The sequence below is a fragment of the Paraburkholderia sp. BR13439 genome (assembly GCF_040948805.1).
Lineage (GTDB): Bacteria > Pseudomonadota > Gammaproteobacteria > Burkholderiales > Burkholderiaceae > Paraburkholderia > Paraburkholderia youngii.
On sequence record NZ_JBFPKN010000028.1, the window covers coordinates 1 to 57484 of the forward strand.

50 protein-coding genes and 8 pseudogenes (1 of these 58 cut by a window edge) are annotated in these 57484 nt (G+C 60.0%); 24 read left to right on the forward strand and 34 right to left on the reverse strand.

Translation table 11 applies throughout. The annotated features are described in order from the left end of the window. Nucleotides 1-153, forward strand: a pseudogene (locus AB3X96_RS35935) (succinate--CoA ligase subunit alpha); the annotation flags it as partial. Between the two features lie 198 nt (nt 154-351). Next, on the forward strand, nt 352-1440 hold the full coding sequence (locus AB3X96_RS35940; RefSeq protein WP_368593450.1) for an MBL fold metallo-hydrolase: 1089 nt from the start codon (nt 352-354) through the stop codon (nt 1438-1440). A gap of 16 nt (nt 1441-1456) precedes the next feature. Here the strand turns inward: AB3X96_RS35940 and AB3X96_RS35945 are convergent. Further along, a pseudogene (locus AB3X96_RS35945) lies at nt 1457-1726 on the reverse strand (IS110 family transposase); the annotation flags it as partial. Nucleotides 1727-1995: 269 nt separating this feature from the next. Here AB3X96_RS35945 and AB3X96_RS35950 point away from each other — a divergent pair. Then, the gene (locus AB3X96_RS35950) at nt 1996-3006 is read left to right on the forward strand and encodes a tyrosine-type recombinase/integrase (protein ID WP_368593451.1); all 1011 of its coding nucleotides are present in this window, start codon (nt 1996-1998) and stop codon (nt 3004-3006) included. A gap of 458 nt (nt 3007-3464) precedes the next feature. On the opposite strand, the gene AB3X96_RS35955 is transcribed toward AB3X96_RS35950, so the two are convergent. The 4 genes from AB3X96_RS35955 to AB3X96_RS35970 form a co-directional block, all read right to left on the reverse strand. Beyond that, nucleotides 3465-4625 carry an MFS transporter gene (locus tag AB3X96_RS35955; RefSeq protein ID WP_368593452.1) on the reverse strand — a complete coding sequence of 387 codons (1161 nt, stop codon included), beginning with the start codon at nt 4623-4625 and terminating at the stop codon, nt 3465-3467. Nucleotides 4626-4879: 254 nt separating this feature from the next. Beyond that, nucleotides 4880-6328, reverse strand: a complete 1449-nt coding sequence (locus tag AB3X96_RS35960; protein ID WP_368593453.1) for an amidase — start codon at nt 6326-6328, stop codon at nt 4880-4882. Nucleotides 6329-6346: 18 nt separating this feature from the next. Then, nucleotides 6347-7459 carry a GTP-binding protein gene (locus AB3X96_RS35965; protein WP_368593454.1) on the reverse strand — a complete coding sequence of 371 codons (1113 nt, stop codon included), beginning with the start codon at nt 7457-7459 and terminating at the stop codon, nt 6347-6349. An 86-nt stretch (nt 7460-7545) separates the two neighbouring features. Further along, entirely contained in the window at nt 7546-8247 is a 702-nt protein-coding gene (locus tag AB3X96_RS35970) for a cyclase family protein (protein ID WP_176106871.1), read from the reverse strand. Between the two features lie 300 nt (nt 8248-8547). Here AB3X96_RS35970 and AB3X96_RS35975 point away from each other — a divergent pair, with 300 nt between their 5' ends. Further along, entirely contained in the window at nt 8548-9381 is an 834-nt protein-coding gene (locus AB3X96_RS35975) for an IclR family transcriptional regulator (RefSeq protein ID WP_176106870.1), read from the forward strand. Between the two features lie 216 nt (nt 9382-9597). Here the strand turns inward: AB3X96_RS35975 and AB3X96_RS35980 are convergent, their stop codons facing one another. The 3 genes from AB3X96_RS35980 to AB3X96_RS35990 all read right to left on the reverse strand — a co-directional run bounded on the left by AB3X96_RS35980 (nt 9598) and on the right by AB3X96_RS35990 (nt 12700). Continuing rightward, nucleotides 9598-11004 carry an MFS transporter gene (locus AB3X96_RS35980; RefSeq protein WP_368593455.1) on the reverse strand — a complete coding sequence of 469 codons (1407 nt, stop codon included), beginning with the start codon at nt 11002-11004 and terminating at the stop codon, nt 9598-9600. Between the two features lie 144 nt (nt 11005-11148). Beyond that, the gene (locus tag AB3X96_RS35985; RefSeq protein WP_368593456.1) at nt 11149-11895 is read right to left on the reverse strand and encodes an SDR family NAD(P)-dependent oxidoreductase; all 747 of its coding nucleotides are present in this window, start codon (nt 11893-11895) and stop codon (nt 11149-11151) included. 37 nt (nt 11896-11932) lie between these two features. Next, complete coding sequence (locus tag AB3X96_RS35990; protein WP_368593457.1) at nt 11933-12700, reverse strand: SDR family NAD(P)-dependent oxidoreductase; 768 nt, start codon at nt 12698-12700, stop codon at nt 11933-11935. A 496-nt stretch (nt 12701-13196) separates the two neighbouring features. On the opposite strand from AB3X96_RS35990, the pseudogene AB3X96_RS35995 reads away from it, so the two are divergent. From AB3X96_RS35995 to AB3X96_RS36005, 3 genes and pseudogenes are all read left to right on the forward strand, one after another. Then, a pseudogene (locus AB3X96_RS35995) lies at nt 13197-13523 on the forward strand (LysR substrate-binding domain-containing protein); the annotation flags it as partial. Nucleotides 13524-14221: 698 nt separating this feature from the next. Then, the gene (locus AB3X96_RS36000) at nt 14222-14548 is read left to right on the forward strand and encodes a hypothetical protein (RefSeq protein ID WP_368593512.1); all 327 of its coding nucleotides are present in this window, start codon (nt 14222-14224) and stop codon (nt 14546-14548) included. 157 nt (nt 14549-14705) lie between these two features. Further along, complete coding sequence (locus AB3X96_RS36005; RefSeq protein WP_368593458.1) at nt 14706-14993, forward strand: GYD domain-containing protein; 288 nt, start codon at nt 14706-14708, stop codon at nt 14991-14993. A 270-nt stretch (nt 14994-15263) separates the two neighbouring features. Here AB3X96_RS36005 and AB3X96_RS36010 read toward each other — a convergent pair whose 3' ends face one another. The 6 genes from AB3X96_RS36010 to glcD form a co-directional block, all read right to left on the reverse strand. Then, nucleotides 15264-15773, reverse strand: a complete 510-nt coding sequence (locus tag AB3X96_RS36010) for a DUF1269 domain-containing protein (protein WP_368593513.1) — start codon at nt 15771-15773, stop codon at nt 15264-15266. A 138-nt stretch (nt 15774-15911) separates the two neighbouring features. Beyond that, nucleotides 15912-16793: an NmrA family NAD(P)-binding protein gene (locus tag AB3X96_RS36015; RefSeq protein ID WP_368593459.1), complete on the reverse strand. Its 882-nt coding sequence runs from the start codon at nt 16791-16793 to the stop codon at nt 15912-15914. A 151-nt stretch (nt 16794-16944) separates the two neighbouring features. Further along, entirely contained in the window at nt 16945-17517 is a 573-nt protein-coding gene (locus AB3X96_RS36020; protein ID WP_368593460.1) for a TetR/AcrR family transcriptional regulator, read from the reverse strand. A gap of 832 nt (nt 17518-18349) precedes the next feature. Then, a complete protein-coding gene (glcF, locus tag AB3X96_RS36025) occupies nt 18350-19615 on the reverse strand; it encodes a glycolate oxidase subunit GlcF (RefSeq protein WP_368593461.1) in 1266 nt (421 codons plus the stop codon). A gap of 35 nt (nt 19616-19650) precedes the next feature. Further along, nucleotides 19651-20718 (reverse strand): glycolate oxidase subunit GlcE, encoded by a 1068-nt coding sequence (gene glcE, locus AB3X96_RS36030; RefSeq protein ID WP_368593462.1) that lies wholly within the window; start codon nt 20716-20718, stop codon nt 19651-19653. Next, nucleotides 20718-22217, reverse strand: coding sequence for a glycolate oxidase subunit GlcD (gene glcD / locus AB3X96_RS36035; RefSeq protein WP_176106861.1), 1500 nt, complete (start codon nt 22215-22217; stop codon nt 20718-20720). Before glcD ends, glcE begins: the two co-directional genes overlap by 1 nt. 247 nt (nt 22218-22464) lie before the next feature. Here glcD and glcC point away from each other — a divergent pair, with 247 nt between their 5' ends. Next, a complete protein-coding gene (gene glcC, locus AB3X96_RS36040) occupies nt 22465-23229 on the forward strand; it encodes a transcriptional regulator GlcC (RefSeq protein ID WP_368593463.1) in 765 nt (254 codons plus the stop codon). Nucleotides 23230-23271: 42 nt separating this feature from the next. Here the strand turns inward: glcC and AB3X96_RS36045 are convergent. After that, nucleotides 23272-23442, reverse strand: a pseudogene (locus AB3X96_RS36045) (IS3 family transposase); the annotation flags it as partial. A gap of 16 nt (nt 23443-23458) precedes the next feature. Continuing rightward, nucleotides 23459-23647: pseudogene (locus tag AB3X96_RS36050) on the reverse strand (Tn3 family transposase); the annotation flags it as partial. 107 nt (nt 23648-23754) lie between these two features. On the opposite strand from AB3X96_RS36050, the gene AB3X96_RS36055 reads away from it, so the two are divergent. Both AB3X96_RS36055 and ggt read left to right on the forward strand, forming a co-directional pair. After that, entirely contained in the window at nt 23755-24315 is a 561-nt protein-coding gene (locus AB3X96_RS36055) for a hypothetical protein (RefSeq protein ID WP_368593464.1), read from the forward strand. A gap of 854 nt (nt 24316-25169) precedes the next feature. Continuing rightward, nucleotides 25170-26903 (forward strand): gamma-glutamyltransferase, encoded by a 1734-nt coding sequence (ggt, locus tag AB3X96_RS36060; RefSeq protein WP_368593465.1) that lies wholly within the window; start codon nt 25170-25172, stop codon nt 26901-26903. 101 nt (nt 26904-27004) lie between these two features. Here the strand turns inward: ggt and AB3X96_RS36065 are convergent, their stop codons facing one another. Then, entirely contained in the window at nt 27005-27307 is a 303-nt protein-coding gene (locus tag AB3X96_RS36065; RefSeq protein WP_368593466.1) for a hypothetical protein, read from the reverse strand. A gap of 176 nt (nt 27308-27483) precedes the next feature. On the opposite strand from AB3X96_RS36065, the gene AB3X96_RS36070 reads away from it, so the two are divergent. Both AB3X96_RS36070 and AB3X96_RS36075 read left to right on the forward strand, forming a co-directional pair. Further along, the gene (locus AB3X96_RS36070) at nt 27484-28395 is read left to right on the forward strand and encodes a dienelactone hydrolase family protein (RefSeq protein WP_368593467.1); all 912 of its coding nucleotides are present in this window, start codon (nt 27484-27486) and stop codon (nt 28393-28395) included. Nucleotides 28396-28561: 166 nt separating this feature from the next. Continuing rightward, the gene (locus AB3X96_RS36075) at nt 28562-28711 is read left to right on the forward strand and encodes a hypothetical protein (RefSeq protein WP_368593468.1); all 150 of its coding nucleotides are present in this window, start codon (nt 28562-28564) and stop codon (nt 28709-28711) included. A 298-nt stretch (nt 28712-29009) separates the two neighbouring features. Here AB3X96_RS36075 and AB3X96_RS36080 read toward each other — a convergent pair whose 3' ends face one another. The 5 genes from AB3X96_RS36080 to AB3X96_RS36100 are packed head-to-tail and all read right to left on the reverse strand — an operon-like array spanning nt 29010 to nt 34167. Next, the gene (locus AB3X96_RS36080; protein ID WP_368593469.1) at nt 29010-30434 is read right to left on the reverse strand and encodes an amidohydrolase family protein; all 1425 of its coding nucleotides are present in this window, start codon (nt 30432-30434) and stop codon (nt 29010-29012) included. A 10-nt stretch (nt 30435-30444) separates the two neighbouring features. Further along, nucleotides 30445-31260, reverse strand: a complete 816-nt coding sequence (locus AB3X96_RS36085) for an ABC transporter permease (RefSeq protein WP_368593514.1) — start codon at nt 31258-31260, stop codon at nt 30445-30447. Between the two features lie 29 nt (nt 31261-31289). Then, nucleotides 31290-32114, reverse strand: a complete 825-nt coding sequence (locus tag AB3X96_RS36090; RefSeq protein WP_368593470.1) for an ABC transporter ATP-binding protein — start codon at nt 32112-32114, stop codon at nt 31290-31292. A gap of 4 nt (nt 32115-32118) precedes the next feature. After that, entirely contained in the window at nt 32119-33156 is a 1038-nt protein-coding gene (locus AB3X96_RS36095) for a Rieske 2Fe-2S domain-containing protein (protein WP_368593471.1), read from the reverse strand. A 30-nt stretch (nt 33157-33186) separates the two neighbouring features. After that, on the reverse strand, nt 33187-34167 hold the full coding sequence (locus AB3X96_RS36100; protein WP_176106855.1) for an ABC transporter substrate-binding protein: 981 nt from the start codon (nt 34165-34167) through the stop codon (nt 33187-33189). An 873-nt stretch (nt 34168-35040) separates the two neighbouring features. Between AB3X96_RS36100 and AB3X96_RS36105 the strand changes: the two genes are divergently transcribed. Continuing rightward, entirely contained in the window at nt 35041-35655 is a 615-nt protein-coding gene (locus tag AB3X96_RS36105; RefSeq protein ID WP_368593472.1) for a tyrosine-type recombinase/integrase, read from the forward strand. Nucleotides 35656-36286: 631 nt separating this feature from the next. On the opposite strand, the gene AB3X96_RS36110 is transcribed toward AB3X96_RS36105, so the two are convergent. The 4 genes and pseudogenes from AB3X96_RS36110 to AB3X96_RS36125 all read right to left on the reverse strand — a co-directional run. Beyond that, a complete protein-coding gene (locus tag AB3X96_RS36110) occupies nt 36287-36661 on the reverse strand; it encodes a VOC family protein (protein WP_368593473.1) in 375 nt (124 codons plus the stop codon). Between the two features lie 27 nt (nt 36662-36688). After that, nucleotides 36689-37411 (reverse strand): helix-turn-helix transcriptional regulator, encoded by a 723-nt coding sequence (locus AB3X96_RS36115; protein ID WP_368593474.1) that lies wholly within the window; start codon nt 37409-37411, stop codon nt 36689-36691. 103 nt (nt 37412-37514) lie between these two features. Continuing rightward, nucleotides 37515-37787 carry a hypothetical protein gene (locus AB3X96_RS36120; protein WP_368593475.1) on the reverse strand — a complete coding sequence of 91 codons (273 nt, stop codon included), beginning with the start codon at nt 37785-37787 and terminating at the stop codon, nt 37515-37517. 531 nt (nt 37788-38318) lie between these two features. Continuing rightward, nucleotides 38319-38537: pseudogene (locus tag AB3X96_RS36125) on the reverse strand (FAD-linked oxidase C-terminal domain-containing protein); the annotation flags it as partial. On the opposite strand from AB3X96_RS36125, the pseudogene AB3X96_RS36130 reads away from it, so the two are divergent. Then, nucleotides 38525-38779, forward strand: a pseudogene (locus AB3X96_RS36130) (hypothetical protein); the annotation flags it as partial. The pseudogenes AB3X96_RS36125 and AB3X96_RS36130 sit on opposite strands and share 13 nt — an antisense overlap. Nucleotides 38780-38869: 90 nt before the next feature. Continuing rightward, the gene (gene fusA / locus AB3X96_RS36135) at nt 38870-40921 is read left to right on the forward strand and encodes an elongation factor G (protein WP_368593476.1); all 2052 of its coding nucleotides are present in this window, start codon (nt 38870-38872) and stop codon (nt 40919-40921) included. A gap of 209 nt (nt 40922-41130) precedes the next feature. Here the strand turns inward: fusA and AB3X96_RS36140 are convergent, their stop codons facing one another. After that, nucleotides 41131-41295, reverse strand: a complete 165-nt coding sequence (locus tag AB3X96_RS36140; RefSeq protein ID WP_368593477.1) for a hypothetical protein — start codon at nt 41293-41295, stop codon at nt 41131-41133. A 128-nt stretch (nt 41296-41423) separates the two neighbouring features. Between AB3X96_RS36140 and AB3X96_RS36145 the strand changes: the two genes are divergently transcribed. Further along, a complete protein-coding gene (locus AB3X96_RS36145) occupies nt 41424-41927 on the forward strand; it encodes a hypothetical protein (protein WP_368593478.1) in 504 nt (167 codons plus the stop codon). Nucleotides 41928-42268: 341 nt separating this feature from the next. On the opposite strand, the gene AB3X96_RS36150 is transcribed toward AB3X96_RS36145, so the two are convergent. The 7 genes and pseudogenes from AB3X96_RS36150 to AB3X96_RS36180 all read right to left on the reverse strand — a co-directional run bounded on the left by AB3X96_RS36150 (nt 42269) and on the right by AB3X96_RS36180 (nt 49430). Then, nucleotides 42269-42964, reverse strand: coding sequence for an acyltransferase family protein (locus tag AB3X96_RS36150; RefSeq protein ID WP_368593479.1), 696 nt, complete (start codon nt 42962-42964; stop codon nt 42269-42271). Further along, nucleotides 42864-43271, reverse strand: a pseudogene (locus AB3X96_RS36155) (helix-turn-helix domain-containing protein); the annotation flags it as partial. The pseudogene AB3X96_RS36155 and the gene AB3X96_RS36150, both read right to left, overlap by 101 nt. Before the next feature lie 976 nt (nt 43272-44247). After that, nucleotides 44248-45267, reverse strand: a complete 1020-nt coding sequence (locus AB3X96_RS36160; protein WP_368593480.1) for a D-cysteine desulfhydrase family protein — start codon at nt 45265-45267, stop codon at nt 44248-44250. A gap of 73 nt (nt 45268-45340) precedes the next feature. After that, nucleotides 45341-46537, reverse strand: coding sequence for an aminotransferase class V-fold PLP-dependent enzyme (locus AB3X96_RS36165; protein ID WP_368593481.1), 1197 nt, complete (start codon nt 46535-46537; stop codon nt 45341-45343). 27 nt (nt 46538-46564) lie between these two features. Continuing rightward, nucleotides 46565-47038 carry a RidA family protein gene (locus AB3X96_RS36170; RefSeq protein ID WP_176121049.1) on the reverse strand — a complete coding sequence of 158 codons (474 nt, stop codon included), beginning with the start codon at nt 47036-47038 and terminating at the stop codon, nt 46565-46567. Nucleotides 47039-47142: 104 nt separating this feature from the next. After that, complete coding sequence (gene gcvA / locus AB3X96_RS36175; protein WP_368593482.1) at nt 47143-48054, reverse strand: transcriptional regulator GcvA; 912 nt, start codon at nt 48052-48054, stop codon at nt 47143-47145. 80 nt (nt 48055-48134) lie between these two features. After that, entirely contained in the window at nt 48135-49430 is a 1296-nt protein-coding gene (locus tag AB3X96_RS36180; protein ID WP_368593483.1) for an L-fuconate dehydratase, read from the reverse strand. A gap of 193 nt (nt 49431-49623) precedes the next feature. On the opposite strand from AB3X96_RS36180, the gene AB3X96_RS36185 reads away from it, so the two are divergent. From AB3X96_RS36185 to AB3X96_RS36220, 8 genes are all read left to right on the forward strand, one after another. After that, entirely contained in the window at nt 49624-50385 is a 762-nt protein-coding gene (locus tag AB3X96_RS36185) for a GntR family transcriptional regulator (RefSeq protein ID WP_176106845.1), read from the forward strand. Nucleotides 50386-50475: 90 nt separating this feature from the next. Then, nucleotides 50476-51993: a sugar ABC transporter ATP-binding protein gene (locus AB3X96_RS36190; RefSeq protein ID WP_368593484.1), complete on the forward strand. Its 1518-nt coding sequence runs from the start codon at nt 50476-50478 to the stop codon at nt 51991-51993. A gap of 13 nt (nt 51994-52006) precedes the next feature. Continuing rightward, nucleotides 52007-53035 (forward strand): ABC transporter permease, encoded by a 1029-nt coding sequence (locus AB3X96_RS36195; protein WP_013092574.1) that lies wholly within the window; start codon nt 52007-52009, stop codon nt 53033-53035. A gap of 119 nt (nt 53036-53154) precedes the next feature. Further along, nucleotides 53155-54096, forward strand: a complete 942-nt coding sequence (locus tag AB3X96_RS36200; RefSeq protein WP_368593485.1) for an ABC transporter substrate-binding protein — start codon at nt 53155-53157, stop codon at nt 54094-54096. Nucleotides 54097-54428: 332 nt separating this feature from the next. Next, nucleotides 54429-56378, forward strand: coding sequence for a putative bifunctional diguanylate cyclase/phosphodiesterase (locus AB3X96_RS36205; RefSeq protein ID WP_368593486.1), 1950 nt, complete (start codon nt 54429-54431; stop codon nt 56376-56378). Nucleotides 56379-56407: 29 nt separating this feature from the next. Further along, on the forward strand, nt 56408-56830 hold the full coding sequence (locus AB3X96_RS36210) for a hypothetical protein (protein WP_368593487.1): 423 nt from the start codon (nt 56408-56410) through the stop codon (nt 56828-56830). A gap of 115 nt (nt 56831-56945) precedes the next feature. Continuing rightward, a complete protein-coding gene (locus tag AB3X96_RS36215) occupies nt 56946-57170 on the forward strand; it encodes a hypothetical protein (RefSeq protein ID WP_368593488.1) in 225 nt (74 codons plus the stop codon). Between the two features lie 233 nt (nt 57171-57403). Then, a protein-coding gene (locus AB3X96_RS36220; RefSeq protein ID WP_368593489.1) for a purple acid phosphatase family protein crosses the window boundary here: on the forward strand, nt 57404-57484 show its beginning. Its footprint extends 1626 nt past the window's final position; the window shows 81 of its 1707 coding nt (coding positions 1-81); the start codon lies at nt 57404-57406; its stop codon lies beyond the right edge, outside the window.

Consider the following 57484-nt stretch of genomic DNA (forward strand, 5'->3'; position numbering starts at 1 on the left):
GCGCCTCCGGGCAAGCGCATGGGCCACGCCGGCGCGCTGATCTCGGGCGGTGCGGACACCGCTGAAGCGAAGCTGGAAATCATGGACGCATGCGGTATCAAGGTCACGAAGAACCCGTCGGAAATGGGCCGACTGCTGAAGTCGCTGCTTTGATCAGGAGCGGCAGCAATAGGGATGTAGAACACGAACCCGCGCGCGGTGCAGCCGAGGCAACCAAAATCGCCGAGCACAAGATCGACCGTCCGATCCGTGGATCCTCAAGACACCAACGCTGTGGTGCTTTGGCTTGTCGGGCGTCTCGTTGTACTTGGCTGCCTACGTTGCTCGCGCTAAACGAATCGGTCCGATTCCATGAGTGACGAGACTCTCATTCCTCCTCGAGACGATAAGCCTGTTCTTCACTACCCTTGTGGCGAAGCGCCCGCAGCCGGGACGGTCAGCGAAATTGCGCCGGGCGTGCTCTGGTTGCGCATGCCGATGCCGCTCGCGCTCAACCACATCAATCTATGGGCATTGCGTGACGGCAACGGATGGGCAGTCGTCGATACCGGCCTGCAAACCAGCGACACGGCAGCGGCTTGGCACAAACTGTTTGCCGACGGCGGTGCTTTGGCGCAAGTAAGACTGACGCGCGTCTTCGCCACGCACATGCACCCGGACCATATCGGCATGGCAGGGTGGCTCACGCGGAAGTTCGACTGCCGGCTTTGGATGACCCGCATGGAATATCTGATGTGCCGGGTCTTGGCCGCCGATACCGGACGAGCCGCACCGGACGACGGCGTGCGCTTCTACCGGCAGGCGGGCTGGGACGACGACGCGGTCGAGCTCTACAGGATGCGCTTCGGCGGATTTGGCAAGTTCGTGCACGCGTTTCCGGATAGCTTCCGTCGGCTTAGCGACGGCGAGACCCTGAACATTGGTGAGCATTCCTGGCGTGTTGTAACTGGCAATGGGCACTCGCCGGAACATGCATGCTTCTACTGCGCCGAATCGAAACTATTGATCTCCGGCGACCAGGTATTGCCGCGGATCTCATCCAATGTCTCGGTCTTCCCGACCGAACCGAACGCCAACCCGATGGAGGACTGGTTAGCATCCCTCGACAAACTGCAGCAAATGATCCCCGACGACGTCCTCGTGCTGGCCGCACACAACGAGCCGTTCAGGGGACTTCACGAGCGCCTTGACTCTTTGAGACGAAGCCACCATGCGACGCTCGACCGGCTAAGGCAGGCTCTGGTTCAGCCGAAGCGCGCAGTGGATGTATTCCCGCAGCTTTTCTCACGTCCGATCAGCTCGGGGGAGCCGGGCTTGCTCGGCATGGCCACCGGCGAGAGCATCGCACACCTGAACTACCTGTTGCGCCGCGGCGAAGCGGAGATGGAACTTCGGTCCGACGGTTGCGCATGGTATCGCCTGAGCCGCTCGATCCATTGACGAAGCGTCCGAAGATGCGGATGCGATGCATGGACTCGATGTCCTGCTGCTGAACGCTGTTGACCGCAACGTAGCGCATGGTCGGGCGGGCCGCAGCTTCGACGATCGCCTCCGCATCGTGGCGGTCATTCTTCTGGGATTTGACGAACGGTTTGACGAATCGCGGAGCGATGATCTGCACGTGGTGCCCCATTGCAGAGAAGCGGCGAGCCCAGTAGTGCGCTCCACCACAAGCCTCCATCACAACTGTTGGAGTCTGCTGCCTGCGGCAGACCATGTCGGGCATCTCTTGGTAACGGTCGGCTGATGCGGCTGACGTGGGTCAGAGACTTGACCACTATCCGTCGCCGCGAAGTGAGTTGACTAGTCGGGTATACGGTGGCCGGGCAGCGGAGGAGTCGAATCTCGCGAGGCCCTCCTCGCAGTTGCAGACAAGTCTGCGTGGTTTGTCGCCTGTTGATTGGAGGGGCGCGGTCATCCTGCCAAATTTTGTCAACGCTAGCTCATAGCGGATACTTCGGTCAATATGCCGCTTCTGGTGGTATATCGGGTGGTATGTCAGTTCTGAAAATTCGGAGAACCCTTGCCAGAAAGGCGATTCCGGGCTTTTTTCAAATCCCGCCCTGTGCAGCCCGACTCGCAGCAGGCAATACGTTTGAAGCGATTGCATTAGCATGGATGCAAGAACGTAAATCCTACGTAGAACCTCGCCAGCATGAGAACACGCTCGTGCGTTTGAAGAACGATGCGTTCCCGTGGCTCGGCAAACGTCCCATTTCCGAGATTGATGCCCCAGAGATTCTGGAGACTCTGAAACGCGTCGATAGCCGCGGCGCGCGCTATACCGCCCATCGCTTGCGCGGAGCAATTAGCCGAGTCTTTCGATATGCGATCAAAGAGAACTTCTGCAAGTCGGACCCAGCCCGCGATCTTGTTGGGGCTATTCCACCCGCGCAAACAACCCACTTCGCGTCGATCATTGAACCGGACAAAGTAGGTGAAATGCTGCGCGCGTTCGACGGCTTTAGCGGCACATTTCCGGTTTTCTGCGCGCTCAGACTTGCTCCGATGCTGTTCGTCCGGCCTGGCGAGCTTCGTAAGGCAGAATGGAGCCACATAAATCTGGACCGCGCCGAATGGCGCTATGCGGTGACGAAAACTGATACGGCTCATCTTGTACCGCTCGCTGCGCAGGCCGTCGCTATCTTGCGGGAACTCAAGGCGTTGACCGGCAATGGTTTATACGTGTTCCCGGGCGCGCGCGATCGCAAGCGTCCAATGAGTGAAGTCACAATCAACGCGGCGCTGCGCCGCTTGGGGTACGACACACGCACGGAAATCACGGGCCACGGCTTTCGCGCCATGGCACGAACGATCCTGCAAGAAGAGCTTGAACATAAACCAGAGGTGATCGAGCATCAGCTCGCGCATGCGGTGCCTGATAACTTCGGCTCTGCCTACAATCGCACGAAATTCATTAGAGAACGTCGGACGATGATGCAGGAGTGGGCCGATTATCTTGAACGGCTGAAGACCGGCGCAATTGCGGCGGGTACGCGCACATAGCGAGTCATCCGTATCATGTGCCGGTGGCGCGATATTCCGAATAGATGTGGATGAATCTGAATGCGTGTCTGCGTGTCCACATTCGCCATCGCGGAGTGCGGCGCGGTGGAGATGCGCGGTCGTTTGTGGAGCTCCTAAAGTGGGCGGAGACCTACCGCTCTCGGCACGGGTTCGTTTGGCGCGCACGAGGTCATCTTCGACTCGTTCAATGGGGCAAAGGCATGCCTGAAACCCGGGACCAGGTTACCGCTTTCGCAAGCAGCGCGGCTGAGAACTTTGTCTTTCCTGAAACAGCCGCGCAGTGGAAGGCGGAACGATTCGCCAAACGACCAAAGCCAGCGAAGCTGGCGACTAATGGACGGCTATGCCTTAACGCCGTCACGCTCATAGGGGCGGCTAATCTGATCTATCTTGGAATCTGCTGCATGTAGTCGACGTTCCGGACGTTCATCGCCGCATCACTGCACCTTCTCGACGCGCCGCAGCAGCACGAGCGATATCAGCACGATGACCACCGTGACCACGGCGAACGTCATCGTCGCGCGCGCGATGCCGAGGCCTTGCACCGCGATGCCGATCCCGATCACCGGCAGGGATATCGCCACATAGAGCACCACGAAGAACGCCGAAGTCACTTCGGCCTTGCGCTGGGCCGGGCTACGATTCGACAGCTCACTCAATGACGCCCGGAAGCTGATTCCTTGCCCCATTCCGCACAGCATCGTCCCGATCACGAACACAGTGGCCGAGCGCTGCCACGCGCACACGCCTAGACACACGAGACCGACGACGAGCGCCGCGCAACCGACACGCTGCCGCCACTTTTGCGTGATGCGCTTCTCGAGCGCCTGCCCGATCGCCGAGCAGATGAAGATCAGAAACACAGCGAGCCCGATCAGCAAGTCGCTGTGGTAGCCGAGTACATTGCGCATCACTTGCGGCGACACGGCGGTGAAGAAGCCGACGACGATGAATCCCGCAAATCCCGACAAGGCTGCAGGCACGAACGTGGCACGCACTCCACGCGGCAGCGCGAGCCGCTGCACGCGCAGCTTCGGATGCTCGGCCACGCGTATCGTCTCCGGCGCGATGCGCAACAACAGCACGGCGAGAAACAACAAGGCGATGTGCGCGACATAGGAAAGACGCATCGGCCAAGGCGCGAATTCGACGAGCGCGCCGCTCAACACTGGTCCGATGCCGAGTCCCAGCATGTTCGATGACGTCGCAGCGAGCATCGCTTTTGCACGCGATTCGGGCGGACTCGATTCAATGACCGCGACGGTCGCCGTGCCTGTGAAGATGCCCGCCGAGATGCCGGAGATGAGGCGCCCGAGTAGGAGCATGGCGAGGCCGTCGGCGAAAAGAAACGTCAAAGCGGAGACGGCGGATGCCGCGAGACCGGTCATGAGCATGCGGTTGCGACCCAGCTGATCGGACCAGTTTCCTATCGTCAGCAACGCGCCGAGCACGCCGACCGCATAGGACGCGAAGATCACTGTGATGGTCGCCGGACTAAAGCCGAAGGCGGTCTGGTAATCATGATAGATCGCCGTCGGCAGCGTCGTGCCTGCCATGTTGATCATGAACACCAGCGCGACTGCGAGATAGGCCTGCATGCGAAGTCGATACTAATTAGAGAAAGTTGTACATCTATCAGCACACTTTGTGCACGAATTTTCGCATGCTGCCAGATCATTCGTCGGCGCTTAAGTGCCGGATCGACGACGGCCAGCAGGCGCTCGTATCGGCAATCAGGTCTGAGTCCAAAGAGGTTGCGAAGCTAGTCATCCGGCTCATGTCATCAGAGTCGTCGATCTTGATCCTCGCAGGCCCAAGAGCTGCACTTCAATCCGATCCGAGCTCTATCTCCTCAAAGTCGCTGACACGATCCTGTTCTTGTATATTCCCGGTCCGTTCCCCCGTTTATTGGCGGTGTTTTGTGAAGCCAGGGGCGAGCGCTCTCGAACGCAGCGGCCGCGCGGAAAATTTCCGTCTCACAGCCGGTTTTGGCGACCATTTGCAGCCCTACGGGAAGGCCACTGGCTGTAAAGCCGACTGGGATTGACGCAGCGGGCTGACCGGTCAGGTTGAACGGATAGGTGTAGTACTGCCACGTGCAAAGGTTCCGTCCCTGCGACTGTCCGGGGACGTCAATGCCAATGTCGAACGCCGGTATGGGAACAGTAGGTGACAGCAGAAGGTCGAAAGGTTCAAATACGGTTCGAACCCTTTCGCGGAATTCGTAGCGCTCGAAAACACGTCCGTAATACTGCAACAGGCTCTGGTCAAGAGCGTTGTCGAGCACACCGGCTACTGCTTTGTCCAGTAGTTCTCGGGACTCAAGAAGCGTGCCATGCAAACGCGTTCCTACCCCGGCATAGAATTCTGCCGTCCATATGTCAGCCGGGTCTTCTCCGATTCCAGTCTCTAGAAGGACTACTTCACAACCCATATCCTCGAACGTGCGGACCGCGGTTTCGGCAATTTTCTCTACCTCGGCGTCGGCCCTTGCGTAGCCAAGAGTTGGACTCCACGCGATGCGCATACCTTCGACGGGTTGTTGGCACGCGCCCAGGAAATCCGGAACTGCACCCTGCTGCGAAAACGGATCGCGGCGGTCTCCGCCGGCAATGACAGACAGCAGCAACGCTGCGTCCCGAACGGTTCTGGCAAGGGGGCCGACATGGCCTAATGTGGGCGTTGCCGACACAGGAAACACCGGTACACGCGCAAACTGAGGCTTGATTCCGAAAACTCCGCAAAATGAAGCGGGGGTGCGAATCGAGCCGCCGCCGTCCGTACCCAAGGCAAACGGAGTAATGCCGGCAGCGACGCTCGATGCGGCGCCACAGCTGGAGCCTCCGGGAGTCCTGGTCAGATCCCATGGGTTTCGGGTAATCCCCGTGAGGGGCGAGTCCCCAACGGCTTTGCACCCGAACTCGCTGGTTGTCGTCTTGCCAACGATACAGGCTCCAGCCGCCTTTATCCGCTCAACTGAAGGAGCGTCATCGCTGGCGACATTCTCTGCCATTACCCTCGAACCAAAGGTTTGACAAACCTCGCCGACAGCGATTAGATCCTTCACCGAGACCGGGAGTCCGTGCAGCGGCCCGAGCGACTCACCTCTCATGACGGCTTGTTCAGCGCGACGAGCGCTTTCGAAGGCAAGTTCCGGCGTGAACGTTGTGAAGCAGTTTAACCGTGGCTCAAGCGCGTCGATGCGCTCATAAACATCCTTCAACAGCTCGACAGGCGAGATCCGCTTCTTCGCGATTGCATCGCGCATGTCGAGCGCGGTGGTGAAATCGAATGAGTACATTCTCAAAAACCTTCTTGCTTAGACCATGACCACGCCGTGCTTCACGACGTCGGGGTTATTTGCGATGCAGGCCCTAAAACCTGCAATGATCCCATCCCGTTCGAGGTGCTTTCCGATTACGACGAGGCGAGTCTCTGATAGGCCTCGAGGCCACGCTTCCGCGTACGTAAGGGGGCTGAAGACATTCTGAACACCCTGCAAGATGATGGGACGGTTCGCGCCAGAGAACTTGATCAACCCCTTGACTCGATAAAGATTCGTACCGTAGGTCTGTGTCAGTTGTATCAAAAATGCGAGAAACTTTTCGTGATCAACTGCATCAGGCTCACGAAAACTTACGGACGACACATCAGCATGGGGATGTGGTTCCTCGTGGCAGTGGTGATGTTTCCCAGAAGCGCACAAGGTACAGGGCTCGCTCTCGGACGTGCCTTCCGATTCACTCCCCATACCGATCCAGTCCGTGACTGATTGTTCCTGTGTGCTCGGATCAAATAAGCCGAGGTCGAGCAATTCGGCGGCAGGCACGTCGCCGAAAAGGACAGTAGTCTTTGCTGCGATCGGATTCAGTGCCTGTACCAGCGAGACTGCGGAGTGGTATTGGTCGCTATCAACCAGGTCACGCTTATTGAATATGATCTTGTCTGCAAGTGCAATTTGCCGCTCAGCCTCTGGCGCGTTCTCCAGCTGACCTTCCACATGCTTTAGATCGACCAGCGTCACGATGGCGTCCAGGCGGTATGTAAGATTCAGCGACATATCCGTGTAGAAAGCTTGCGCAAGCGGCAGAGGATTTGCAACCCCTGTGGTCTCGATAAGCACGCGATCGAACTGAATTTTGGGCTCAGCAAGTCCCGCTTTTCGCATATATAGCTTGTACAGCGACTCCATGAGGTCATCCTTGCTGGAACAACAAATGCATCCGTTACTCAGCTCTAGCATGTCCTCTGACGCGCGGCTGATCAGGTCACCGTCGATGCCGATTTCCCCGAACTCGTTCACGATGACCGCGATTTTTTTGGAGTCGGGGTTCGACAGGATGTGGTTCACCAAGGTGGTTTTTCCTGCGCCGAGAAAACCTGTAAGAAGCGTGATGGGGATGCGTTGATCGTTGTCAGCGGAGGCGTTCATGGTGTGGCCTGCTCGATTGCGTGGAGGTGCGGCCGGGAACCCGTGTCCGATTCCCGCCGGGTTGCTGGGTACACCAGCTGACAAGGTCAGTCGTTGAGGACAGCCCAGGCGCGGACAGGCGAGCCGCTTCCGTTTTGGATCTTAAGCGGCGGCCCGTAGAACATGAACTCACCTTTACCGACCAGTTCCTCGAGATTGACCAGCCATTCGTAATGAGTAATTCCCCGGTCGCGACATACGCGATGGCTTGGAAACAGGTTATGCGACGGTTTGTCCGTGGACGGCCCCTCCACTCCATGCAACCTGGAGCCGCGATCCGCAAGCCAATGGGTTGCTTCAGCGGTAAGACCTGGGTTGCTCCATACGACCTTCAGGTCTGGATAGTGTCGCTTGTGAAGACCGGTATTCATCAGCACAATGTGGCCGTCAATCTTCACCCCTGCCTTCTCCTCACCTTCTTCAAGATCTCTGACGTCGATGTCACCAAGGTCAGGGATGTGCGTCATGTCCAGGCAGACCGCTTTCCCCATGAACATCGACAGAGGCATCTCGTCGACTGGTTGGCCCTTCGGGTTCGTGTGATAAAAAGCGTCGACATGCGTTGCGATGTGATCCAAGGTGCTGATGAAGGTCGTTGCGAAGGTCATCGGGTCCTCCGGCACGCCCAGGCCCAACGAGAGCGACTTCTCATGAGTGAGGTGAGGCGCAATGATGGGCCGCTGAAAGAGCTTGTGTGCGGGCATGTTGTCCGCCAGGGTCAACGTCAGGTCTACGATTCGTTGCGGCATGGTAAGTCTCCTTAATATCTGTTTCTCGAAGTGAACCGGGTGGTAGGCGTAGCGGTGAGCACCTGCTGCACGACAAATCCGTAATACGGACAACGGCTAAAGATAACCACCCGTCTCGCGGCCGTCAGGCATTGGGTAGCGCTCTCTGGCATGTCCTCCAATCTCTGCTTAATCAATGCTGTTCCTTCGATACAACCATAACCTCCCAAATCTCCTGGAACAACGGGGCGCCCGCAAAAATGAGTCCGCCATGCGGACTATTAGGGTGTAGGATAATCACTTTGATGGGCACGTTACGACATGGATATTGAAACCGAGAGCCAATCGTCAGCGACGAGCAAAGGTTCGGGAACACAGAGCATCGAACGCGCAGCTCGGATCTTGCGAGAGATCGCATCATTCAGCGTGCACGGGTTGCGCTTATCGGACCTGGCCACTCAACTGAAGCTGGAGCGCCCGACGATCCACCGGATCTTGAGTTGTCTGGTGAGGGAAGGGCTGGTCATGCAGCACCCGCAAACGCGCCGGTATTTGCTCGGCCACGGCTTGTACGAACTCGGCCTGACTGCTGCAACGCAGTTCAAATTGCAGGCGATCTGTGAGCCGTCGTTGAAGCGGCTCGCCCAGTCGACCGGGGACGTCGCGTTCTTGACCATTCGTAGCGGCTCGGACGCCATTTCGATCGCGAGAGTTGAGGGCGGCGGACCCGTGACTGTACCTGCCATACAGATCGGCGTGCATCGACCGCTGGGGGTGGGCGCAGGCAGTCTCGCGCTGCTAATGCTTCTCCCAGATGACGAGATTTCCCGTATTTGCCATGCAAACGCAAAGCGACTCTTCACCTATGGCGGGCTGTCGGTGCCATCATTGCTCAAGATCGTGAAGCATTGTCAGGACGTCGGGTACGCAACGCACGACAGCAGTCTGATCCCCGGTCTCAGCGGAGTGGGCACCGTGATTCGGGACAGCGGTGGCGCTCCACTCGCCGCGCTTAGCGTAACGGCACTTGCAGGCAGCTTGTCGCAGGCCCGGCAGCAAGAACTCGTTTCACTTCTCCGCACTGAGTCGCGCGTCATCCAGAACCTCGTGCACCAGGCTAACCTCGACACCACGGATTTGCGCGGACGCGTCTAATTTGGACGACGTTTGGTCCAGCTAGGTGGTCTGGCTGGCCTGAAGCGCTCGGCCCGGTGAGACCATCGCCATCAGTTCCGGACAATGTGGGGATGTGGCAGATGGGAGTTGTATCGGCTGGGTGACTCGTCACGGGCGGCGGAGTCTTGTAGCGGGGGGCAAATGCAGGCGCACGGTTGTTAGGTCTCGCGCGCCTGCCGTTGAGGTCGATCTGGTTTATTCGATTACAACGCCATAGCGGCCGCTTTCCTGCGCCTCCACCAGGCTCGGTTCGGGCACTGCCTCGCTCCAGGTATGCTCTTCCGGATCAACGTGACGCGTCGCGAAGATCAGCAAACCGGAGAGGAAGCACGGAACCGCGCCGAAGAACAGGCCTGCGTGAAGCCAGTCGCTTCCCGAGCTAAGCGCCGCCGTGATACCAAGGCCGGCCACAATTGCGCCAATCGGCCCCATCGCATGGACAATTGCGCTGCCAGTGCCACGAATTGCGGTCGGATAGCTTTCGCCGATGAAGAACAGGGCAGCGGCGTACGGGCCGTTCAGGAAGAACAGGCCGAGGCTGTAGAGACCGACCACGACGTAGAGGTCGTGCGGGCCATACAGCATCCCCGCGAACGCGAAGCCGCCAAGCATCCATCCCAGCGCCAGAGTGTTTCGCCGGCCAATCTTGTCGCCAATGAAGCCGTGCGAAAGGTAACCGATGTACCCGACCACGTTCGACAGGACGAGAATCAGCAGCGAGTTCTCGAACGAAACGTTGTGGACTTGCGTCAAAACCGTCGTGCCGAGTACGCCGAAGACCTGGATCGCGGACCAGTTCAAGAGAAAGCCGCCGCCGAGAACCAGCGTTGGACGGAGCGACTCGCCGCGGAAGGCCGCCCAGATACCAGCCGAGGAATGTTGCTCGTAGTCAATTCCGTGACGCGCTGCGATCTTGCGGGCAGCTTCTTCCTCACCACAGTCACGAAGATGCTTCACGTGCTTGTGTACCAGGAACTGCGGGCTCTCCTTCAAACGTCGCGTCATGAAGAAAATGACTATTGCAGGGAAAGTCGCGAAGACGAAGCAGCCTTGCCAGCCTACCCTCGGCAACAGCAAAGCCGTGAGGCCAGCGGCGACGAGCGCTCCGATCGGCCATCCACCCTGTACCAGGCTATAGATGAAGCCCTTGCGCTTGTTCAGTCGCGCGTCGTTGGCCGCAGTGTAAAGTTCGTTCAAATACGTCGCATTGACCGTCTCTTCCGCATACCCGAGACCAGAGAGCGAGCGAATAAGAATCAGGGGCCAGCGCCCGAGAGATCCGCCAACCACAGTGAGCCCGGAGCAGACTGCAGCGCCGGCGACGGTGAACAGGAGGCTCTTCTTGCGTCCCGCCTTATCGAGAATCGGTCCGATTACAAACGCGATCAGCGCGGTTCCGGCGGCAACCAAGGTTGCTATTTCGGCTTGCTCCGCAGCGTCCCACTTGTAGTGGGCTCCAATTTCTGGAAGGAGCGTGCCAAACAGGATGAAATCATAGACTGCGAACACCCACGCGAAGAAAGCGACGACGGTGGCTCGCTTTACATCACTCGGCAGTATCGAATCGACCCGAAAGTCATTTGGGCTTTTGAACTTGGCCATTTTGAACTAATCCTTAGCCTCACGGCATAAATAATCCTGTATTCAGTTTAAAGAAGGACAACTGAATAACATGTTTGGTCATTCATTTGGATTGGTGAGTGGGCTTAGCTTGAGCGCAGATAGCGCCTGAGCTACGGCCAGCGGTCAGATCATGTAGTCGCCGCCATTTGGATTGATGGTGGCGCCGAGGAAGTAGGATCCGGCTTCGGAAGCAAGCAATACGGCAGCAGGCGCGATTTCGTCGACGGAAGCTGCTCGTCCGATCGGCAATTCCGCGAGCTTGGCGCGTCGGAACGTTTCGGGAAGACTGCGGAACAGTTCCGTGTCGACCGGTCCAGGACAGATCGCGTTCGCAGTGATTCCCTGGTCAGCCACCTCATACGCGAGCGAGCGGGTAAAGCCAATTACGCCAGCCTTCGCTGCGGCATAGTGGGCAAGTTCCTTTGCACCTTTATGTGCAAGCTGAGAGCTGATGTTGATGATTCGGCCGTGCTCGCGCTGGCGCATACCAGGAAGGACAGCTCGCGTACATAGGAAGACACTGCGCAGGTTAATCAGCATCATTCTGTCCCACATATCCGTGGGCATATCGGCGACGAGCGATGCGGACTCGATACCCGCGTTGTTGACCAGAATGTCAATGCGGCCGAGCGCGGCGATTGCGGTATCGACCGCAGCGTTCACCTGCGACTCTTCGCCAACATCGGCAGAGACAGCAACGCCTCTCACCCCGAGGTCGCGAATACGTGCTGCGGTGTTCTCTGCGTCTACCTTTAGGCGATCAAGTACGGCGACGTCTGCGCCTTCCTTCGCGAAGGCCAGGGCGATGGCTTGCCCGATCCCGCGCGCAGCGCCTGTGACCAAAGCCGTCTTACCAGTTAGGGTGCCCATGATTTCCTCCAAACGTGATTATGAGCGATTGAATTGATTAATGGCTTTGGATGGCCAAGCCGCCATCGACCATAATCGTCTGTCCGGTGAGATACCGGGCTTTGTCCGAAACCATGAACGTAATGACATCCGCCATGTTTTCCGGCTCACCGACACGGCCGAGCGGAACTGATGCCGACACAGCATTGAGGCCCGATTCTCCTTTCGAGTGCTGCTCAGACAGCGCCTGCGCGGTACGAATAAACCCGGGCGCGAGGCCGTTGACGCGGATCCCGTGACGTCCTGGTTCGACGGCAAGGCCACGCACCAGACCGACTACACCCGCTTTTGCCGCCGAGTAGTGTGCATGTTCATCCCATCCGTAGGCGATGCCCATGATGGACGACACAGCAACGATGCTCCCTGATTTCTTCTGCTTCATGCCCGGCAGCGCTGCGCGAATGATGCGGAAGACGCCTTTCAGGTCAATATCCATCGTGAGATCCCACTTCTCGTCCGTCAATTCATCGAGAGGGACTTTATGCGCGATACCTGCGTTTGCGATCACCGAATCGATTGCGCCATATTTCTTCTCCACGGTCGCGCCGATTTCGTCACAGGCAGCAGTGTCGCGAACGTTAAGCGGATGGAATTCAGCCCGTCCCCCGGCTAACCGAATCTCCGCCGTCACCGCTTCTCGTTCTGCCTGTAGAACGTCGGTGACGATCACCCTGTAGTTCAACGCACCGAATGCCTTCGCGGTGGCTCGTCCGATCCCGATTCCGGCGCCGGTGATCAGAACCACGTTTTGATCCTGGTTACTCATTTGGAATCCTCATTACAAGGGAGTTTGATTGGGCAATTTCTAACCGCAACCTTGAGATTGGGGCGGGGAATGTAACGGTGTGTCGGCTTGGTCGGTCACGTTCTTACGTGAGTTCCACTATAGAGCCGCCACATTTGTTTTCAACGGCGTCGAAAACAAAGAATTCCGTATTGTGGACTCGGGTATAAACCCCGATAAATCTGCTCTCCTGGTGGCGCGCGACTTTCAGAAGCGGAGCGCTACCACAAATCGTCTTGTAAGCCGTTGTTTTGTATGACTTTGACCGTTCGCAATGCACGCGGCATCAGCCACTCGGTCGTGCGCGAGCGAAACTCTCCGAGCAAAGAGGCAAGGTTTCCATGATATGGAGCAGTTTCGTCGAGCAGGCCGCGCATCGTGACGCGACGAGCAAGGCCAACTGGAAGCCGGCGCAGATGGCCGGACCTTCTTGTTAGCTGCCGTTGGATGTTCGGCCACTCGGCCGGCGGGAATGGGTGAGTGCCTGAGTATTCTGAAGGCCGGGTCATGGACGTTGCACGACGGGAAGCGAACCGCCACTGTACCTGTGGGTGGCAGGTTCGCGCTCAGCAGTGTTGGCATGATCCGCAGGCTGTCGACGCTCGACATGGCATCATCCTGATGCCAGAGGAAATCGTCTCGGATGAACTGGCCAGCGGGAGGCTGCGCCGCCATCATGCGGGCATGGCATGGCATGGCATGGCACGGCACGCCGATGCCCGTCTATGCCATCACCGAAACCCGGTTACTGCCCGCGAAAACGCAGCGCTTCATTGAGTTCCTGCAGGAACGATTTGAGCGGTAGCCCGCGCGGATGACAGGTTATTTCCCTCTATGCGGTCGCGAACGTCCGTTGCCTGGTGCCAGTGCGACTGTTCAACCGCTGCGGCCCCAACGGCCGTGAAGGGTCGGCAAAACTCATACATCAATGGCGATAATTGACATTGACCGGCTCAGATTATCCTGGTAGCAGCAAAGACACGCACGCCGATGCGTGTCGGATGCCCTACAGGTTGCCCGAATGAAGAGGATTCCTTCGTAAATGCTGGCCATGCCTTCCGCGATCGAATCAGGGTACCGTGACTAGCGAGGCTTTGGGGCGCGAACGCGGCACGGTTTGCAGCTGAATTTTCCGTTCACGTGACGGCGTCCTTCATGCGCTGATGTCGCAGCGGCACCTCACTCGCAGTCGCGAACCGCAGCACTCGTTTCGTCGAAACCTGTGTCAGGCCTACTGGATCTTCACACAGCAAGCGCCTAGGTCACGTCGGTGCGCTGCTCGTCGGCTGTCACGCTGATTTCGTCGGGCACTGTGCCGACCGCTGCAGGCGACCGGTTGTGACCTAAACTGGAAATGCGTCTTTCGCGTGCCCAGGTGCCGCCGTGACGCAATGCAACATCGCTGGCCGCCGACTGCATCAGGCGAATGGCGATGGCACGGGCAACACACCGTCATCTGCTGCCTGAATTACTCTGGATCTGATGTTCAAGAAAGGGGGCATCATGTTGCAAGCCAGTGAAATCCAAAAGCGTTTTACTCATCTTCAGCAAACCGTCAGCGAGGCATCACGTACCTTGCACGCCGACGCGACGATTCCTAAGCACCTGATGAACTGGATGGATGAGCTCGAAAAGGAATGCAAATCGGCGAAGAAGATCATGTCGTCCAAGGATGAGGATCGCATCCGGCAGTGCGTAGATGATCTGGAACGGATCGGTGATCGTGCGGAACGCGCTTGCCAACAGGCCGGTGGTCTGGCCGACGGAATCGTGGATACCGTCAGTTCAATGCATTCTGAACTTTCCGACCTGAAGCGACAACTGCACTGACCTGGCAGGGAGCCCCGGTCCAACCCGCCGGGGCTGGTTGCACTTCTACACCTGCGCTTCAAGACGCACCGCAACGCTTCTGCTTGACGCGCGGCCGCCTGTTTCCTTCGGGCTGTCGTGCCCGATAGCGGGCCAATTCTTTGCTCGGAGGTATGCCATGGCTACCTACGTCATCCTGAGCCGTCTCGCTCCTGACGCATTCACGGATCCCAGTGAACTGAAGCAGCTCGCCGCCACAGTGGCCGAAAAGATCAGGGCCGAATGCCCTGCCGTGACCTGGAAGGACAGCTATCTGACGCTCGGGCGCTTCGACGTCCTGGACGTTGTCGAGTCGAACGATCTGAAGCAGCTCGAGCTGGCGGTTTTAATTATCCGCGGCTATGGACACGCCGCTACCGAGACCCTACAGGCGACGCCGTGGAACGAGTTCATCGCGGCCCTGTAGCGCCGATCGACAGATCGGGCTCGAGGCGACGAAATGCGCCAGGTCGGCGCGAACTGATTTGGCTGAAGTTCGGTGCCGAGTGCGATGAGCGACCGCAGCTACCATAGGGTTTCCTGATGTTGGCCATACCTGTAGTTCGCGCGCACTCGGCCCAGGATGCGGTCAGTACCGCATGTTTCAGTTCGCGCAGCCAGGCACCTGCCGAGACCCCCATAGCCATGCGAACGCGAAGACCAGCACCCTGCCCCCCCCGCTCGTCTCGACTGCTTCTCAGGGGAAGATCGGTGTCGTGGGCTCCGCGCCCTCCAGATCGGCTTTCGGAAAATGCTGCGCGACCATCTGCTCGATCTCCTGTTCGCGCGATCCAGGCACGTCGGCCATGATCAGGATCTGGCCGTCGCGTATGGCGCCACGAAAGCGCTCGAGTCGTGTATCCGGGTCGTCGACGCCGATCATCGTGGCCGTCCAGGCCCCGAAGCCGGCACCTGCCAACGTCAAAACGACGACGGCTCCGCCCGCAATGGCGAGCTCCGCGGGAGGATAGACCAGCGCCACGAGACCGCGCAGCGCGCCGGTCGCACCGCCGAGCGCCACGCCGCGTTCGAGCGAGTGCACGACGTCGCTGCTTTGCAGTAAGGATGCCTCGGGTAACTGTTCGAGTGCGACACTGTGATTCGCGAGGACATGGATATGTCGCCATGTGATCCGCGCCCGCAGCAAGTCATCTACGATCGCCTTCGCCGTCGTCGTGTCAGGTACGAGGAAATCAAGACGTCTTATGTCGTCTCTCCTTCAATCAGGCATTCCCCAACGGGACGATGCTGTTTATCGTACCCTGCCGCAGGCAATCATGGGGCGTAGGTGACTTGCCGATATGAAGCGGTGACAAAGCATCGGAGGCAAGCCGACCGCCGCCCATCAGCCTTCGAAAAGCTGCCGGTTGGCGCGGACAAACTCTTCAACGGTTTGCGGCGCCTGTCCGGTGACTTGCTCGATGATGCCGTCTTTGCCCGCGAAGACACCGTTCTGGTAGTCGATGGCAACCTCAATGAAGTGCTGGATCATAAACTCCGGAAGACCGTACTTTTGCAGGTGTTCGCGATATTCGTCGAGCGTCGCTGGGTTATAAACAATTTCCCGGTCGAGAACCTTGCCGATTTCATCCGCGATGCCCTGATGGTCGAGTTCGATCGGACCGCACAGTTCGTAGGTATTGCCAATATGGCCGGAAGGATTCGTCAGTACGGTAGCGATGAAACGCGCCTGGTCTTCCGCGGCAATCGGTGCATGGCGTCCGTTTCCGTAAGGAAGGGTAATTCTCCCTTCGTTGACGATGGTATCGAGCACCCATGGGAAGATCAGCCATTCCGAGAAGAACGTCGGTCGGATGTGAACCGTTGGCACGCCCGACCAGTCGAGAACCCGTTCTGCGATCCAATGATTGCGCGCCGCGTGACTCTTCGAGTCTTCCCGCGCGGAGATTTGCGACATTTCTGCGAGGACTTCCACCCCCGCACGCCGTGCCGCGTCCGCGAAATACGCTGTCGCCTCGATGAAGCCCGGCCGCACCGGATAGCACAGGTATGCGCCAGTCGCGCCGTCCATTGCGCGGAGCACATCGTCATGCTCGAGCAGATCGCCGACGACGACTTCGGCGCCCTGGGCACGAAGCGCTGCACTGCGTTCGTCTTCCTGGTGTACTAAGGCTCGGACAGCATGCCCGTCGTTCAACAGATGACGAATGGTGCGGACGCCTGTCTTGCCTGTGGCGCCAGTGATCAGATATTTACGTTGCTGCATGATGAACTCTCCAGTCTAACGATGTGAGCACTCGTCGCGAGTGCGGGGCTACCAGATCTCGCCGCCATCGAAAAATCGTTTCGAAACCATATAGTGCATATGCACATATAGGTGCGCGCGCAATGCACTCAGTTTCAGGCTTGCACACCACCTACATCTTGATGAGGCGTTCTTGGACCGTCTGAAGAATTGCCGCGGACTCGTCAGGGTCTTCAACGATACGCGCCATGGTGAGGGCGCCGATCATCGCCGAGAGCGCAAAGATCGCTTCGGACCTTGCTGCTGCATGGTGCCGACGCCCGGACCGACTTGCCAGACTGTCGACGAGACCGTCGAACCCGCGCGCGGCAACTGCCCGCGTTTGTCCGTCGGCGCGCGCGAGCTCGCTGCCCATGCCCGCGAGCGGGCAACCGTCTGCCGGTGCGTCGCGGTGGGACGTCGACACGTAAGCCTCGATGATGGCCTTGAAAGCTTTAGCGCCGGTGCGCTCGCCCGCGGCCGCTTCGAGCTTGCCGATGATCTCGGTTAGCGCGGCTTCGCACGCTTGTGCGATTAAATGGTCTTTGGACTCGAAATGCCGATAAAAACCACCGTGCGAGAGTCCCGCGTCAGCCATCAGATCCGCCAAACCTGTCGTCTGGATGCCGTTCGCCCTGAACGCGCGAGCCGCAACATCGACGATTCGACGGCGGGTCTCAGCAGTTTCAAGTTTCGATCTCCTCATGACGGGGCACTCCGTGACGTGTTGTTTAGATGATAGTTATCATCTAAATCATGATCAACGCGTTTTCAGCAACATTGAGTTTCAGCAGTCGAATGGGGCCTGATTGATTAGGTCGCATGGTCCACGCATCGAAACCGGTCAGCTGACGACGCCTGAAATTCATCGGCGCGTAGCCACGGTCGTAAGAGGCATTTTCCGGGCAACTTCGTCTAGCGCCTCCGGCAGAGGGCGCCGATGCGATGCGGCTCCAGCAAGGTCGACACGTTTGGGACTCAACGATTCGGCACTACAAGTGCACGACTCGGCCGGCGGGCGACGACCCAGAATGCAGTTTGATAACTGGAACCTCGCGACTCACGCGATGGAGCGAAAGTCTCGTCCCGTACCCGTTATCGACGGGCGGGTTGGCTCAAGGAGCAGCGCAACGGTTCGCAGGCTTCGCCTTGCTTCGGAGCCGAGACAGGCGTGTAATTGATTGACGGCCGGGCAAGCGAGGGGCTCCATGCGCTGCGATCATTGTGGCTTCGAGAATGCCCTGACACTATCATGAGTCGGTCGACGGTGGATCTCATGAAGGAGCATTTTCCGAACGTTTCGGTTCGCGGTGACCTCGGTCAACACGGTTCGCTTCTCAGCATCCAGAAAGCGAAACGGATTCTCGGATATCTGCCCAACTTTACGTGGCGAGGCGAAAAACTGGACTGAATCCAACGTCCAGGTGCTCAGCTTTCCCGAAGACCTTTCTTCTGACGCAGAGGACGAAGTGTCCGTTTCCGCGGCATCCCCCGAAACGGACACTTCATTGTCGCAGAGTTGCGCAACCGAGAGGACTTCAAGGCAAGGACGCATCTATCAGCTCAATCCAATGACGCACTGGTGTGCGGCCCGCTCCGTCCAGATGCACTTGGCATCCGATGTTGGCCGTGACAATCAACTCCGGCTTACCGCCCTCCAGCGCATCCAGTCGGTTGTTGCGCAACCTTTCCGCCAAGTCAGGCTGGGTAATGGAATAGGTGCCCGCCGAGCCGCAGCACAGATGTGCGTCAGGCACAGAGGTGAGATCAAAGCCTAACCGTTGCAGGATCGATTCGACGGCTCCGCCCAGTTTCTGCGCATGCTGCAACGTGCAGGGACAATGAAACGCGATTCTTCGCGGTACTGGCTTTGGACGTTCATCCGTCAACGAAGCTTGCGTGTCCTCCGGAAGATCCGTCTGCAAGCGCTCGATCGGCTCTCGAGCCAACACCTCGACCAGGTCCAGTGCCAGTTCGCTCACCCGCTGTGCTTTCGCTGCATAGGACGGGTCTTCGCGCAGCAGGTGTCCATACTCCTTGACGAACGCACCGCAGCCGCTCGCTGTTTGCACGATCGCTTCGGCGCCGGCCTGGACGGCGGGCCACCACGCATCGATATTGCGTCGTGCACGCGCGAGACCAGCGTCTTGAGCATTCAAATGATAATCGCTCGCTCCGCAGCAGCCGACCTGATTGGCATTGGTGATGCTGATGCCGAGCCGGTCCAGCACGCGTGCGGCAGCCGCGTTGGTGTTCGGCGATAGAGTGGGTTGGACGCAGCCTTCCAGAATCAGCACGGTCCGTTGATGCCGTGGTATAGGCCGGGACAGTGGGCTGACGACGCGCTTAGGGACTTTGCGTTTCAGCGGCGCCGGTAGGAACGGCCGAAGCACTCGACCGGCTTTTAGCAGCGCTTCGAAGACCATGGGATGAGGAATCGTCCGACGCAGCCCTTCGCGCAGCAGGCGTTCGGTGGCTGGTCGTCGGACACGCCGTTCCAGTTCAGCGCGGCCGATGTCTAGCAGCGCGTGATAGGTGACTCCGGAGGGGCACGTAGTTTCACAATTGCGGCAGGTGAGGCAGCGGTCAAGGTGCAGCTGCGTTTTCCGTGTGACTGGCTCCCCTTCGAGCATTTGTTTGATCAGATAGATGCGACCGCGTGGTCCGTCCAGTTCATTGCCGAGCAGTTGATAAGTCGGACAGGTCGCGTTGCAGAAGCCGCAGTGCACGCACGAGCGCAGGATCTGTTCGGCTTCGTCCGCGCGCGACAGAGTCTTGGCCGCATCGCTGAGATTCGTTTGCATGCTGAAAATCCCTTTGGTAGAGCGACTAGACGTTTTCAAAGCCCGGCGTACATGCGACCGGGATTGAATAGGCCGCACGGATCGAGTCGCTGCTTCAATTGCTGATGAAAGCGCAGTAAAGCGGGCGAGAGCGGCGTGAAGGGCTCAGCGTGGACCCAGGGGCTGAAGCTGACGGCATGGCCGCCCGCCGCGCGTGCGATCTGCCGAATAATCTCGGCCGGCGCTTCGCTTTTCAACCAGCGCTGTGCGCCGCCCCAGTCGAGCAAAGCGTCACCTGGCAGGTCGAACAACGGCGTGGCGTTCGGCAACGACAGCCGCCAAAGCGGACGCGGGTCCGCAAAGAAAGCCAGACGATGTTCGCGCAGGTCGTTCCAGTATTCCGGACTCAGTTCGCTGCCGCCTATGCGATCCACCGCCGACGCCACAGAGCCTACGCCTCCTTCGAGTCGCACATGCAGACGGCCGTCAACGTGACACGCAGCGCTGATCGGAAGCACGGCACGGCGCCAAGCCGATAGTTCGCATAGTGCTTCGTCCGCGTTGAGTTCGAGCATGAGGCTCGCGCTTGCACGTGGTTTCGGCAACACCTTGAGTGACACTTCTGTGACGAGACCGAGGCAACCGAGACTACCCGCAAGCAAGCGGGATACGTCGTAACCAGCCACGTTCTTCATCACTTCGCCGCCAAAGCGTAGATGCTTCGCGCGGCCTGTGATAAACCGGCATCCGAGCACGAAGTCCCGTACCGAACCGGCCCACGGCCTGCGCGGACCAGAGATGCCGGCGGCCATCATGCCGCCGACTGTGGCGGCGCTATTGAAGCCGGGCGGCTCGCACGGCAACATCTGGCCAGCCGCGTCGAGTGTCGCGTTAAGTTCTATGAGCGGCGTGCCAGCGCGTGCCGTAATTACTAGCTCAGTGGGATCGTAGCTCACTACACCGCGATGCGAGCGTGTGTCGATCGGCGTGCCGCGTACGGGACGGCCGAGGAAGCCCTTGCTATTGCCGCCGCGAATCCCGAGCGGAGTGCCACGGGCGAGCGCTTGTCCGACTTCGGCGACGAGACGTTCGCTGTCGTCCATAGAGACGGGTTCTGTGTGCATCAGAAACGCTCCAGTTCGGGAAAGGGCAGTACGCCGTGGTGGACGTGCATCGAACCGAACTCGGCACACCGGTGCAGGGTGGGAATGTTCTTGCCTGGGTTGAGCAGGCCTGAGGGGTCGAATGCGGCTTTCAGCGAATGGAAGAAGGTCAGTTCGTCGCTATTGAACTGCGCGCACATCTGGTTGATCTTTTCACGGCCGACGCCGTGTTCCCCGGTGATGCTGCCGCCCACTGCAACGCACAGCTCGAGAATGCGCGCGCCGAGCACTTCGGCACGTTCGGTTTCGCCAGGTGCGTTCGCGTCGAACAAAATCAGAGGATGCATATTGCCGTCACCCGCATGGAAGACGTTCGCTACTTGCAGCCCATATTCGTTCGACAACGCTTCGATGCCCTTCAGTACGCGCGGCAATTCGCGGCGCGGAATCGTCCCGTCCATGCAGTAGTAGTCGGGGGAGATACGGCCCACAGCAGGGAACGCATTCTTGCGACCAGCCCAGAACCGCTGCCGTTCGGCTTCGTCCTTCGCGGCCCGGATGTCAGTAGCGCCCGCCGCACGTAGGAGAGCTTCTACACACGCGAGGTCTTCCTGCACGTCGCTATCGACTCCGTCCACTTCGCACAATAGGATCGCCGCGGCGTCAACCGGATAACCGGCATGGATGAAATCCTCGGCCGCGCGGATCGCGAGGTTGTCCATCATTTCGAGGCCTCCCGGAATGACACCCGCGCCGATAATCTGGGCCACTGCTGCTCCAGCTTTTTCGACGTCGTCAAAGCTGGCGAGAAGCACTTTTGCGCTTTGCGGCTTCGGTAACAGCTTCACCGTGACTTCTGTGACGATGCCGAGCATGCCTTCGGAGCCAGTGAAGAGCGCGAGGTAGTCAAACCCCGGTGCGTCGAGAGCGTCCGAGCCGAGCGTGATGCGTTCGCCGTCGATAGTAAGGATCTCGAGCTTGAGAATGTTGTTGACGGTGAGCCCATATTTCAGGCAATGCACGCCACCTGCATTCTCTGCGACGTTGCCGCCAATCGAGCATGCGATCTGTGATGACGGGTCCGGCGCGTAGTAAAGGCCGTGAGGCGCTGCGGCCTGCGAGATCGCGAGGTTGCGCACGCCCGGTTGTACGCGCGCGGTGCAAGCTTCGGGATCGATTTCGACAATCCGATTGAAACGCGCCATCACCAGAAGGATGCCTTTCTCGAGCGGCAGCGCGCCCCCTGACAGACCTGTTCCGGCGCCGCGTGCCACCACCGGAATTTGCTGGGCGTTGGCGAATTTCAGCAAGGTCTCGACCTGGTCGACCGTGTGCGGCAGCGCAACCAGCATCGGCGTTGCGCGATAGGCGGCAAGGCCGTCACATTCAAAAGGCCGCAGATCTTCCTGCTCGTGGAGCAATTGCAGGTCGGGGATCAACGCCCGCAACTGCGCGATGACCGTGGCTTTGTCGTGTGTCGCAATTGGGCCGTCGATTTTCTCGTCGTAGTGGTAGCTCAAGGGGTCTCCTGGCCTTGTGCCTGACGTGCGATCGCGGGGCAATGTCAGCGGCGTGCAGGCTCTCTGTATGACATTGTTGCGGGTGTGCACGCGGCTGTCGATGGCATTATCTGGTGGTCTTACCAGTTTTTATCGGCACGAATTTCCGCTGACTGAGCCAGAGCGGCGATTAGTAAAGGCGTCGTCGCTTATACCGATAGTATCCGTGATAGCATTGGTATGTGGTCCTACCAGTGGAATACCGGCGATGCAGGCAGAGATTACGGAGAACGCTAGGCAGGTTGCCGACGTGGTCGCCGAGCGGATTGAGCGACTTATCGTAGACGGCGTCCTGAAAGCCGGGCAGGCGTTGCCGTCGGAGCGACGCCTCACCGACAAGCTCGGCGTTTCGCGAACGGCGCTGCGCGAGGGGCTCAAACTGTTACGAGCTCGCGGCATCATCGAAACATCGCATGGGAGGGGCTCTTTCGTTGCGAACTTGAGTGTGCAGCCGGCGCTGACGCCACTGATGCATCTGCTCGGCTCGCAACCGCGCACGCTTTACGATCTGTTTGAGGTTCGCCAGATGCTGGAAGCGGAATCCGCTCGTCTTGCGGCGCTGCGTGGCACTCCCGCCGACTTCGTATTGATTACGCGCCGCTATGAAGAGATGCTGGAGGCCCACGGTAAGGAGACCAGCGCGTCGACCCATGCGCGGCTCGACCACGCATTTCACCTTGCGATCTGCGAGGCATCCCATAACCCCGTGCTGGTGCATACGTTGAGTTCGCTGACTGACCTGCTGCTCAGCTCGGTGTTCGCATCGGTGAACAATCTCTATCATCGCGAGCCGCAAAAGCGTGTCATCGATCGCCAGCATGCAAGGCTTTATAACGCTGTCACTGGCCAACTGCCCGAGCAGGCGCGCAAGGCAGCGTCAGATCACATCGCGAGCGTATGCGCAAATCTGCGGGAAATCGAACAGGAGGAGCAGCGGCTCGTGCGGGCAACGTTACGCCTGGAGGGTTGGTAGTAAATCGGTGGCGGTGTTTGTCAACCTAGTTGTCGCGTCGCTTCACGCGCACTGCTTTAATTCGGCTCGGGGCACACGCTCTGGATTGAGCCAAACCTCGTCCTTCAATTCCCAATTGCGGGTCGAGCAGGACCAGCGGCGCGGGTTGCTCGCCTTGGCTCGCGCATAGACGATTTCACGTTGTGCCAGCACTGCGTTGGCGATGCCGTTATGGGGGTCACCTTGATTTTCCTGCAATATTCCCCTTGAGGTGGGTTGACGCGATTCGCCTTAACTGTTCAGATTCCAGTGGCTGGCCCGTGGCAGCTTGTATTTCCTCAAGCGCGCGTTGCATGTGGCTGGTGTTCCACGCCATCAGGATATTCGCGAGAAGTGTCAGCGCGGAGGAAACGGCCGAAACGCGGAGACATCGGCGCGCCTGCGCGAGGCCAGCAGCTATTCTTTAGACGGAGCACGTTTCAGTTCGTGATGGTCCGCAACGGCTCAGTCCCGACCCTAGCCGCATCACTGACAATGGAGGTTCAAGTGCGCAATGTGCTGGTGGTTGCTCTCCTCGCCCTAAGTATGACGACTTTGTCTTACGGCTTCGACGGAAGCGGGTCAGGCGGTAGGGAAAGCGGCGAACGGGGTGGACAACGCACCCTGAAGGTCTTTGACAGCCAAGGCAAGATGGTGGGGCCGCTGGTTAGCTATGAACCACTTGGCACTGTTCTGCTCGTGAACGGCGCGGTGATTTTTGCTCCGATTCAACGGGTAAGCATCAATAGCGGTAGTCAGCATTCGGCGTCGCAATTTCAATGGGCGGGCGACTTCTCTGCATATCCGACGCCAGACTGCAGCGGCAGCCCGCTGATCACTCCGAACGCTGCCGCGACCTCGCAAGTACGGCCATCCCAAATCGTCAGACAAGGAGTCGATGCGACCGTATATATTGCGGGCGACACTTACTCAGTCCAGACGACCTTTATGTCTTTCCTGGTGAGCGGCCGATGCGCGCCCGGTCAGGAGACGTTGGAAGCCTGGGCTCCCGAAAGCTCCTATTCGCTCACGCAACACTATCCCGAGCCGCTGACAATTCATTACTGAGCGCCCCGCTTGCCTGCTCCACGCGCTTCGGCGCAGTACTTTGCTGTGCCATTTCGCCGACAACAGTCTCAACGTGTCGCGCCCATCATCGCTCTGTTGCGCGCTGAATTTGGTCGCAGCAGGGCATTCACATCGCGGTGCTACGACGCGTTTCGGATCCAAGGTAAGCCGTATTAACCGCGCGCCTGCCGCGCCAAGGCGCGAACAGTCTCGGAGCCGCGGCCGCCATGCTCAAAGAATGACTATCGGACGCTTTCACCGAAGGCTCAGACAGACATCTGATTCTCCGGTGCGCATGCCGGTCGATCTCAAGGGCTGTTCCCGATGTCGCTAGCGACGTTCGAATGGCAAGATGACCGCATCGATGAGCGACCGCTTGTGGCCCGGACGCGGTCCGACGATGATCTTGCAACATCGAGTGGCTATCGCCTGTCGTCGACCGGCAGCTCCCGTAAAGGGTCAACCCTTTACGACAGCCGTCCTTCAACGCTGCGATCCCGCCATCTCCATTGAAAGCGTGTTCGGCCGCTCGCTCGTCTCTGGACATAAGCGACACCTTTCATACGCACCCGCGAATCCCTTGTCAGCCAAGGCTCGAACGGGACGGGGACGACGGCTGAAGCGGGCGGACGCGCTGTCGGTCATGCAGCAGCTCACGGAGCCCATGTTCGAGTCCCGGCAGCCAGTCGCCCTGGACCCGCCGCCTCGCGGAACTCGCTCCACAAATCGTCAACCCGGCTGGCACGAGCGTCAGAGGGGATGCAGCGGCATTCGCAAACCGGTCAGTGGCATGTTATTCGCCGAGGGCGAGACTTTTCTGCCACCAAGGGAGCAACTATCATGGGGGACATTCAATGAAGCTTTTAAACAGGGTGCAATCGTCCGCGAGCGGCTTCGCACTGGTCACACTCACAGCCGTTTCGACCGGCTTTCTCGAATGCGCACCGGCCTTTGCGAAAGTTCCTGAGAAACAGCAGCCGGCCGTACTCACCGCGTCGGCGATCGCCGTGGCCGACAAATACAGCGCCGATGCTGCCGAGAAGGTCTTCAAGGAAGGCGGCAACGCGGTCGATGCCGCGGTCGCGATTGCCTTCACGCTTGCCGTGACGTATCCGGAAGCGGGCAACATCGGCGGCGGCGGCTTTATGACGTTGTACGTCGATGGCAAGCCGTATTTCATCGACTATCGTGAACGCGCACCGCTCGGTGCCACGAAGAACATGTATCTCGACGAGCAGGGCAATGTCATCAAGGGCAAGAGCCTGTACGGCTACTATGCCGTCGGCGTGCCGGGCACGGTCGCGGGCATGTGGGAGGCACAACACCGCTTCGGCAAGTTGAAATGGAAGCAGGTACTGGCGCCCGCCATCAAGTATGCCCACGACGGTTTCGAAGTCGACGAGCAGCTGGACAAGCGTCGCGAAGAGGCCTCGAAAGAGTTCGAGGGCAAGACGAACTTCGATACGTATTTCGGCAACCTCAAGCAGGGCGTCAACTTCAAGCAGCCCGATCTCGCCGCCGTGCTGACACGCATTGCCGACCAGGGCGCTAAAGACTTCTACAACGGCAAGACCGCCGATCTGATCGCGGCATCGATGCGTGGCCACGGTCTCATCACGAAGCGCGACCTGCAGGACTACAGGGCGGTTTGGCGTCAGCCGATTCAGGCCGACTGGAATGGCTATCGCGTGATCACTGCACCGCCGCCGAGTTCGGGTGGCATCGGCCTCGTGCAGCTGCTGAAGATGAAGGCTGACATCGCACCTGACTTCAAGGACGTGACGCTCAATTCGGCGCAGTACGTGCACCTGATCGCGGAAATCGAAAAGCGCGTGTTTGCCGATCGCGCGCAATATTTGGGCGATCCCGATTTCTACAAGGTGCCGGTCACGCAACTGATCGACGAGGCATACATCGCCAAACGCGCTGCTGAAGTCAACCCGACTACGCCGTCTGATACGAAGAGCGTGCAGCCGGGCCTCGGAACGACAATGCCGGAGAAGGCTGAGACGACGCATTTCTCGGTGATCGACAAGTGGGGCAACGCGGTGTCGAACACATACACGATCAACGGCTATTTTGGCTCGGGCGTCGTGGCGGAAGGCACGGGCATTGTCCTGAACGACGAAATGGATGACTTCTCCGCGAAGCCGGGTGTCGCGAACATGTTCGGCGTGGTGGGCAGCGATGCGAACTCGATCGAACCGAAGAAGCGTCCGCTGTCGTCGATGAGCCCGACGATCCTGACGAAGGGCGGCAAGGTGTCGCTCGTGATCGGCACGCCGGGCGGCTCGCGCATCTTCACGTCGATCTTCCAGGTGACCAACAACATCTACGATTTCAACATGCCGTTGCCTGAAGCGGTGGCTGCGATGCGCTTCCATCACCAGTTGCTGCCGCCGAACACGATCTTCTGGGAGCCGTACAAGCCCATCGACGGCGAACTCGCGAAGCAGATCGAAGCCAAGGGTTACGTGCTGAAGGGCCAGGATTTCAGCGGCGACATCCAGGCGATCAAGGTCAACGGCGATACGCCGGAAGCTGCCGCCGATCCGCGCGGCCGCGGCGTGACGCGGGTGATTCACTAGTCTGTTTTCTCGTTTTTTGCCGGCGACACGCGGGTTGTGTCGCCGGCTGGCGGCGATACTTCGCAAAGCGTCGCGACGAGTGCTCAAACCTGCGCCGTCCCTCAGTCAAAAAGCTCGGCGCCATTCACAAAGCTGGCATCGCCGGAGGCGAGAAACACCACTGCCTTGCCGATCTCCGAGGGCTGACGGCCAACGCGCCGCACCGTGATCTTCAGCGATAAATGGCTGGAAATTTTCAGCTCTATTTGACGCCAGTGACGGGACGCATCGACAAATTGAACGCGATGCGTTTGGTAAAATTCCAAAGGCAGAAAGCGAGACCCATTTGAGCCATCCGGGCAGGATTTGTAAGCGTCCGTTCCTGGATTCATGTAAGACGACTGCCAGCCCTCTGAATCTGCCATCCATCAACCGTTGCTTGATCTTGCGCAGTAGCCTGGAGTAGTAGTAACTACGAGGGAAACGCCAAAGAGCCGCCAGGACCCGAATGCAACATATCCGATTGATGCCCGCGCCTATGATGAAAATGGAGCGGATTCGTCGATCGATAACCGCGCCCCTGACACGTTGGAGGTTCAGGATGAAACGCTCGCTGGCTACCTTGTTCATTACGGTTTTGCTACTTATACCGTGCGGCATCACGAACGCGTGGGAGGAAACGTCGCACCTGCGGATTAATTACGTCGCCTACCCGGTCATCTGGAACGGCCAGACAATCATGATCGCCGCGCGTCTGCAGATCCCGCTGGACCTAAGCGGGAAACTTCCTGCGGTCATCCTGATGCACGGAACGTCCGGCCTCAGTTATCGCGGCGTCTACTACGCAGCGGCACTCAATCGCGCCGGAATAGCGACGCTCGAGATTGATCAATGGGGCGGGCGCAACCTTCCGGGTGGATCTTCCAGCCGCCCCAAAAATCTCTCTGACAACCTGCCCGATATCGCCGGCGCTTACCGTCTGCTAGCCGAGCGGCCAAATATCGACGCGTCGCGAATTGGAATTCTGGGCAGTTCTATGGGCGCCATAGAGAGTTTGCTGATGATGACCCATCGCCACAGCGACGCTCTTCTAGGCGATCAAGTACACCTGAAGGCCGCGGTAGCTTTTTACCCCGTCTGCTGGCTGTTCAACCACGTACCGGGCGCCGAGTTTGGGAATCTCGTCGACGCGCCAGTCAGGATTTTCGTCGGGACCGCGGACGACTATGACGGCGGAGATGCCGCCTGCCAGGATTTGCTGCACAGCCTGCCTCCCAAGGACGCGATGCATCTGTCGATACGCAGCTTTCCCGGCGCCACCCACGAGTTCGACGTATTCGACGGCCCGCGCGAATTCAACGATCCAGGGGCCAACCGCCGTCATGGAGGCACTATTCGTGTGCGTCCCGATCCGCAGGCACGGCAACAGGCTCGCGACGACCTCGTGCAGTTTTTTACCAACGCGTTCAACCAGGACCGGGTCGACCTGCCCCGAGATGTGACGCCAAACTGATTCCGTCGTCCTTTACCCCCAGCGGTCGTATCTCACGCAATCACCAAATTGTCAGGAACCTGGCTCTTGAGCGGACGCTCGCGAGCACATTACGACAGACCGTTCATGGCCGGTTGTACCCATCCGGTTATGCGCGATCTCTGTAGCGCGTCTGCTCGAAGCGGATGTGGTTCCGTTTCGCATGAAAGGCGTGGTCGATCCGCTCATGCGCGCAAAGCATTTGCACCTGACCGATCTCGAGTCGGCGAACCTGCTCGTCAGGGAGCGCGGCTCGGGTACGCGTGTCGCGATTGGACGTCTTGTCAAAGCGGCCTGATTGAAGCTGTATGCCGCGTCCGAGCTATCGAGCAATGACGCGATCAAGCCGCTCGTCGAAGCGGGACTCGTGGCGTTCCTTTCGCTGCACGCGTGTGCGCTCGAGATGCAGGCGGGACTCCTGGCGAGGCTTCCCGTGCCGTCCACACCGATTGAGCGAGCGTGGCATGTCGCGAATATCTCGGAGTGGCGCCTGCCTCAGGTCACCAACGCGCGCCGGGGGTTCCTGATGCAGTCGAGGGCCGCCGTCGCAGGCCTGACTTCGCCACCGGAGATGCACAGGCGGGCGAAAGCCGCCGTTACGCCACTTCTGCCAGTATGCCGCTGACCTCGGCCAGCGCTTGCCGTCGCAGTTCGCCGAGATCGACATTCGCCACGGCATCGTCCTTCACCACGCAGCGTCCCGCCGAGAATAGTGCCGCGACCGTCGGCCGTCCGCCCGACGCCACCGGTCCGATCGCCGGATCGTGCAGCCCGAAGTAGCGGGGATCGTCGAGCCGGTACACGGCGATATCGGCCGAGTAGCCCGACGCAATCCGCCCGACGCCTTCGAGCCCAAGCACGCGCGCGCCACCCGCCGTCCCCCAGTGCACGACTTCTTCCACCGAAGCGGCGTCGGCGCCGCCTTCGAACGTGCCGCCGCGATAGACAGGTTGCGCCGCCATGCCGCGCCGCGCGCGCTGCGCGAGCCACGCCATGTGGACCTCGGAGATCATGTCGGCGGCTTCGTTGGACGCCGCGCCATCGACGCCGATCGACACTCGCACGCCCGCGTCCGCCATCTGGCGCACCGGCGCGATGCCGCTGCCGAGCCGCCCGTTTGATTGCGGACAATGCGCGACACCGGTCCCAGTCTCGGCGAGCAGCGCGATCTCGCGCGCATCGAGCTTGACGAGATGCGCGAACCAGACATCGTCGCCGAGCCAGTCGTATTCGCCGCAGAACTCGACGGGCGTCGCGCCATGCATCGCCTTCGCGCTGTCCTGATAGCCGACCGTCTCCGACAGATGACTGTGCATCCTCAAGCCGAGCCTGCGCGCGACGCGGGCGGTCTCGCGCATCTCGTGCGGCGGAATCGAATAGAGCACGGTGGTCGGCGCCATCGCGACACGACGCATCGCGCGCGGTGATGCATCGTGATACGTCGATGCCAGCCGCTCGATATCGGCGAGATATGCATCGAGCGACTCGGGCCGCAGCGCGGTCGGCAACTCGGCTTCGAGCTGGCGCGTGCGCGTCGCACCGCCGCGCAGCAGCACGAAGCGCAGGCCGAGCTTGTCCGCTTCGTCGAAGAGGATCGCCGAACTGTCGAACGGCATGCCCGGGTAGTACAGGTAGTTGTGGTCCGCGACCGTCGTGCATCCCGAGCGCATCAGTTCGATCAACCCGATGCGGGCAGCGAGGCGGAAGCGCCTCTCATCGAAGAGTATGCGAAAACGATACGGCGTCGCGGCGAGCCACGGCGTGAGGGAGGCGTTGAGTCCCGCAGGATCGCCCTTGAGCAGCGACTGGAAAAGATGATGATGTGTGTTCACCCACGCCGGATAGACCACGCAATCGGAGGCATCGACGATCCTCTCGCCCTCGCGCGGCGCGAGCCTGCCAATCGCTGCGATCGTCTCGCCTTCGATGCGGATGTCCGGTCCGTCCACGCGCGCCGGTTCTTCGGCGCTGCCGTCGCCACCGGTCATGATGGCCGCTGCATTGCGAATCAGTATGCTCATATTGATGGTCTCAGAGTTCGCTCTCGTGCCAGCCGCGCAAGCCGATGCGCGCGACCCACACGGTGATGCCGAACAGCACCACGCCCGTGAGCGTGATCAGAAAGAGCGCCGCAAAAAGGCGCGGAATGTTCAACTGGAATCCCGCCTGCAGAATCTGATAAGCCAGACCCGAGCCGCTGCCGCCGGTTCCCGCGACGAACTCCGCGACGACCGCACCGATCAGCGAAAGTCCGCTCGAAATCCGCAAGCCGCCGAAGAAATACGGCAGCGCGCTCGGGATGCGCAGACGCACAAGCGTCTGCCAGCGTGTCGCGCGATTGATGCGAAACAGGCTGACAAGGCCCGGATTAACGCTGCGCAAGCCGAGTGCGGTGTTCGAGATGATAGGGAACAACGCGACGAGCGTCGCGCAGATCACGAGCGCGAACGTCGTGTCCTTCACCCAGATGATGATCAGCGGCGCAATCGCGACAACTGGCGTGACCTGCAGCAAGATCGCGTAAGGAAAAAAGCTCGCCTCGATCAGCGGACTTTGCGCGAACAGCAGTGCGACCGCCACGCCCAGGACTGTTGCGAGTGCGAAGGCGAGCAGCGTGATCTTGAGCGTCGCGAGAAGACTCATGACGAGCATCGGACCATCGGCGACCAATTGCAGCGCGATGTCGTGCGGCGCGGGCACGAGATACACCGGCACCTTGAAGAGCGCGCACCAGCCTTCCCAGACCAGCAGCATCAATATGCCGACGACCCAGGGCGCCATCGCCTTCGCCACGCCGGGCCGCTGTAACAGCGCAGGGCTGCGCCGCCGCTCGGCTTTCGAATGCATCGCAGGCTTCGTTACAAGCGTCTGACTACTCATGATTGCACTCCCTGGGTATCGACCTGCCTGTCTTCATTCGATGCCAGATGCGCGTCGGTGATCAGGTCCGACAGCGCCTTGCAATGCTGCATGAAGGGTGCCGAAACGCGATACGCTTCGTCGCGTTCGGCCGGCCCGCCGATCGGCACGTCGGCGATGATGCGCCCGGGCCGCGCCTGCATCACAACCACGCGTCCCGACAGATACACCGCCTCGTAGATGCTGTGCGTGACGAACACCACGGTCATGCCGCGCTTCCTCCAGAGCGCGCGCAGATCAGCATCGAGCTTGTTGCGGGTGAATTCGTCGAGCGCGCCGAACGGCTCGTCGAGCAGCAGCAGGTCGGGTTCCGTGACGAGCGCCCGTGCCAGCGACGCACGCATCTGCATCCCGCCCGACAGCTCGCGCGGACGCACCGTGCCGAAGTCGCCAAGACCGACGTTCGCGAGCGCAAGGGCGACACGCGCGTCGGCTTCGCGTCGCGGTACGTGCGCGAGGTCGAGCGGCAGGCGCACGTTGTCGGCAATCGACGCCCAGGGCATCAGCGTGGCTTCCTGGAACACCATCGACATGCGCCGCCCGACCGATCCGACGACGCTGAACGGCTGGCCCCACCACCGCATGTGACCGTGCGTGGGTGTCTCGATGCCGGCGAACATCTTGAGCAGCGTGCTCTTGCCACAACCCGACGGTCCGAGCAGCGAGACGAATTCTCCCGCGCCGATGGTGAGGCGTATATCGTCCAGTGCGATCGTGCCGTTCGGATAGACCTTGTCGATACGCTGCCCGGCGAGCGCCGTGTCTTTGCTGTCATCGCTCATGGCCTCATGCCTCCTCTGTATCGATGCGGAACACTTCGCGCTCGCCATGCTCTTCGAGTAGCTCGAGCAGCATGCGGCGCATCAGCAGTCCGGGCTGATCGGATGCCATGTGGCATTCCTGCTGGCGGCGCACGTCGATGCACGCGTCGTAGTCGGTGGCTTCGAGAATCTCGCGGTCTTCATCGGTGATCGGCCGGTCCCAGTCGATCAGCTCCTGGGTCGAACATTGCGCTTCGGTGTCGTTGCGATAGAGCCATTGCACGAGCATCATCGTTCTGTCGTCGATCGGCGTTGCGCAGTTGTAGATGATGTGATGCACGCCGCTTGCCGGATACATGCAGCCGAAGCGCCGCGCGAACGGCACGTACCATCGGTTCATCAGATGGCGCTCGGTGATGTCGTCGGTGGTGCCCGTGATCCGGAAGCTCGCTTGCGGGTTGCGGATCGGCACGCGCGTCTCGGCCTCAAAGCCCCATTCGTTCGGATGGAACTCGTACTTCGATGGCTTCGGATTGTCGAAGAGACCGAAGTTCGACTTGTGCACGAAGCTGAAGTGCGAGTTGTCGAACGAATTCTCCATCATGCGCAGCGGGCTCGTGTTCCACTGTTCGTAGAACTGCAGGATGCGCCGGTAGCCCGGTGCGGTTTCCTCGGCAAATTCGGGAATCGGCTGCAGCGGATCGTCGAGCGCAACCCACGCGTAACCGTAGCGCTCCTCGCAGCGATACGACTGCACGATCGCGCGCGAGGGAATCTCGCCGCCCGCGTTTTGCGGAATGCGCACGCACTTGCCGCTGCAGTCGTAGGTCCAGCCGTGATAGCCGCAGGCGATGTTGCCATCGGCATCGACGAAACCCTTCGACAGCTTCGCCGTGCGATGGCAACAGCGGTCGCGCAGCGCATGCGGCTTGCCGCCCGCGCCTTTCCACAGGACGATCGGTTCGTTAAGCAGCGTGAACGGCTGCGGACCTTCGTCCAGTTGCGAGATCGGCATGACCGCGTACCAGAAGCGGCGCAAGACTTTCTGACGTGTGACCAGCATGATCGGACTCCTTGATTCCGTGAAGCCCGCTCAGGGCATGACCTTTGCGTTCTGGATGTACTGCAGCGTATAGGCGCTCTTGTAGTCGGTGCTCGCTTTGAGCAGCTTCGCGCCGACCATGTAGTCGTAAGTCTTCTTCCAGCGCGTGTCGGTCATCGCGCCGATGCCGAGCGTCGATGCATCTCCGCCCGTCACGAGCTTCAGCTTTTTCAGTTGCGCCACGCCAAACGCGAGCTGCGCATCAGTCATCTCGGGATTGTCCTTCTTGATGAGCGCGTTGCCCGGCGCCGGATTGGCGAGATAGCTTTTCCAGCCTTCCATCGACGCCTTCACGAAGCGCGCGACCACATCGGGCTTCTCGGCAAGAGTCTTCTTCATGCCGACGATGGTGGTGTTGTAGGGCGGATAGCCGGCGTCGGCAAAAAGGAAAAAGTGCGTTTTCACGTTCGCGCGATCGGCCTGGAACGTCTCGGATGACGGATACGCCTGCATCGCGACGTTCGCATCAGCGAAGAACGGCTGGATGTTGAACGTATAGGGACGCGTCTGACCGTCGCTATAGCCATACTTCTCCTTGAGCCAAGGCCACCACGACGTGCGGCCGGAGCCCGCGACGAGAATCGTCTTGCCTTTGAGGTCCGCGAGGCTCTTCACGTCGTCGTGCGTGAGCATGCCTTGCGGGTCGAACTGGAACGAGGCGGCGACCGTCGTCACCGGAATCCCCGCCTCGACGCTCGACAGCACCTGGAAGTCGTAGCCGAGAATGAAATCAGCCTGGCCGCCGACGAGCAACTGCATACCGTTGACCTGCGGGCCGCCCATTTTGATCGTGATGTCGAGCCCGGCTTTCTTGTAGAGGCCCGTGGCCTGCGCCTGATAGAAGCCGCCGTGCTCGGCCTGCGCATACCAGCTCGTCAGGATGGTGATGTGATCGTCGGCGTGCGCCGATGTCGTCGAACAAATACTCGCGGCCAGAACGATGCTGCTCAAGATGCGATTCAATACACGCATGAAAAGGGCTCCCCTGTTAGAACGTAGGAAGACCATGCGGACGTAAGAACGTGTCGGGCGCTATGCGCTCGGCGTGCCGGATGACGATCGAGGAAGATTCGGGGCGATTCACGCAACGCTTCCTGTCGACGGAATCCGGACGATTCCGTTCGAACGTCGAGGCTGGTCGACGTAGGCGCGCGATGCGCCCCAAGAGCAATGCCCCACGCCGGTCAGATACGCCGACGCTAGCCGCTTATACTCTGCAACGCTTTAAGCGATATCCATGCCAGAGATTCGTTGCGGGGACTGGCGTACCTTGGGTCGTTGCAAGCCTGTCCGAGCGGGCGATACAGGGGCAGCGGCGCCCAATCATGAAGCATGGACGCACTGTCAAGGAACGCCTTCGGCCCTCACAGAGCTCGGATCGGATTCGGCCAAGCCATTTACCCAGTACATGACGGATTTCGGGGGGTAATGAGTATGCGAGCGCCACCTCGCACCTGGACTGGATAGGCAAGGCTTATGTGAATCACCGACATAGCTTGGCAAGCGGCCATTACGGAGGGCGGAGTTCGAGTGGCAGCAGTGGGTCGCGAAGACTCGTTCATTGACGTGAGAAGTGTCATTCGCCGACGCCGGTCTCGAGCGGCAGCAAACCAACCTGCAGCCGACGCACCGCTCCGATCTCCGAGCGTCTCCTATGGCCGAAATTAATCTGTAGGTCATCGGGCAGCATTCAGTTGCTGACCAGCCGCCCGAGGAAGGCTTCGTAAGATAGATGAAAGGCAATACTTCGCCGGGACAGGTATGAACCCCGGGCAAATCCGGCCAGAGCGGGCGACGAGGTCGGATATCACAATCGAACTCCCATCATCCCTATGGGAGACTGAGATGAAACCCGAACAATCCCGTGAGGCGTGGAACAAGGGCAAACTGGTCGGGCAGAAACCACCGCTGAGGCCGAAAGACGTCTGGGCCATCCGGATCTACCTTCAAAATGCCCATGCTGTCCGCGATCTTGCCCTGTTCAACCTTGCACTCGACAGCAAACTGCGTGGTTGTGATCTTGTCAGTCTGCGGGTCCGCGATGTGGCGCACGGCAATCAGATCCTGTCGCGGGCGCAAGTCATCCAGCGAAAGACACAGCGCCCTGTCCAGTTTGAACTGACCGAGTCAACCCGGAAGGCGGTCGGCGCGTGGCTTGAGAAGGCTGGCATGAGGTCGGAACAGTACCTGTTCCCAAGTCGGCTATCGGCGTTCCCACATCTTTCAACCCGGCAATACGCCCGGATGATACGTCGATGGGCGAATGCAGCGGGGCTTGATCCGACAGCGTACGGCACGCATTCGATGCGCCGTACGAAGGCGACGCTGATTTACAAACGCACCAAGAACCTCAGGGCAGTGCAACTGCTTCTCGGCCATAGCAAGATCGAAAGCACAATCAGACACCTGGGTATCGAAGTCGACGACGCGCTTGAGATTTCGGAGCAGACTGAAATCTAGCGCAGCTAGTGCTGGCCGCGCGAAACGATGCGACATCGGCATTCGTGCGGCCTCGGTCGGCGCGGTTCTCGTGGGACAAAACCAGCGGACTTGGGCCCGCTGCTGCAGCAGGACAACCATCCTCGAGACCGCTTCGGCCCGGAAAGCTGCCGGACCGTCCCGCGACGGCGCAGATCTATTCTTTACCCGCTCCCTCATCCACTCTTAAACTCTCCACCCTGAACGGTCGGTCACCACCCTGCATAGCTCGCCGAAAAGCGGTCAGTCAATGATTGCGTCTAGCGCAGCTAGAAAGGATAGTTGAAATGAGAATGAAAGAGACTGTGGCGACCAATGCAGTAGACAGTCTTCTTCTCATGTAATTATTCTTTGTTCGATGTTGTACGGCGGTCTCGGCTAGCTGGTTTAGTTCTGTGCGCTTTCAACCCGAGGTTTCCGGTACGAAGCCTCAATTCGAATCGCTTTCGCGGCACTTCGAGGATTGTCTAGATCTTCAGCGCGCTGTTGAATGTCTCATACTCGCCGTACTGACTCCCACAGAGTCCGGCTCTTTTCAACCCACAAGAGACGTTCGGGTCTTCCAGAAACGGCCATTCATGCGAGCACCGGGCCACTGCGACGGCGGGCTTTCTCAACGCACGGGCCGACAAAATATATTGACGAGATTTCCATCCGGGTCGCGCAGCAGTAGCGAGCGATTGCCCCAAGGCATCAATGTCGCCGGCATCACGATGGTTTTACCGGACGCTTTCATCCGTTCGAACACCATGTCGACGTCCTCGACTTCGAACTCCAGGATTGCCGATTGATTGGCTGCGGCAGTGGCCGCTCCGACATTGAAAAGCTTGATCAGGTGCTCGGATGAAATCGCGAGGGTCGTGCTCGCGAATCGCATTTCGGCAAACCCATCGGCTAGCCGCACAGCCTCGATCCCGGACAGCCTCTGATAAAACTCGACCAGCCGTTCAATATCTGCGGTAACCAGTCGAACCGATGCAAACTTCATTTTAAGCTCCTTTAAAAGAGCTTCAGTCTACTGGGCCATGCTGTCAGATTCTGGCAGTATCGTGCGACTAGCGACCTGATTGAGTTTGCGCCATTCTCGAAGCAGAGTGGAACGCCGCTTGGGATAGCGCTCCATCTTTTGCTCGACGCTCAAGATCCGATCCGAACGGAAATTCCGAAAATCGGCTCGAAGCTCGCACCAACACATCAGCACCCGTGCCTGGTCGAAATACACCAGGGCAAAGGGCCAAACGACGCGCCGCGATTGAATGCCGCTGCCGTCCACGTAGGTAATCTCGAGCTTCAACTCTGCACGGACCGCGGCACGCAGCAGGTCCGGCGAGATCGTGTGGGCAGGTCTCGTCAACGGCGCGCCGACCAGCAGCGAAGATTCCTCTAGCTCGCGGCGCAGTTCGGCGGGCAGCACGGCCGCTATCTTTGCAAGCGCGCCGAGCGCACCCCCTGATAGCGTCTCGTCGCAGCGATCGGCCACCCAGCGCATGCCAAGCACCAAAGCATCGAGTTCCTCCGAGCGGAACATGATGGGTGGTAGCATGAAGCCCGGCTTCATTACATAGCCAATGCCCGGCGCCCCCTCGATCATTGCGCCCTGGGCCTGCAAACTGGCGATGTCCCGGTACAAGGTGCGAGTGCTTACGCAGAGCTCATTGGCGAGGGTTTGGCCGCTCACGGGACGTCGATAACGACGTAACACTTGCAGGAGTTGAAGGAGGCGTTCTGCACGGGACATACGTGAATTGGGATATTGGCACGGAGGGAAATCAACAATGTGATCCGGTGCTTCGAACCGAATGCAGTTCATTCGTTCCGAGGACCATTGCATTGTCGACGATCTATACGGCTCTGTCGAACGTCCTTTCCTGGCCGAGAGAGCACCAGTTCAATGCTGGTTCTGTTGAGGTGCCGTTGAACGCTTCGACGGCAGCAACCCGAGCACGAAGATGCTCGCCTGTGCAGTGCAGTTGCGGCGCTTGACGGCGGGAGATGTTGTATCGCTCAATGAACGGCTCAGCGCTGCCGTCCCACATTGGATAACCGCAATAGAAGCAAAGACCGGATTGACGTTTGAAAGCACGAGCGCGGTGTAGCGCGATTGGCGAAGGCATGAGCGACTCCAGATGTCAGGAAGATTCCGGGAAATTTCGAAACCCGCGCGCCCTTTAGGTGCCCACGGGAAGCAGCCAACTCAGTTGCACTGGCACCACATCAACTCTTCAAGAGATTGACGCACCAAGTCTAGTGCGACTTGGACTTCAGGCAAGTTGGTTTTCAGCAGAATTTGCTCCCACCCGACAACGGCTTGTTGTGCGTTCCTTGATAGTTTTCTCGATGGCGTTGGAGGAGGAGTGTTTGCCCTAGGCCTTCTCAAAGCCACTGTTACGGTCGACTATTCGCCGATCAACTCGACGGATCGTGCGGCGGCTGTACTTCTTAGGTGATCCTTGCTCTGATCCGGGCGGTTCAGGGGTGACTCATGCACTTCGCATGGTTCGCCGTCCGGCAGCCCAAGTCAAAGCGGTGTGAGACTCAGTTCGGGCCAGTTGCAGCCGTTCGACCGGACATGCTGTCGGACATTCGAAGGACCGCTTCACCAGATACTCGCCTTTGCGGCTCAATATCCGAGGTGCTGTGCGGCGTCACAGCACTTCGCCGGGATTCAGGATATGCTTGGGATCGAGAGCTATCTTGAGCCGACGCATCAGGCTTATTTCAGCATCGCTGCGCGTGCAGGCGAGGTAGGGGCGTTTCAGCACGCCGATTCCGTGCTCCGCCGAAATCGGTCCGCCCGTTTGTTGCATGACAGCGTAGGCGGTTCGATCGAGTTCGTCCGCCAGCGCTACGTCCAGCGAAGAAAGGCGATTACCTCGAATTCTTCGCGGGGATCGATGTGCTGTGCGCACTGTCGACCTGCCCAGGTGGCGATCTGTCAGTGCCAGTGTGGGGCCCCGACGCGCGCGATCCGCTGGAAGTGTGCCGGCCGCTTGGCATCGAAGTCTGGCAACTCGCGCCAAAGATGCTCGACGGTTGGTCGCCGCCAGCTCTCGCCGCCTACAAGGGGCAGCACGGCATCGTGTTGAATCAACCACAATGGGAGTGAGCTTGCGGCAACCTGAATCGTCCGATTAACGCGCGCGGCGAACAGGCTGGTTTTCGCCAACAATGGCCTCACCACGACGAGAGGGCGAACATGCGCTATAGCCCCGATATGATCCGTACCATCGCTCTGGCCGGGCATGCCGGCAGCGGCAAGACCTCGCTTGTGGAAGCGCTGCTATACCACGGCGGCGCGCTCCATGCGCCCGGCAGCGTCGCGCGAGGGACTACGGTCTGCGATTTCGAACCGCTCGAGCGGAAGTATCACCACTCGCTCAACTCCACCGTCACGCACCTTCATTACCGCGACACTCGCATCTATCTGCTCGATACGCCCGGTTACCCCGACTTTTCCGGGCCGTCGTTCAGTGCGCTGCCGGCCGTCGAGACGGTCGCCATCGTCATCAATGCGCAGACCGGCATCGGAATGACCACCCGGCGCATGATGAATTGGGCGGGCGAACGTAAGCTTTGCAGAATGATCATCGTGAATGGTATCGATGAAGAAAAGGTCGACCTTCCAGCGCTACTCGCGCAAATCCAGCAAACCTTCGGCAGGGAATGCCTGCCTGTCAACCTGCCGGCGCAGCACGGCCGCCAGGTGGTGGACTGCTTTTTCAACCCTGCTGGAGACGCCGATTTCCTGTCCGTTGAAGCTGCGCACAGTGCGCTGGTCGATCAGGTGATCGAGCTCGACCCGGAGCTGATGGAGCTATACCTGGAGCAAGGCGAGGCGATCCGCCCGGAGCAGTTGCACGAGCCTTTCGAGCGTGCGCTGCGCGAGGGCCATCTGGTGCCGGTGTGTTTCACCTCAGCGACCAATGGCGCCGGCATCGAGGCTCTCCTCGATGTGTTTGTCCGGCTCCTGCCCAATCCGCTGGAAGGCAACCCGCCGCAGTTCTACCGCGACGCCGGCTCCCACAAGGAAGTCGTGCGTGCCGAACCCGCCGCCGACAAGCACGTGCTGGCCCACACCTTCAAGATCGTGATCGACCCTTACATTGGCAAGATCGCCGTGTTCCGCATCTATCAGGGGACGATCGAGCGCGATAGCCTGCTGTATATCGGCGACAGGCGGCAGCCGTTCCGGGTCGCCCATCTGTTGATGTTGCAGGGCAAGGAGCACGTCGAGGTCCTGCGAGCCGGTCCCGGCGATATCTGCGCGGTGGCCAAGGCCGACGACGTCGGCCTCGATGCCGTGCTACACGACGCGGCCGACGACGGCAACATTCACCTCGTCCCGCCGGACTTGCCGACGCCCATCTATGGTCTCGCGATCGAGCCGGCGCGCCCGGGCCACGAGCAGCGGCTGTGGGAAGCACTGCAGAAGCTGAGCGCGGAAGACCCGTGTCTACACATCGAACGCGAGGCGAGCACCAACGAGACCGTGGTGCGAGGCCTCGGCGAGTTGCATTTGCGCTATATGCTGGAGCGTCTGTCCGACCAGTACAAGCTCGAAGTCGTGACACGGCCGCCGAAAATCGCCTATCGCGAGACCATCGGCGCAAGCGCCGAGGGACACTGCCGCCACAAGAAGCAATCCGGTGGCGCCGGGCAGTTTGGTGAAGTGATGCTGCGCGTGGAGCCGCTGCCGCGAGGCGCGGGGTTCGAATTCGTCGACGCTGTCAAGGGCGGCGCCATCCCTGGCCAGTTCATTCCCGCCGTGGAAAAAGGTATTCTTCAGGTGATAGAAAGCGGGCCTCTTGCCGGTGTCCCGATGCAGGACGTGCGCGTCACGGTCGTCGACGGCAAGAGCCATTCGGTCGACTCAAAAGAGGTGGCATTCGTCACCGCCGGGCGCAAAGCCTTCATCGATGCGGTGCTCAAAGCCCAGCCCATCGTGCTCGAACCTATCGTGGATATCGAGGTAACAACGCCAGAACCGGCAATGGGCGAAATAATCGGCGATCTGTCGTCGCGGCGCGGCCAGGTTCATGGCTCCCGCCCGTCCGCCGGGAACGCCGTGGTCGTCGCAGGACAGGTGCCGCTTGCCGAGCTCAACCACTATCAGTCGCGTCTGAACGCGATCGCCGGTGGACGCGGCAGCTACAGTATCGAACTCAGCCATTACGCGCCGGTGCCCGCTGCCACGCAGGAATCGTTGGTGGCGCAGCACAAAAAACGAAGCGACACGGTCCAGCCGTGAATGGCCGGCTGTCCTGTGGCATCTGAGGGACATCATGAAAGTTATCGTGCTCGGTGGCGGCTGGTCGGTGTGACAGCCGCGTATCAGGTGCAGAAGGATGGCCAGGAAGTCGTGATCATCGAGCGCCATCCGGTCGTTGCAGCGGAAACCGTCTGAACGTCTGTTCGGCAGTAGGGGCGAATGACAACTTTTGACCGGGTCTAGCCGGTTCAACTTGCGAGCTTTCCCTCGACCCCGCTCGTCACGACGAATTCATGCCGCTCTGGCCGGATGTGAAAGACAGTCGCCTCGCAGACACGATCGTCGTCCAGCCGCGTCGCCCGCCGCGTCAGTAGCAGCGGCGCGCCGACATCGACTTCGAGACTTCGAGACATGCGGCAAGGTCTTCCCCCGGGAATGCCCGCGCCGCACTGGAAACGTCTGTCTCCAAATCGCGTCTCCAGGCTGGTTTAGTAAAATGAGAGCTGCAAAAACTTCAATGAACTCGCCACTCAGACACTCCATGGACATTTTTTACTATTGGCAGAAACTCGAGCAAAATCTGAAGGAAGGACCGGTCGGGTATTTCGGCTCGAACAATACAAAAATCCTGGAGCTGACACAGCGATTGCCTAAGCGTATCTGGGTCTTCAAGACCCCGAGAGGAATGAAGGGCTCCATCCAACTAGTCGGGTCACTCCTTGTCAGCGAGACACCGTGCGTCGCAGTCAAGACTGACTATCCCAACGTGATTTACTACGACCCGTTCTCTTCCGAGTCGGTAATGTACATCGACTCGGGCACACCACAGCGCATCCAGGAGGTCTCTGGATACTTCCAGTACCGGTTTCACTCTGCCTTTAGCTCGAACTTTCAGGGAGACGCCGGTCTGCAAGCTATGGAGTCGAACGTCGTGCGCGGGTTCGAAGCGCTGGTCGCTGACTGGGACACGTGTCAGATGCTCGACCGTGTTAAAAATCGCGAGAAGGTTCAGCCCATCAATCCTTTCGCACAACATTCAGCGTAACAGAGGCTTTGTTGCGTGACCTGTCCGGTAGCTGAGTTGGCATGGCTAGCCGCACTTTCCCATATTGCCCAGCGAACACAGTATGTCGCCGTGAGTGGATATCAGACGGCCATCGAGGCGCCGCTTGCATCGATGATCGTCGCGCTGCTGCGCGCAGCTGGCTGTTGCTGCTGACGATGTTCTGGCTGCTGACCGAATGGCTCGGACCGTGTCGCATCTGAATGACCGTGGCCGTCACTGAAGCGATCACGCTTGCCGCGAGCATCGTGCTTTATCTCACGCGCGGGCCGGCTTCGATTCAGCGGCCCGTGCCCGCGGAGATGAATCGAAGCCGGGCGCTTTCATAGGCGCTCGGTCGTCAAATGAAAGCGCCGGTCGACCGTGGCGAGCAGGCGCTTCGACAGGCGCGTGGCGCGCCCCTGAATCAGCCGGTCCGACACGCGCGACAGACCGTAGGACACGAACAGCACTGCAATCAGCGTCGCCCCGAAAAGCATGAGCGACGTCTCGCCGCTCTCCTCGCCGAACAGTCCGTCGAAGAAATGAAAGGTCATATAGACGCAGATGAAGTGCCAGAGATAAATGCCATAACTTTCGCGCCCGAGGGCCGCGGCGCAGCGTCGAACCAAGGGCATGCTCGGCGCCGCATGCCCTTTCTCGCGTTCCTTGCGGGCATGGCGCGAGCACACGAACAGCAGGAACGCCACCGCACTGCACGCGGCGAAAACAGGCGCGAGCGCATTTGCCTTGTCGAGCCATACACCGAGCGCGGCCGTGACGAGCGCGAAGCCCAACGCAAGCAACAGATAGAGCCACGACACGCGCCCGGTCACATCGGATGCGCCGAGCAAATGCGAGCGGAACGCGTACCACGCCCACATGCCGACGATGAAGCACGGCCCCTGTACCGGCGGCCAGAAATAGCTGAACGTTGCGTGCCAACATCCGGTGTTCAACCAGTTTGCAGAGTTTGGGCCGTTGTGCCCGATCCCAGGCAAGCTGGTCGGCACGGCTTGCCCGATAGCCGTCCGGTCCACTGTTGCGTTTGATTTCGCGGCAGATGGTGGAGGGAGTCCGTGAAAGCCGACTGGCTATTAACTGGATCGAATCGCCAGCAACGAGCGCCCACGATATTTCTTCGCGTTCGGCGAGCGTGAGTGCCAACGGCGACCGATGTCGTCGGGCCGGCCGGATGCCGCCCGTTTCGGCCAGAATCCGATGAACGGACGAATGGTTCCGGCCAAAGAGCTGGGCAATATGCTGGAGGGATTCCCCCTTCTGCCAGCGCTCCCACATCAGCGCTTTCTGCGTCTCGCTGTAATAGATCCGGCGTCGCTGTTTCATCTGCAACACTCCCACTGCCTGAGCAGCTTTCAGTGTGTTGCATCCACCAGTTGAATCCGCCATCCCGTCTTCGACAGGGCCTCGCTCGAGTGGGAATCCCATGTGCGGGCAACGATCGTCGAGCGCGAAGACACGCTCGCGGTCGCAGATGGCGACGATCGGACCATGGCCACCGTGGACAATGCTTCGCCCTTTCGCTTGCAGTTCTTCGAGGTTCCCAGCGAGCACGAGTTCTTCGTCCCGCTTACACGATCTTCTTAGGCAGACGGCGCTGATCTTCCGACGCGATCCACCTAAAGCCGTTGAGTGCCGGGAGGAAATGCCGGTATCGCTGACGGTATCGGCGGCGCTATGGGCCCCTGTCAGGCCCAACGCTGGGTTTGCGGCGGGTGGTGTATGGATAGGATAATGGGTAGGCGGCGGCCTGGGAAAGCAGGAGTCAAACCTGGCGCGGCTTTCCGGGCGGTTGTTGGACCCTGCTGCCTGCAGCAAACCATGTCGGGCGTCTCTTGGCAACGGTTGGCAGATACGGCTGACGTGGGTTAGAGACTGGCCACTATGCGCAGCCGCGAACTGTGAGTTGGCAAGTCGGATTTACGGTGGCCGGGCGGCGGAGGAGTCGAACCTGGCCAGGCTTTCCTCGCGGTTGTAGAAAAGTCTGTGTGATTTGTTGCCTGTTGATGGGGCGGTCCCGGTCATCCTGCCGAATTTTTGTCAACGCTAGCTCATAGCGGATACCTCGATCAACATGCCGTTTCTGGTGGTATATCGGGTGATATGTCACTTCTGAAAAATCAACAGACCCTTGCCGGGAAGCCGATTCCGGGCATTTTTCAAATCCCGCCCTGGGCACCATTTCGAATCGTCGATTCGAATCTTCAGGAGCCTCGCGCTTTCTTCAGACAACGCCGGCCCGTATCAGACCATCGCGTTGTCTCCGCTTCTTCTGCGATTCACTTTCGTGGCGCTTCATCGCTCAGAACTCGTTCCGATAGGCAAATAGCCCCGGAAGTCCGCCGCTCATCACGAATAGAATTTTCTGTCTGGCCGGATACTTGCCGGTAGTCACGTTTTCGACGAGCCCGGCAAATGCTTTGCCGCTATACACGGGATCGAGCAGCAAGCCTTCCGTCGATGCCATCAGCCGAACGGCAGCGCGCATGTTATCGGTTGGAATACCGTAGCCGGGTCCAAGCTGCGCCTCGTCGATCGAGATCGAGTCATCATTCACGCTTAGGCTTGGGTCGATCAATCGAACCGTCTGATTCGCCTTATCCAGGGTAATCGTGCGCGCATGCCCGGCATTCCCATACACCGTGAATGCGGCAATACGTGACGGATCGAGTCCCAGCGCAACCAAACCCGCAACTAGCCCCGCATGCATGCCGCCGCTTCCGTTCGGCACCACGATGCGATCGAAAGCCACGTTTTGCGCTTGCGATTGCGCGACGATTTCAGCGGCGCAGTCCGCATAGCCGAGGCAGCCGACAGGGCTCGAACCGCCCAACGGACACACATACACGTTACGGCCCTGCGCCCGCAACTCGTTCGCGCGTTCCTCGGCGAATTGCAGTGCGTTGGCCGTGCCGGGAAGATCGTGCACGCGAGCATCGAATAGCGCATCGAGCAGCACGTTGCCGTTCTCCATGTAGTCGTGATCGGAACGGGGTACGGTTCTCGTCAGCACCAGCTCGCATTGAAGTCCGACGCGAGCCGCCGCGGCCGCCGTCAGGCGCGCATGGTTCGATTGACGTGCGCCGACGGTAATGATGGTGTCCGCGCCACGCGCGAGCGCTTCGCCAATCAGGAATTCGAGCTTGCGCAGCTTGTTGCCGCCGCCACCCAATCCCGTCAGATCTTCTCTTTTGACATAGATGTCCGCGCCGCCGAGGCGAGCGCTCAGACGCGCAAGGTGCTGAATTGGCGTCGGGCCTTCGAGAAGCGCGTGCCGCGGAAACCTTGATAAATCGAGGCGGTGCGATAAGGCGGAGTTCATGGTCGTGGGCGGGCGAGAGAGTTGAAAGAGACGCTTCTATTCATTTGATTGACGCAAAACTCGCTTTGAGTACTCAATGCGCCAACGTCCGTATTCCAGCCAGCAATTTATCAACTTCGGCGTCAGTGGTTAGATAGCTGACCGATGCGCGCGCGATCTGCGTCAGCCCTCTGATCGTCATATCGAAAGGTGTATATGCGACGCCATTCGAGCCGATCGTGATGCCATGTGCCGCCAATGCGCGTCGCACCGACATGGCGTCGAGTCCGGCGACGTTGAACGACACCAGACCGGATCGTTCGACACCCTGGTCGAGTACGGACACGCCCGGCATCGCGGCCAACCGCTCGCGCAATAGCTGCGCGGTCCGATCGATCTGCGCGCGGATATTGTCGATGCCGATTTCCAGCGCTTCGTCCAATGCATTCGCCAATCCGCAATGCAGTGCAATCGACGCTTCCGATGATTCGAGACGCGCGGCATCGTCGCGCAGTACCGGCTCGCCGTTGGCGTCGAGCGGCGCGGAATAGGTGTCGACGAAGGCTGGCATCAAGCGGGGCAGAAAATCCCGCCGCACGAATAACAGCCCGGTGCCGCGCGGTCCGCGCAGTGCCTTGCGGCCCACGCCCGCCAGCACGTCGCAGCCGAGTTCGACGACGTCGATCGGCAGTTGTCCGATGGCCTGCGCCGCATCGATGAAATACGGAATGCCGTGACGGCGCGCTATCTGCCCAACCGCGGCAGCCGGATTGATCAGTCCGCCGTTGGCCGGTAGCCACGTGAGTGCAATCAGTCGGACCCTGTCGTCGAGCATCGCTTCGAGTGCGCCAGGATCGACCCTGCCGCTGGCATCGGAAGGAATCGTCTCTATCGATGCACCCGCGCGCTGCGCCAGAAGACGCATCGTCGCGAGATTGCCGCCCCATTCGTGCCGCGCAACGAGGATGCGTTGCCCCTCGCGCCACGGACCCAACGCCGCGAAAGCTGCGCCCCAGCCCGGCGAGTTGCCGGTGGTCAGCGCGATCTCGGCAGGCTGAGCGTTCAGCAGTCGCGCGGCGAGCGCGCGGGCCCGCTCGGTTTGATCGCTAGCAGCCGCGCCCGCTTCCATGGGTCCCATCGACGCTTCGCGCAACAGATGCGCGTGAATCGCTTCGAGCGTGGCGGCCGACGGCAGCGACGCGCCCGCATGATTGAAATGCGTGGTACGGAGAACACCGGGTGTGCGGGCACGTAATGCATCGATGACTGCGGGCGACAGCGGAGAAGACATTGGCGGCTCCGAGTGTATGAGTGGAATTCAGGCGTTCTTCAATGCGACAACCGCTTCGACTTCGACGGCGACTCCCGCCGGAAGCGACGCGACACCGACCGCGCTGCGCGCGTGACGGCCGGCGTCGCCGAAGATCTGCACCATCACGTCCGACGCGCCATTGGCGACCGTGCTCTGCGCACTGAACGCCGGCGTGCTCGCGATGAACACGTTCAGGCGCACGACGCGTGCCACGCGCTCGAGCCGGTCGCCTGTCGCCGCGACGATCTGCGCGACGACACCGAGCGCCGACAGTCGCGCGGCCTGAGCGCCTTCGGCGTCGCTGATATTGTCGCCGAGACGCCCGAGATATGCAGGCTGTCCGTTGTTGCGCGAAATCTGACCAGAAATGTGAAGCAGATTGCCTTCTTGCACGAATGGTACGTAATTGGCAGCGGGTGCGGACGCGGATTCAAGCGTCAGGCCGAGGCTGGCGGCGCGGGAGGTAATCGAGGAGGTCATCGGAAGGGTACCGTTTTAGTGACGGGAAAGCTTCGATGCTATTGATTCGCGCTGCACGCGACCAACGATTTTTCGTGCCCGACGCATGAGCAAAACTAATGCGTTCAGCCGAGCCGATCCTGCTGCGCCGTTTGCACGATCCATGAGCGGAATGCGGTCGCGGCGGCGTCGAGCTTGCCCTTGCGCGTGACGAGCCACCACCCGATGCGGGGATCGTCGAGCACCGCGTCGGGCAACGCAGGCACCAGCGAGCCTTGCGCGAGCTGCTGCGCGATCAGCCGATGGCGGCCCATTGCGATGCCCTGTCCGGCCAGCGCCGCTTCGACGACGATGTTGTAGTCGTGCAGTTGCACGCGTTGGGCGTCGCCGAGGTCGAGGCCGGCATGACGCGACCATGCTTCCCATTCGAACGAATGCGTCGAGTAAGAAATCAGCAATGGGAAACGCAGCAGGTCCAGTGCTTTGCGCAGACGCTTTCTGCCGGCAAGCAGCGACGGACTGCACACCGGCGAAAGACGCTCGGACATGAGCCTTTGCGAAGCGACACCCGGCCAGCCGCCGCGTCCATAGCGAATCGCCACGTCGACTTCGCCGCCCGGCACATCGGCGAGCGCGATGTCGGGCCGCAATTGCAATTCGATATCCGGATGCGCGAGCGGGAACGTATGCAGACGCGATGCGAGCCAGCGACTCGCGAATGAAGACAGGAGGCCCACGTTCAGCGTTTTGCGTTCGGTGGAGAATGCTCGCACTTCGCTGGTGCCGAGCCGCAGCAGTTCGAAAGCGGCGTGGACTTTCGCATAGTACGCGCGGCCTGTCCCGGTGAGTTCAATCGCGCGCGTTTGGCGCTCGAATAGCGCGATACCCAGATCGGCTTCGAGCTTCTGGATATGGTGGCTGACCGCGCTTTGCGTGACGAACAGTTCTTGCGCCGCGCGGCTGAAACTCAGATGGCGCGCGGCGGCTTCGAAGGCGCGCAGCGAAAGCAGAGACGGTAAGGGGCGGGCGGTGCGCATCGAATCGGGCGATAACAGCGTGAGCGAAGTCTGCCGTTATACGCCTGAAGGGACGCAAATAAAACCCTTACCGTCCGGCTTCATTCCTGCCACGCCGCTCCTTCCGGATACCAGTACTTGTCCAATGTCCCTTCCAGCATCTCGATGCTATAGCCCGGCCGTTGTGGCGGCATGTAGTGCCCGTTGCGGATCACCACGGGGTCCACGAAATGCTCGTGCAGATGATCGACATATTCGAGCACGCGATTTTCGAGCGACGCCGACACGCAGATATAGTCGAACAGCGAAATATGCTGCACGTACTCGCACAAGCCGACGCCACCCGCATGCGGGCACACCGGCACACCGAACTTCGCGGCCATCAGCAGTACGACGATCACTTCGTTGAGTCCACCGAGCCGACAACTGTCGATCTGGCAAAAGTCGATGGCTTGCGCCTGCAGCAGTTGCTTGAACATCACGCGATTGTGGCAATGCTCGCCGGTTGCGACGCCAATCGAACCGAGCCGCCGGCGAATCGCCGCATGACCGAGGATGTCGTCGGGACTGGTGGGCTCCTCGATCCACCACGGGTCGAACTCGGCGAGACGACGCATGTTCGCGATCGCCTCGTCGACGTCCCACACCTGGTTGGCGTCCATCATGAGCTTCAGGTTCTCGCCGATCTCTTCGCGCAGAATGCGCGCACGCCGCACGTCTTCTTCCAGGTCGCCACCGACCTTCTGCTTGAAATGCGTCCATCCCTGCGCGACGCCTTCGCGCGCGAGCCGGCGAATCTTGTCGTCGTCGTAACCGAGCCATCCTGCGGATGTCGTATAGGCCGGATAGCCGTGCGCGAGCATTTCCTTTTCTCGCTCGCCTTTGGTCTTCGCATGACGATGCAGCATCGCGAGTGCTTCGTGCGGCGTGATCGCATCGGTCACGTAACGAAAGTCGAGGCAGCGCACGAGTTCTTCCGGACTCATGTCGACCAGCAGCTTCCAGACCGGCTTGCCGACGGATTTCGCCCACAGGTCCCACACAGCGTTGACGACCGCCGCGGTGGCAAGATGAATCGCGCCCTTGTCCGGACCAATCCAGCGTAGTTGGCTATCCGAAGTGAATGCGCGCCAGAAAGCACCCATATTCGCGGCGATATCTTCGAGCTTCTTGCCGACGATCAATGGCGTGAGTGCATTCACGGCAGTCACGCAGATTTCATTGCCGCGGCCAATCGTGAACGTGAGACCGTGGCCGATCAGGGTCGGCGTGTCGGTTTCGAGCGTGACGTAGGTGGCGGAGTAGTCCGGCGCGGCATTCATCGCGTCGGAGCCGTCCAGTGAACGTGAGGTGGGAAACCGGATGTCCCGAACGGACAGCCTTGTGATCGTCGTCATCTGCGCACCCTCCGGGGCTATGGCTATCGGCTTGTCGTCTGCGTCCGCAGACGACATCGGCTACATGCGCACGTTCTCCATGTGCGCGTTCCTGCCGCGTGTACGGGTAAGCCCTTGGTTCCCAGATACCAGGCATCCCTAGGTATTCCCCAGGCATTTGTACGCGTTGACAACACGGCATTCCCTTTCTAGCATGCTAGCATGTTCTCTCGAAATCAAGGCCTCCGTGAACTCGTCAGCCGAACTGGAGAATGCCGCTGGCAATCCTTATGTCGCACTGCAAAAAGTTGGCGGTGGCGAGCGCGGCAGTTTGACCGACGCGGTTGAGGCGGCGTTGCGAGAAGCGATCGTTACGTTGGCGTTGGAACCCGGCATGATGATCGACAAGATGGCCGTGTGCGAACGGATGGGGGTGTCGCGCTTTCCGGTGTCGTCCGCGTTGGCAAGGCTTGCGCATGCGGGTCTCGTCGAGGTATTGCCGCAGCGCGGCACGCGCGTCAAACCGATCGCGCTCGACGACATCCGCCAGCATCTATTCATCCGCAGCGCACTGGAAGTTGAGACGGTGCGCGGCGTGGCGCGAATGCACGACCGGGCCACGCTCGACGCATTGGCCAGCAATCTCGACCAGCAGCGCACTCTGGCTGGAAGTGGCGAACGTCTGGCGTTTCATGCGCTCGATCTGGCTTTCCATGAAATCCTGCTCGACGCGGTCAACCTGCCGCGCGTGAAGGAAATCGTCGCGGTGTCGCGCAATGCGCTTGACCGCGCGCGGCAATTGCTCGCAAGTCCGGAACGGCTCGTGCATACGCTGGAAGAGCACGAGAGCATCTTCAAGGCTCTTTGCGCCGGCGACGGCGACGCGGCCGCGAAAGCGATGCACGATCATCTCGACCAGGTCGTCGCCGAATTGCACCGGTCCGCGAAAGAGCGGCCCGACCTGTTCGCGCCTTGAATGAAAGCTGCAATGAAAGCCGTTGTCGAGTCGTAAAAAGCTCCACCGTAAAAGCGTTGGTGATATAGGCAGCCGTCGACAGATCAGCACATGAACCCACTCATTTCCGTCAACAAGCTTTGCAAGAGCTTTCCGGGCGTTAGAGCACTTCATGACGTCCGCTTCGAACTCATGGCCGGCGAGGTCCACGCGCTGATGGGCGAGAACGGCGCCGGCAAGTCGACGCTGATGAAGATTCTTGCCGGCGTCTATACGCGCGATTCCGGCGAAATTCTGTTCGACGGCAAACCCGTCGACTTTCAAGGCCCGCGCGACGCGCAAGCCGTCGGCATCGGCATCATTCATCAGGAACTGCAACTGATGAATCATCTGAGCATCGCGCAGAACATCTTTATCGGCCGTGAGCCGCGCAAGGGTCTGGGTCTATTCCTCGACGAAGACAAGCTGAATGCGCAGGCACGCGAGATCCTCGCCCGCATGCACGTGAAGCTCGATCCGCGCACGATAGTCGGCACGTTGACCGTCGCGAGTCAGCAGATGGTCGAGATCGCGAAAGCCCTGTCTTTCGATTCGCGTGTGCTAATCATGGACGAGCCCACCTCCGCGCTCAACGATGCCGAGATTGCCGAGTTGTTCCGGATCATCCGTCAATTGAAAGAGCGCGGCGTCGGCGTCGTCTATATCTCGCACAAGATGGACGAGTTGAAGCAGATCACCGACCGCGTCACGGTGATGCGCGACGGCGAGTATGTGGCCACCGTTCCGACCGAGGGCACCAGCGTCCAGACGATCATCGGCATGATGGTCGGGCGCACGCTCAGCGACATCGCGCCGGTGGAGAGCGCGCCGGCGAAAGGCGAACTCGCGCTCGAAGTGAAAAATCTCGTCGCGGGTCCGCTCGTGCGCGACGTCAGTTTCGAATTGCGCAAGGGCGAAATACTCGGCTTCGCCGGCTTGATGGGCGCGGGCCGCACGGAGCTCGCGCGTGCGGTGTTCGGCGCCGATCCGGTCGAATCGGGCGAGATTTTTGTGAAGGGCGTGAAGGCGTCGATCAAAAGGCCCAGTGATGCGGTCAAGCGCGGCATCGGCTATCTGTCGGAAGATCGCAAGCGCTTCGGTCTGGCCACCGGAATGGATGTCGAATCGAACATCGTAATGTCCGATCTCGGCAAGTTCCTGTCGCTCAATATGTTCCTGCGCAGCGGGCAGATTCGTAAAAGAGCGCAGCACTTCATCAAGCTGCTTGCGATTCGCACGCCTTCGGCGACGCAGCAGGTTCGGCTCCTGTCGGGCGGCAATCAGCAAAAGATCGTGATTGCGAAATGGCTCGAGCGCGATTGCGATGTCCTGTTCTTCGACGAACCGACGCGCGGTATCGACGTCGGCGCGAAAAGCGAAATCTACAAGCTGCTGCGCTCGCTGGCGGCGCAAGGCAAGGCGATCGTGATGATCTCCTCCGAGCTGCCCGAAGTTCTGCGCATGAGCGACCGCATCGTCGTGATGTGCGAGGGCCGCATTACCGGCGAGCTGTCCGCCAGCGAAGCGACGCAGGAGCGCATCATGCATCTCGCGACGCAGCGCGAATCCCTGAAAACGGCACAAGCCTGAAGAGGTCTATGACATGACAATGCAAACGGATACCGCGGCGCTGGACAACGAACGGCGCACTTCCGGGCTGAAAGCGCGAATTTTTGCGCCGACCGCCGTGCAAAAGATGCTCGCGTTCGCGAGCCTCATTCTGCTACTGGTGTTCTTCAGCTTCGCGTCACCGGCCTTCATGCAGATGGACAACATCCTCGGCATTTTGCAGGCGACCGCTGTGAACGGCGTGCTGGCGATCGCGGCCACGTTCGTGATCATCACTGGGGGTATCGATCTGTCGGTTGGTACGTTGATGACGTTCACCGCCGTGATTTGCGGTGTATTTCTCACTTACTGGCATCTGCCGATGTGGATGGGCGTACTCGCGGCACTGGCGACTGGCGCGGTATGCGGCACGATATCGGGCACCTTGACCGCGAAAATGAAGATTCCGCCATTCATCGCGACGCTCGGCATGATGATGCTGCTCAAAGGGCTTTCGCTCGTCGTGTCGGCCGACAAGCCGATCTATTTCACCGATACCGAGAACTTCTACCGTATTTCCCAGGACTCGCTGATCGGCTATTTCCTGCCGAGCGTGCCGATTCCGAATGCGGTACTTATTTTGTTCTTTCTCGCGATCGTCAGTTCCATTACGCTCAATCGCACTGCGCTCGGCCGCTACACATTCGCACTCGGCAGCAACGAAGAAGCGGTACGGCTTTCGGGCGTCAATGTCGATCGCTGGAAGATCGCGATTTACGGCGTGGGCGGCGCGATCTGCGGCATCGCGGGTCTCCTGATCGCGTCGCGGCTCAATTCCGCGCAGCCGGCGCTCGGTCAGGGCTACGAGCTCGATGCGATCGCGGCGGTCGTGATCGGCGGCACGTCGTTGAGCGGCGGTTCGGGCACGATACTCGGCACCATCATCGGCGCTTTCATCATGAGCGTACTGACCAACGGGCTGCGCATCATGTCGGTCGCGCAGGAGTGGCAGATCGTCGTGACGGGTTTGATCATCATTCTGGCGGTGTATGCGGACATTCTGCGGCGCAGCCGGGGAAGTTGATGTAGGAGCAAGGAAGCAGCAAATAAGCAGGGAACGCAGGAGCAGCAGAGAGAGGGCACGTGAAGGCTCCCTCGAAAGCTCGATAGCGGCTTGATAGCCCAACCATTGGAGGAGGCCCCATGTTGAAGAGAAGACTAATCGGTATCGTGGTCGGTGTCGGTGCGCTCGTTGGCGGAAGCAGTGTCGCGTATGCGGATGAGCAGTATATTCCGCTTATTTCGAAAGGCTTCCAGCATCAGTTCTGGCAAGCCGTCAAATCGGGTGCCGAGCAGTCCGCGAAAGCGAACAACGTCAGGATCACGTTCGAGGGACCGGAAACCGAAGCGATGGTCGACAAGCAGATCGATATGCTGTCGGCCGCGCTCGCGAAGAAACCGCAGGCGATCGGTATTGCGGCACTCGACAGCAAGGCGGCTATCCCCTTGCTCAAGCGCGCGCAGAACGACAAGATTCCGGTGATCGCATTCGACTCTGGCGTCGACAGCGATATTCCGTTGACGACCTGCGCAACGGACAACCTCGCCGCCGCCGCGCTCGCCGCCGACAAGATGGCCGAGTTCATCGGCAATTCCGGCGAAGTCGGCGTCATCGTGCACGACCAGACCAGCCGCACCGGTGTCGATCGTCGCGACGGCTTCGTCAATCAGATCAAGTCGAAGCATCCGAACATCAAGATCGTGTCCGTGCAATACGGCGCCGGCGACCACCTGAAGTCGGCGGAAATCGCCAAGGCCATGATCCAGGCGAATCCGAACCTGAAGGGCATCTTCGGCGCGAACGAAGGTTCCGCGGATGGCGCAGCGATTGGCATCAAGGAGTCGGGCAAGAAACTCGTGCTGATCGGCTTCGACTCCGGCAAGGAGCAGAAGGACAACATCATGTCGGGTTTGATGGCCGGCGCAATTACGCAGAACCCGGTCGGTATCGGCAAGTGCACGGTCGACTCGGCGGTCAAGGCGCTGCATGGCGAGAAGCTGCCGAAGAAGATCGATACCGGTTTCTACTGGTACGACAAGACCAACATCAACGATCCGAAGATCGTAGCCGTGCTGTACGACTAAGCAAGGCCGGCGATCGCGACTCGGGAAGCCGGGCACGCGGAAATCGTCAAGGAGGAAGAGCCACGCTCTTCCTCTTTTTTATTGCCTTTGCGCAACATCGGAATGACGCCACACCGAGCGGGGCGCTGCGCCGCAACAACGTGCGATCCGAAACGCTCGCACCGGGTCGAGCGGCTGCGGATTAACGACGGTCCATTGCCATAAAAGCGGGGCTAATAGTCATTTCACGCCATTGCCCGCATTAATCTGATATTTTATGTTTATGTAATCGTTGCACGAGCCGTCCATTTCGCATGCCGATTCGGACCCACTAACCGTCGAATGCGCAGGTCATGGCTTTTACCGAACCAAGGTCTCCATTTTTCAAGTGGCTCGTGTCTTCGGCTCAGAACCTGAGTCCGGACAACCGGCAGATTCTGCTCGCCAACCTGTTTACGCGAACCGCTTCTATCATATTCGCATCGATTTGCGAAATCAGCGTTTGCGCGACTGCGTATTATCTTTATCCGATTCCGCTGTATGCCGCGTGGGGCATTGCGGTCGTCGCATTGCTGATCGTGCGGCTCCTGTTGATCTGGCTATGCCGCACGCGCGCCGCGAAAGGGCTGCCCACACCGACTTCCCCGTTTCTTTTCGCGAGTCTGTTGTGGAGCGCGCTATTCGGCTTCGGCACATTTCTGTGCAATATCAGCGGAAGTCCCACGCTTTTTCTGCTTGGAAACGTTTGCGCGGTCGGTGTAATCGGCGGGTTGGCCGGACGTAATGCGAGCACGCCGCGGCTTGCGTTATTGCAGATCGTTTTTATTCTGAGCTTTCTGAGTATCGGCGCGGCGATGTCGCCAGGCAATGGCAAGCTCGTGTTGCTATTTCAGGCACCGTTTTGCGCGGCCGGCTTTTTCACGGTTGCGCTGCGCAGCAATCGCGACACCGTCGCGTTGCTGCTCGCGCGCGAAAACAGTCATCGCCTCGCGCGCCAGGACAGCTTGACCGGTTTGCCGAATCGCGCGCGCATCACCGAGCTGCTGCTCGAGCGCACCGGCGAGAGTTCGACCGGGCAGGGCGGGGCGTTCGCGGTGCTGCTGATCGACCTCGATGGCTTCAAGGCGATCAACGACAGTCTCGGCCATGCCGCCGGCGACCGGATTCTGCAGGAAGCGGCGACGCGTTTGCGCGACGTGCTGCCAAGCGGCGACCAGGTTGGCCGCCTCGCGGGCGACGAGTTCGTGGCGATTTCGGACGGCGCCGGGCAGCTTCGCGACGTGCGCGTGCTGGCCGATCGCATCGTCAGAACGCTGGCGCGGCCGTTCGTGCTGAGCGAAGCGCTCGTGCATATCGGCGCGAGCGTCGGCATCGCGCTGTACCCCGAACATGCGAATACCGGTCCGCAATTGCTGATCTGCGCCGACCGCGCGCTGTATGGCGTCAAGCGCAGCGGCAAAAGCGCGTTTGCGATTTTCGATGCCGAGAAGCACGTATCCGACGAAAGCCTGAGCCTGCTGCGCAGCGACCTCGAAGGCGCGCTGAAGTCGTTCGATGGTTTGCGCATGGAGTATCAGCCGATCATCGATCTTCACACCGGCGCGGTAGCGGGTCGCGAGGCGCTGATTCGCTGGGCTCATCCGACACGCGGCGAGTTGTCGCCGTCGGCGTTCATTCCGACCGCCGAGCGCACCGGCCTGATTCTCCTGTTGGGCGAATGGGTGCTGCTGCAATCGTGCATGGCGGCGTCGACGTGGCGCGACAAGGTGATCGTCGCGGTCAACGTATCGCCGGTGCAATTGCGCGAGGAATCGTTCGCATCGACGGTGACGGCCATACTTCGGAAAACGAGGCTGCCGCCGACGCGGCTCAATCTCGAGGTCACGGAAACGGCACTGCTGAACGACGATGAAGTGACCCGCCGCAACATCACCCGGTTGCGCGCATTGGGCATCGGGCTGGCGCTCGACGACTTCGGCACCGGCTTTTCGACGATGTCAACGCTGGTGCGCTTCTCGTTCGACAAGCTGAAGATCGACAGTTCGTTCGTGCGCGAGGCCGTGCATGGGCGTGAATCCGCGGCCGTGGTGCGCGGCATCGTCGCACTTGCGCGCGAGATCGGCATGCCGACCACGGCCGAGGGCATCGAAAACCAGGAGCAGCTCAATTTCGTGCGCGTATGCGGTTGCACGCATGCCCAGGGTTATCTGCTGGGCAAGCCGATGAGCAGCGAAGAAATCGAGCAGTGCGAAGCCGCGCTCGACGCGCGTGTCGCCGACAAGGCGGCGCCCGCGGACTTTTGATAACCGTTACCGATGCGATCGAGGTTCTGATGTCATCTCCCCTGCAATTCCAATTGCGGATCACCGCGTCGGCGGAACTCGCCAACTCGCTGCGCGCGGACCCTTCTTGCGCCGCGCATCCAGCACTTCGCGCCCTTTTGCAAACGCAACACGCCACGCTCAAATGCCAGTTCGATGCATTCGCCGACTACGTGAGCGAAGCGGAAAGAATGGGCGCCGAGAACTACCCGCTTTATCAATGGACGCGGCAGACCATCGAGAACCCGGAGAAGAAAGCGAAATACCTTCAGTCGTTCACGCTCTACGTGAATGGCGACGAGGTGTATGGCAAGGATGTCGCCGATGCGCTCGAAGTCGGCTTGTCGAAGCTGATCGACGCGAACGGCATTGTTCGTGTGTCGAGGTTCGACACGAATCCCGCAAACAATCCACAGCCGCCCGCCCGCATGTGAGGCGGCCAATTAAATTTCACTCTGAAAGCTTCACGGTCAAGCGGCTTAACATTTGACGACACGCGACCAAGTTCGTGAGACGATGCAATTTCACTTATTTTTGTGGGAGTGCGACATGGGACTTCTGGACGAAGTGGGCAAGATCGCCGGCGCGGTCGCCGCCGTTGAAGCCGCGGAGAAAGTCGATCCGCAAGCGGGTCTGCTGACCAAAGGCATCGCCGCTGTCGCTGGATTCGAAGGCGCCGGCAAGCTCGAAGAGCTGGTGGAAAAGAAAGAAGAAGAGAAGCAGGACGACGCCGACAACGCTCAAGCCGCGGACGATACGAGTTCGCAAACCTGAGCGGCGCTCGGGCGGATTGCCGGATGCATGCGCGTGATCGAATTGCGCGCTGCACCGGCAATTCGTTTTTCTGAGCGTTTCGATCTCAATCCCCACCTTCCGCTGTTCTCCCGATGTTTTCATCGGGCTGTCATCGCCGTCCGGCTACGATCGTCCGTCACTTTCCTTCCGCGCTCGCCCCGCGGGGTGTTGTTTTGCGCTGGCGTTCTTCCACCTGAACAACCATACCGGACATGTCGAACAGAAAAATCGTCAAGACAACGCCTGCCAATGAGCACGGCGCATCGATCGTCTCGCGTCGCGGCTTTCTGAAG

Bases quoted from the DNA above. Each gene is read 5' to 3' on its own strand.
- AB3X96_RS35940 (WP_368593450.1), top strand. From the start codon at position 352: ATGAGTGACGAGACTCTCATTCCTCCTCGAGACGATAAGCCTGTTCTT.
- AB3X96_RS35950 (WP_368593451.1), top strand. From the start codon at position 1,996: ATGTCAGTTCTGAAAATTCGGAGAACCCTTGCCAGAAAGGCGATTCCG.
- AB3X96_RS35955 (WP_368593452.1), bottom strand. From the start codon at position 4,625: ATGCAGGCCTATCTCGCAGTCGCGCTGGTGTTCATGATCAACATGGCA.
- AB3X96_RS35960 (WP_368593453.1), bottom strand. From the start codon at position 6,328: ATGTACTCATTCGATTTCACCACCGCGCTCGACATGCGCGATGCAATC.
- AB3X96_RS35965 (WP_368593454.1), bottom strand. From the start codon at position 7,459: ATGAACGCCTCCGCTGACAACGATCAACGCATCCCCATCACGCTTCTT.
- AB3X96_RS35970 (WP_176106871.1), bottom strand. From the start codon at position 8,247: ATGCCGCAACGAATCGTAGACCTGACGTTGACCCTGGCGGACAACATG.
- AB3X96_RS35975 (WP_176106870.1), top strand. From the start codon at position 8,548: ATGGATATTGAAACCGAGAGCCAATCGTCAGCGACGAGCAAAGGTTCG.
- AB3X96_RS35980 (WP_368593455.1), bottom strand. From the start codon at position 11,004: ATGGCCAAGTTCAAAAGCCCAAATGACTTTCGGGTCGATTCGATACTG.
- AB3X96_RS35985 (WP_368593456.1), bottom strand. From the start codon at position 11,895: ATGGGCACCCTAACTGGTAAGACGGCTTTGGTCACAGGCGCTGCGCGC.
- AB3X96_RS35990 (WP_368593457.1), bottom strand. From the start codon at position 12,700: ATGAGTAACCAGGATCAAAACGTGGTTCTGATCACCGGCGCCGGAATC.
- AB3X96_RS36000 (WP_368593512.1), top strand. From the start codon at position 14,222: ATGTTGCAAGCCAGTGAAATCCAAAAGCGTTTTACTCATCTTCAGCAA.
- AB3X96_RS36005 (WP_368593458.1), top strand. From the start codon at position 14,706: ATGGCTACCTACGTCATCCTGAGCCGTCTCGCTCCTGACGCATTCACG.
- AB3X96_RS36015 (WP_368593459.1), bottom strand. From the start codon at position 16,793: ATGCAGCAACGTAAATATCTGATCACTGGCGCCACAGGCAAGACAGGC.
- AB3X96_RS36020 (WP_368593460.1), bottom strand. From the start codon at position 17,517: ATGAGGAGATCGAAACTTGAAACTGCTGAGACCCGCCGTCGAATCGTC.
- glcF (WP_368593461.1), bottom strand. From the start codon at position 19,615: ATGCAAACGAATCTCAGCGATGCGGCCAAGACTCTGTCGCGCGCGGAC.
- glcE (WP_368593462.1), bottom strand. From the start codon at position 20,718: ATGCACACAGAACCCGTCTCTATGGACGACAGCGAACGTCTCGTCGCC.
- glcC (WP_368593463.1), top strand. From the start codon at position 22,465: ATGCAGGCAGAGATTACGGAGAACGCTAGGCAGGTTGCCGACGTGGTC.
- ggt (WP_368593465.1), top strand. From the start codon at position 25,170: ATGAAGCTTTTAAACAGGGTGCAATCGTCCGCGAGCGGCTTCGCACTG.
- AB3X96_RS36065 (WP_368593466.1), bottom strand. From the start codon at position 27,307: ATGGCAGATTCAGAGGGCTGGCAGTCGTCTTACATGAATCCAGGAACG.
- AB3X96_RS36070 (WP_368593467.1), top strand. From the start codon at position 27,484: ATGAAACGCTCGCTGGCTACCTTGTTCATTACGGTTTTGCTACTTATA.
- AB3X96_RS36080 (WP_368593469.1), bottom strand. From the start codon at position 30,434: ATGAGCATACTGATTCGCAATGCAGCGGCCATCATGACCGGTGGCGAC.
- AB3X96_RS36085 (WP_368593514.1), bottom strand. From the start codon at position 31,260: ATGCATTCGAAAGCCGAGCGGCGGCGCAGCCCTGCGCTGTTACAGCGG.
- AB3X96_RS36090 (WP_368593470.1), bottom strand. From the start codon at position 32,114: ATGAGCGATGACAGCAAAGACACGGCGCTCGCCGGGCAGCGTATCGAC.
- AB3X96_RS36095 (WP_368593471.1), bottom strand. From the start codon at position 33,156: ATGCTGGTCACACGTCAGAAAGTCTTGCGCCGCTTCTGGTACGCGGTC.
- AB3X96_RS36100 (WP_176106855.1), bottom strand. From the start codon at position 34,167: ATGCGTGTATTGAATCGCATCTTGAGCAGCATCGTTCTGGCCGCGAGT.
- AB3X96_RS36105 (WP_368593472.1), top strand. From the start codon at position 35,041: ATGAAACCCGAACAATCCCGTGAGGCGTGGAACAAGGGCAAACTGGTC.
- AB3X96_RS36110 (WP_368593473.1), bottom strand. From the start codon at position 36,661: ATGAAGTTTGCATCGGTTCGACTGGTTACCGCAGATATTGAACGGCTG.
- AB3X96_RS36115 (WP_368593474.1), bottom strand. From the start codon at position 37,411: ATGTCCCGTGCAGAACGCCTCCTTCAACTCCTGCAAGTGTTACGTCGT.
- AB3X96_RS36120 (WP_368593475.1), bottom strand. From the start codon at position 37,787: ATGCCTTCGCCAATCGCGCTACACCGCGCTCGTGCTTTCAAACGTCAA.
- fusA (WP_368593476.1), top strand. From the start codon at position 38,870: ATGCGCTATAGCCCCGATATGATCCGTACCATCGCTCTGGCCGGGCAT.
- AB3X96_RS36140 (WP_368593477.1), bottom strand. From the start codon at position 41,295: ATGTCTCGAAGTCTCGAAGTCGATGTCGGCGCGCCGCTGCTACTGACG.
- AB3X96_RS36145 (WP_368593478.1), top strand. From the start codon at position 41,424: ATGGACATTTTTTACTATTGGCAGAAACTCGAGCAAAATCTGAAGGAA.
- AB3X96_RS36160 (WP_368593480.1), bottom strand. From the start codon at position 45,267: ATGAACTCCGCCTTATCGCACCGCCTCGATTTATCAAGGTTTCCGCGG.
- AB3X96_RS36165 (WP_368593481.1), bottom strand. From the start codon at position 46,537: ATGTCTTCTCCGCTGTCGCCCGCAGTCATCGATGCATTACGTGCCCGC.
- AB3X96_RS36170 (WP_176121049.1), bottom strand. From the start codon at position 47,038: ATGACCTCCTCGATTACCTCCCGCGCCGCCAGCCTCGGCCTGACGCTT.
- gcvA (WP_368593482.1), bottom strand. From the start codon at position 48,054: ATGCGCACCGCCCGCCCCTTACCGTCTCTGCTTTCGCTGCGCGCCTTC.
- AB3X96_RS36180 (WP_368593483.1), bottom strand. From the start codon at position 49,430: ATGACGACGATCACAAGGCTGTCCGTTCGGGACATCCGGTTTCCCACC.
- AB3X96_RS36185 (WP_176106845.1), top strand. From the start codon at position 49,624: ATGCTAGCATGTTCTCTCGAAATCAAGGCCTCCGTGAACTCGTCAGCC.
- AB3X96_RS36190 (WP_368593484.1), top strand. From the start codon at position 50,476: ATGAACCCACTCATTTCCGTCAACAAGCTTTGCAAGAGCTTTCCGGGC.
- AB3X96_RS36195 (WP_013092574.1), top strand. From the start codon at position 52,007: ATGACAATGCAAACGGATACCGCGGCGCTGGACAACGAACGGCGCACT.
- AB3X96_RS36200 (WP_368593485.1), top strand. From the start codon at position 53,155: ATGTTGAAGAGAAGACTAATCGGTATCGTGGTCGGTGTCGGTGCGCTC.
- AB3X96_RS36205 (WP_368593486.1), top strand. From the start codon at position 54,429: ATGGCTTTTACCGAACCAAGGTCTCCATTTTTCAAGTGGCTCGTGTCT.
- AB3X96_RS36210 (WP_368593487.1), top strand. From the start codon at position 56,408: ATGTCATCTCCCCTGCAATTCCAATTGCGGATCACCGCGTCGGCGGAA.
- AB3X96_RS36215 (WP_368593488.1), top strand. From the start codon at position 56,946: ATGGGACTTCTGGACGAAGTGGGCAAGATCGCCGGCGCGGTCGCCGCC.